Annotated in this window: 59 protein-coding genes and 1 rRNA gene (1 of these 60 running past the window's edge); 34 read left to right on the plus strand and 26 right to left on the minus strand. The window is 50.2% G+C overall.

Translation table 11 applies throughout. From position 1 onward, the window contains the following. Window positions 1–1,325 precede the first annotated feature (1,325 nt). From acs to tmk, 3 genes are all read left to right on the plus strand, one after another. Window positions 1,326–3,275, plus strand: a complete 1,950-nt coding sequence (gene acs / locus F4X55_01420; protein MYC39669.1) for an acetate--CoA ligase — start codon at window positions 1,326–1,328, stop codon at window positions 3,273–3,275. A gap of 145 nt (window positions 3,276–3,420) precedes the next feature. Continuing rightward, window positions 3,421–4,176, plus strand: a complete 756-nt coding sequence (locus tag F4X55_01425; GenBank protein ID MYC39670.1) for an rRNA pseudouridine synthase — start codon at window positions 3,421–3,423, stop codon at window positions 4,174–4,176. Beyond that, window positions 4,173–4,799 (plus strand): dTMP kinase, encoded by a 627-nt coding sequence (gene tmk, locus F4X55_01430; GenBank protein MYC39671.1) that lies wholly within the window; start codon window positions 4,173–4,175, stop codon window positions 4,797–4,799. Before F4X55_01425 ends, tmk begins: the two co-directional genes overlap by 4 nt. Here the strand turns inward: tmk and F4X55_01435 are convergent. Together F4X55_01435 and F4X55_01440 are read right to left on the minus strand one after the other, a co-directional pair. After that, entirely contained in the window at window positions 4,790–5,275 is a 486-nt protein-coding gene (locus tag F4X55_01435) for a hypothetical protein (GenBank protein MYC39672.1), read from the minus strand. The genes tmk and F4X55_01435 overlap by 10 nt on opposite strands. Before the next feature lie 28 nt (window positions 5,276–5,303). Further along, window positions 5,304–5,579 (minus strand): hypothetical protein, encoded by a 276-nt coding sequence (locus F4X55_01440; GenBank protein MYC39673.1) that lies wholly within the window; start codon window positions 5,577–5,579, stop codon window positions 5,304–5,306. Between the two features lie 183 nt (window positions 5,580–5,762). Here F4X55_01440 and F4X55_01445 point away from each other — a divergent pair, with 183 nt between their 5' ends. From F4X55_01445 to F4X55_01470, 6 genes are all read left to right on the plus strand, one after another. Continuing rightward, window positions 5,763–6,605 (plus strand): sulfurtransferase, encoded by an 843-nt coding sequence (locus F4X55_01445; protein ID MYC39674.1) that lies wholly within the window; start codon window positions 5,763–5,765, stop codon window positions 6,603–6,605. Window positions 6,606–6,683: 78 nt separating this feature from the next. Continuing rightward, window positions 6,684–7,109: a SufE family protein gene (locus tag F4X55_01450; GenBank protein ID MYC39675.1), complete on the plus strand. Its 426-nt coding sequence runs from the start codon at window positions 6,684–6,686 to the stop codon at window positions 7,107–7,109. Continuing rightward, window positions 7,106–7,495: an iron-sulfur cluster assembly scaffold protein gene (locus F4X55_01455; GenBank protein ID MYC39676.1), complete on the plus strand. Its 390-nt coding sequence runs from the start codon at window positions 7,106–7,108 to the stop codon at window positions 7,493–7,495. The genes F4X55_01450 and F4X55_01455 overlap by 4 nt, the downstream gene beginning before the upstream one ends. 52 nt (window positions 7,496–7,547) lie before the next feature. Then, window positions 7,548–8,882 carry a hypothetical protein gene (locus tag F4X55_01460; protein MYC39677.1) on the plus strand — a complete coding sequence of 445 codons (1,335 nt, stop codon included), beginning with the start codon at window positions 7,548–7,550 and terminating at the stop codon, window positions 8,880–8,882. 55 nt (window positions 8,883–8,937) lie between these two features. Continuing rightward, a complete protein-coding gene (locus F4X55_01465) occupies window positions 8,938–10,212 on the plus strand; it encodes an NAD(P)/FAD-dependent oxidoreductase (GenBank protein MYC39678.1) in 1,275 nt (424 codons plus the stop codon). Beyond that, the gene (locus F4X55_01470) at window positions 10,212–11,606 is read left to right on the plus strand and encodes a 4Fe-4S binding protein (GenBank protein ID MYC39679.1); all 1,395 of its coding nucleotides are present in this window, start codon (window positions 10,212–10,214) and stop codon (window positions 11,604–11,606) included. Before F4X55_01465 ends, F4X55_01470 begins: the two co-directional genes overlap by 1 nt. Window positions 11,607–11,626: 20 nt before the next feature. Here F4X55_01470 and F4X55_01475 read toward each other — a convergent pair whose 3' ends face one another. From F4X55_01475 to F4X55_01495, 5 genes are all read right to left on the minus strand, one after another. Next, window positions 11,627–12,082: a hypothetical protein gene (locus F4X55_01475; protein ID MYC39680.1), complete on the minus strand. Its 456-nt coding sequence runs from the start codon at window positions 12,080–12,082 to the stop codon at window positions 11,627–11,629. Between the two features lie 88 nt (window positions 12,083–12,170). Then, window positions 12,171–13,727 (minus strand): ribonuclease Y, encoded by a 1,557-nt coding sequence (gene rny / locus F4X55_01480; GenBank protein MYC39681.1) that lies wholly within the window; start codon window positions 13,725–13,727, stop codon window positions 12,171–12,173. A gap of 1 nt (window position 13,728) precedes the next feature. Next, the gene (locus F4X55_01485) at window positions 13,729–14,538 is read right to left on the minus strand and encodes a 5-formyltetrahydrofolate cyclo-ligase (protein MYC39682.1); all 810 of its coding nucleotides are present in this window, start codon (window positions 14,536–14,538) and stop codon (window positions 13,729–13,731) included. Further along, complete coding sequence (locus F4X55_01490) at window positions 14,366–14,719, minus strand: cell division protein ZapA (GenBank protein ID MYC39683.1); 354 nt, start codon at window positions 14,717–14,719, stop codon at window positions 14,366–14,368. The genes F4X55_01485 and F4X55_01490 overlap by 173 nt, the downstream gene beginning before the upstream one ends. After that, complete coding sequence (locus F4X55_01495) at window positions 14,716–14,925, minus strand: hypothetical protein (protein MYC39684.1); 210 nt, start codon at window positions 14,923–14,925, stop codon at window positions 14,716–14,718. The genes F4X55_01490 and F4X55_01495 overlap by 4 nt, the downstream gene beginning before the upstream one ends. 153 nt (window positions 14,926–15,078) lie before the next feature. Between F4X55_01495 and prfA the strand changes: the two genes are divergently transcribed. From prfA to F4X55_01525, 6 genes are all read left to right on the plus strand, one after another. Continuing rightward, window positions 15,079–16,137, plus strand: a complete 1,059-nt coding sequence (prfA, locus tag F4X55_01500; GenBank protein MYC39685.1) for a peptide chain release factor 1 — start codon at window positions 15,079–15,081, stop codon at window positions 16,135–16,137. Window positions 16,138–16,188: 51 nt separating this feature from the next. Further along, window positions 16,189–16,992, plus strand: a complete 804-nt coding sequence (locus F4X55_01505) for a hypothetical protein (GenBank protein MYC39686.1) — start codon at window positions 16,189–16,191, stop codon at window positions 16,990–16,992. A gap of 103 nt (window positions 16,993–17,095) precedes the next feature. Next, window positions 17,096–17,299, plus strand: a complete 204-nt coding sequence (locus F4X55_01510; protein MYC39687.1) for a dodecin domain-containing protein — start codon at window positions 17,096–17,098, stop codon at window positions 17,297–17,299. A gap of 42 nt (window positions 17,300–17,341) precedes the next feature. Next, window positions 17,342–18,208 carry a diaminopimelate epimerase gene (locus F4X55_01515; protein MYC39688.1) on the plus strand — a complete coding sequence of 289 codons (867 nt, stop codon included), beginning with the start codon at window positions 17,342–17,344 and terminating at the stop codon, window positions 18,206–18,208. A 29-nt stretch (window positions 18,209–18,237) separates the two neighbouring features. After that, window positions 18,238–19,494, plus strand: a complete 1,257-nt coding sequence (locus F4X55_01520) for an amidohydrolase family protein (GenBank protein ID MYC39689.1) — start codon at window positions 18,238–18,240, stop codon at window positions 19,492–19,494. 17 nt (window positions 19,495–19,511) lie between these two features. Next, window positions 19,512–20,588 carry a hypothetical protein gene (locus tag F4X55_01525; protein ID MYC39690.1) on the plus strand — a complete coding sequence of 359 codons (1,077 nt, stop codon included), beginning with the start codon at window positions 19,512–19,514 and terminating at the stop codon, window positions 20,586–20,588. 28 nt (window positions 20,589–20,616) lie between these two features. On the opposite strand, the gene F4X55_01530 is transcribed toward F4X55_01525, so the two are convergent. The 6 genes from F4X55_01530 to hisA form a co-directional block, all read right to left on the minus strand. After that, a complete protein-coding gene (locus tag F4X55_01530) occupies window positions 20,617–21,879 on the minus strand; it encodes an ABC transporter substrate-binding protein (GenBank protein MYC39691.1) in 1,263 nt (420 codons plus the stop codon). A gap of 160 nt (window positions 21,880–22,039) precedes the next feature. After that, entirely contained in the window at window positions 22,040–22,873 is an 834-nt protein-coding gene (locus F4X55_01535; GenBank protein ID MYC39692.1) for an ABC transporter substrate-binding protein, read from the minus strand. Continuing rightward, window positions 22,855–23,706: a menaquinone biosynthesis protein gene (locus F4X55_01540; GenBank protein MYC39693.1), complete on the minus strand. Its 852-nt coding sequence runs from the start codon at window positions 23,704–23,706 to the stop codon at window positions 22,855–22,857. The genes F4X55_01535 and F4X55_01540 overlap by 19 nt, the downstream gene beginning before the upstream one ends. Window positions 23,707–23,728: 22 nt before the next feature. After that, a complete protein-coding gene (locus F4X55_01545) occupies window positions 23,729–24,799 on the minus strand; it encodes a deoxyguanosinetriphosphate triphosphohydrolase (GenBank protein MYC39694.1) in 1,071 nt (356 codons plus the stop codon). A gap of 18 nt (window positions 24,800–24,817) precedes the next feature. After that, on the minus strand, window positions 24,818–25,579 hold the full coding sequence (gene hisF / locus F4X55_01550) for an imidazole glycerol phosphate synthase subunit HisF (protein ID MYC39695.1): 762 nt from the start codon (window positions 25,577–25,579) through the stop codon (window positions 24,818–24,820). A gap of 1 nt (window position 25,580) precedes the next feature. After that, window positions 25,581–26,303 carry a 1-(5-phosphoribosyl)-5-[(5-phosphoribosylamino)methylideneamino]imidazole-4-carboxamide isomerase gene (gene hisA, locus F4X55_01555; protein MYC39696.1) on the minus strand — a complete coding sequence of 241 codons (723 nt, stop codon included), beginning with the start codon at window positions 26,301–26,303 and terminating at the stop codon, window positions 25,581–25,583. A gap of 608 nt (window positions 26,304–26,911) precedes the next feature. Here hisA and F4X55_01560 point away from each other — a divergent pair. From F4X55_01560 to mce, 4 genes are all read left to right on the plus strand, one after another. After that, window positions 26,912–28,390: a hypothetical protein gene (locus F4X55_01560; GenBank protein MYC39697.1), complete on the plus strand. Its 1,479-nt coding sequence runs from the start codon at window positions 26,912–26,914 to the stop codon at window positions 28,388–28,390. Window positions 28,391–28,457: 67 nt separating this feature from the next. Next, window positions 28,458–28,871, plus strand: coding sequence for an EVE domain-containing protein (locus F4X55_01565; GenBank protein ID MYC39698.1), 414 nt, complete (start codon window positions 28,458–28,460; stop codon window positions 28,869–28,871). Window positions 28,872–29,014: 143 nt separating this feature from the next. Then, on the plus strand, window positions 29,015–30,508 hold the full coding sequence (locus F4X55_01570) for an Rne/Rng family ribonuclease (GenBank protein ID MYC39699.1): 1,494 nt from the start codon (window positions 29,015–29,017) through the stop codon (window positions 30,506–30,508). Between the two features lie 18 nt (window positions 30,509–30,526). After that, window positions 30,527–30,949 (plus strand): methylmalonyl-CoA epimerase, encoded by a 423-nt coding sequence (gene mce, locus F4X55_01575; protein ID MYC39700.1) that lies wholly within the window; start codon window positions 30,527–30,529, stop codon window positions 30,947–30,949. A gap of 15 nt (window positions 30,950–30,964) precedes the next feature. Here the strand turns inward: mce and tatA are convergent, their stop codons facing one another. Continuing rightward, on the minus strand, window positions 30,965–31,144 hold the full coding sequence (gene tatA, locus F4X55_01580) for a twin-arginine translocase TatA/TatE family subunit (protein MYC39701.1): 180 nt from the start codon (window positions 31,142–31,144) through the stop codon (window positions 30,965–30,967). 148 nt (window positions 31,145–31,292) lie between these two features. On the opposite strand from tatA, the gene F4X55_01585 reads away from it, so the two are divergent. From F4X55_01585 to F4X55_01600, 4 genes are read left to right on the plus strand one after another with little or no spacing between them, the layout of a single operon-like run. Continuing rightward, window positions 31,293–31,520, plus strand: a complete 228-nt coding sequence (locus F4X55_01585; protein MYC39702.1) for an ATP-binding protein — start codon at window positions 31,293–31,295, stop codon at window positions 31,518–31,520. Then, window positions 31,511–32,506 (plus strand): NAD-dependent epimerase/dehydratase family protein, encoded by a 996-nt coding sequence (locus F4X55_01590; GenBank protein ID MYC39703.1) that lies wholly within the window; start codon window positions 31,511–31,513, stop codon window positions 32,504–32,506. The genes F4X55_01585 and F4X55_01590 overlap by 10 nt, the downstream gene beginning before the upstream one ends. A 1-nt stretch (window position 32,507) precedes the next feature. Further along, complete coding sequence (locus F4X55_01595) at window positions 32,508–33,269, plus strand: DUF1295 domain-containing protein (GenBank protein ID MYC39704.1); 762 nt, start codon at window positions 32,508–32,510, stop codon at window positions 33,267–33,269. Window positions 33,270–33,300: 31 nt separating this feature from the next. Further along, entirely contained in the window at window positions 33,301–34,395 is a 1,095-nt protein-coding gene (locus F4X55_01600; protein MYC39705.1) for an NAD-dependent epimerase/dehydratase family protein, read from the plus strand. Between the two features lie 158 nt (window positions 34,396–34,553). Here the strand turns inward: F4X55_01600 and F4X55_01605 are convergent, their stop codons facing one another. The 4 genes from F4X55_01605 to F4X55_01620 form a co-directional block, all read right to left on the minus strand. Then, window positions 34,554–36,644 (minus strand): glycine--tRNA ligase subunit beta, encoded by a 2,091-nt coding sequence (locus tag F4X55_01605; protein ID MYC39706.1) that lies wholly within the window; start codon window positions 36,642–36,644, stop codon window positions 34,554–34,556. Next, window positions 36,629–37,516 (minus strand): glycine--tRNA ligase subunit alpha, encoded by an 888-nt coding sequence (gene glyQ, locus F4X55_01610; protein ID MYC39707.1) that lies wholly within the window; start codon window positions 37,514–37,516, stop codon window positions 36,629–36,631. Before glyQ ends, F4X55_01605 begins: the two co-directional genes overlap by 16 nt. Before the next feature lie 42 nt (window positions 37,517–37,558). Next, window positions 37,559–38,878, minus strand: a complete 1,320-nt coding sequence (locus tag F4X55_01615; GenBank protein ID MYC39708.1) for a methylenetetrahydrofolate--tRNA-(uracil(54)-C(5))-methyltransferase (FADH(2)-oxidizing) TrmFO — start codon at window positions 38,876–38,878, stop codon at window positions 37,559–37,561. Window positions 38,879–39,088: 210 nt separating this feature from the next. Then, a complete protein-coding gene (locus F4X55_01620) occupies window positions 39,089–39,973 on the minus strand; it encodes a hypothetical protein (GenBank protein ID MYC39709.1) in 885 nt (294 codons plus the stop codon). A 115-nt stretch (window positions 39,974–40,088) separates the two neighbouring features. Between F4X55_01620 and F4X55_01625 the strand changes: the two genes are divergently transcribed. The 3 genes from F4X55_01625 to purE are packed head-to-tail and all read left to right on the plus strand — an operon-like array spanning window position 40,089 to window position 42,452. Then, a complete protein-coding gene (locus F4X55_01625) occupies window positions 40,089–40,748 on the plus strand; it encodes an HAD family hydrolase (protein ID MYC39710.1) in 660 nt (219 codons plus the stop codon). A 19-nt stretch (window positions 40,749–40,767) separates the two neighbouring features. After that, window positions 40,768–41,913 (plus strand): 5-(carboxyamino)imidazole ribonucleotide synthase, encoded by a 1,146-nt coding sequence (locus F4X55_01630; protein ID MYC39711.1) that lies wholly within the window; start codon window positions 40,768–40,770, stop codon window positions 41,911–41,913. Then, window positions 41,910–42,452: a 5-(carboxyamino)imidazole ribonucleotide mutase gene (gene purE, locus F4X55_01635; protein MYC39712.1), complete on the plus strand. Its 543-nt coding sequence runs from the start codon at window positions 41,910–41,912 to the stop codon at window positions 42,450–42,452. Before F4X55_01630 ends, purE begins: the two co-directional genes overlap by 4 nt. A gap of 76 nt (window positions 42,453–42,528) precedes the next feature. Here the strand turns inward: purE and F4X55_01640 are convergent, their stop codons facing one another. The 6 genes from F4X55_01640 to F4X55_01665 all read right to left on the minus strand — a co-directional run bounded on the left by F4X55_01640 (window position 42,529) and on the right by F4X55_01665 (window position 47,416). Beyond that, window positions 42,529–43,074, minus strand: a complete 546-nt coding sequence (locus F4X55_01640; GenBank protein ID MYC39713.1) for a hypothetical protein — start codon at window positions 43,072–43,074, stop codon at window positions 42,529–42,531. Between the two features lie 144 nt (window positions 43,075–43,218). Beyond that, entirely contained in the window at window positions 43,219–43,647 is a 429-nt protein-coding gene (locus tag F4X55_01645; protein ID MYC39714.1) for a nuclear transport factor 2 family protein, read from the minus strand. Between the two features lie 21 nt (window positions 43,648–43,668). Next, window positions 43,669–45,255 (minus strand): RIP metalloprotease RseP, encoded by a 1,587-nt coding sequence (rseP, locus tag F4X55_01650; GenBank protein ID MYC39715.1) that lies wholly within the window; start codon window positions 45,253–45,255, stop codon window positions 43,669–43,671. 2 nt (window positions 45,256–45,257) lie between these two features. Continuing rightward, window positions 45,258–46,415, minus strand: coding sequence for a 1-deoxy-D-xylulose-5-phosphate reductoisomerase (locus tag F4X55_01655; GenBank protein ID MYC39716.1), 1,158 nt, complete (start codon window positions 46,413–46,415; stop codon window positions 45,258–45,260). A 1-nt stretch (window position 46,416) separates the two neighbouring features. Further along, window positions 46,417–47,157, minus strand: coding sequence for a di-trans,poly-cis-decaprenylcistransferase (gene uppS, locus F4X55_01660; protein MYC39717.1), 741 nt, complete (start codon window positions 47,155–47,157; stop codon window positions 46,417–46,419). Between the two features lie 40 nt (window positions 47,158–47,197). After that, window positions 47,198–47,416 carry a hypothetical protein gene (locus F4X55_01665; GenBank protein ID MYC39718.1) on the minus strand — a complete coding sequence of 73 codons (219 nt, stop codon included), beginning with the start codon at window positions 47,414–47,416 and terminating at the stop codon, window positions 47,198–47,200. A 126-nt stretch (window positions 47,417–47,542) separates the two neighbouring features. Between F4X55_01665 and F4X55_01670 the strand changes: the two genes are divergently transcribed. From F4X55_01670 to F4X55_01705, 8 genes are all read left to right on the plus strand, one after another. Beyond that, window positions 47,543–48,685, plus strand: a complete 1,143-nt coding sequence (locus F4X55_01670) for a S41 family peptidase (protein MYC39719.1) — start codon at window positions 47,543–47,545, stop codon at window positions 48,683–48,685. A gap of 13 nt (window positions 48,686–48,698) precedes the next feature. Beyond that, window positions 48,699–49,589, plus strand: coding sequence for a divergent polysaccharide deacetylase family protein (locus tag F4X55_01675; GenBank protein ID MYC39720.1), 891 nt, complete (start codon window positions 48,699–48,701; stop codon window positions 49,587–49,589). 35 nt (window positions 49,590–49,624) lie between these two features. Continuing rightward, on the plus strand, window positions 49,625–49,813 hold the full coding sequence (locus F4X55_01680) for a hypothetical protein (GenBank protein MYC39721.1): 189 nt from the start codon (window positions 49,625–49,627) through the stop codon (window positions 49,811–49,813). A 90-nt stretch (window positions 49,814–49,903) separates the two neighbouring features. Then, window positions 49,904–50,092 (plus strand): 30S ribosomal protein S21, encoded by a 189-nt coding sequence (locus tag F4X55_01685; protein MYC39722.1) that lies wholly within the window; start codon window positions 49,904–49,906, stop codon window positions 50,090–50,092. A gap of 66 nt (window positions 50,093–50,158) precedes the next feature. Beyond that, window positions 50,159–51,952, plus strand: coding sequence for a DNA primase (locus tag F4X55_01690; protein MYC39723.1), 1,794 nt, complete (start codon window positions 50,159–50,161; stop codon window positions 51,950–51,952). Further along, entirely contained in the window at window positions 51,949–53,442 is a 1,494-nt protein-coding gene (locus F4X55_01695) for a sigma-70 family RNA polymerase sigma factor (protein MYC39724.1), read from the plus strand. Before F4X55_01690 ends, F4X55_01695 begins: the two co-directional genes overlap by 4 nt. A gap of 45 nt (window positions 53,443–53,487) precedes the next feature. Further along, window positions 53,488–53,603: ribosomal RNA gene (gene rrf / locus F4X55_01700) — 5S ribosomal RNA — on the plus strand. 38 nt (window positions 53,604–53,641) lie between these two features. Then, window positions 53,642–54,244 carry a phosphoribosylglycinamide formyltransferase gene (locus F4X55_01705; GenBank protein MYC39725.1) on the plus strand — a complete coding sequence of 201 codons (603 nt, stop codon included), beginning with the start codon at window positions 53,642–53,644 and terminating at the stop codon, window positions 54,242–54,244. Between the two features lie 11 nt (window positions 54,245–54,255). Here F4X55_01705 and aroF read toward each other — a convergent pair whose 3' ends face one another. Next, window positions 54,256–55,275, minus strand: a complete 1,020-nt coding sequence (gene aroF / locus F4X55_01710) for a 3-deoxy-7-phosphoheptulonate synthase (GenBank protein MYC39726.1) — start codon at window positions 55,273–55,275, stop codon at window positions 54,256–54,258. Between the two features lie 104 nt (window positions 55,276–55,379). Further along, a protein-coding gene (gene trmB, locus F4X55_01715) for a tRNA (guanosine(46)-N7)-methyltransferase TrmB (protein ID MYC39727.1) crosses the window boundary here: on the minus strand, window positions 55,380–55,907 show its 3' portion. The gene runs 81 nt beyond the window's last position; only the last 528 of its 609 coding nucleotides appear in the window; its start codon lies beyond the right edge, outside the window; it ends in the stop codon at window positions 55,380–55,382.

Genomic DNA, 55,907 nt, shown 5'->3' on the forward strand with positions numbered 1-55,907 from the left:
CTCCTCCTCCCCCCCCGCCCCCTCCGCCTCCGCCGGAAGAAGAGGTCTGCGTCGTTTCCGAGGTGACCGATGATAGGAGTCTCGGTAGATTCGTAGAGTGCGCGGCGGAGAGAATAGAGGGCTCCGGCACCTTTGAGGAGACCTTAAGCATCCTTGAAGAGTTCCGAGACAACGAGGGAGACTGGAATGACGGTTCCACGTATCTTGTTCTTCTCACCAAAAGAGGCGGGGTGTACTTTCACACCACTAAAAGGGAAGTGGAAGACCGGGACTGGTCCGGGGTTGTTTTCTGTGAAGGAAGAGTATCAGTGCTTGATACACAAGAAGGGTGCTTCATTGAGTACAATGGCGAGAGAAGCGGCTATGCGCATCCGTTTTCCGCTTCCTCTGTTCCCCTTGCGCACGGCGCTGAGGAATTTGTCCTGCTGGGTGGTTTTGATGAAACTCCCGCAGGGGAACCTTTCACGACGGGGCGGATTGCCAGACCGTCAACGGAAGCCGGGGATGTAGATACCGACGAAGAACTGAGGGAATTCGTTGGGGAGGGGGGAAGAGCTCTCATGGTAGCCATTATGGATCCTAGGATTGACCCCGCGCAGTTGCGAGGGGTTCTTCGGCGCGAGGGGCCGTGGAAAGAAGGAGACGTCCATATTTACATTATGGATGAGAGTGGAAGAGTGATATTCGACGGGGCTGACAGGAACAGGGAGCAGAGTCGGACGGATGAACCCGGAAAGCTATACGTCATAGACCGTATAGCGAATGCGGGTCAGGAGGCCGTCGGACATGTGGTGGGCGATTTCTGGATTTACGCCGTAAGGGTAGAGTCTCCTATGGATGAGGAGGGGAATAGCCACGTATACGTCGTGGGTTCCGGGTACCAAGTGGAGGAGCCGCCGGATGTGGAAGAGCCACAGAGCATGAGTGACGGCGGCGGTGGAGGCTGTGCCGTAGGAGGCAGCGGAAGCGACAGTGCGTTTGGCCTGTTCTTGGTGGTGTTGGCGTTGTTTTTTGCGGTCTCGTTTAAAAGACGTTCAGCGCAAGACAAGATGCATTGAGATGAGAGGACCCGTGCCCCAAATCGACCCTACCCCTAATTTGCTTTCCTTTCACGTTGTCCAAGGTACTGTTCTGGATTGCTGAAATCGAATAAGTAATCTGATTTATGTGGTGAATATTCGCCGCATAATGTATAATTACGCCTAAAAATCAGCGTCATGCGGATCTGTTTTCAGAGCTTCCCATGGGTTTCGCATCCGGCGGGGAGGGGGGCTTAAAAACTCCAAAAGATTCGTCAAGCAAGTTTTTAAGAAACCAGGAAAACCATGTCAAAACCCAAAGTTTTTCCACCCTCAGAATCTGTTACTGAAAGAGCCTTGGTCAACAGGGATGAATATAACTGGATGTATCGTCAGTCGGTTAGGGACCCGGAGAGGTTCTGGGAAGCCCACGGCAAGCGGATTGACTGGATCAGGCCCTATACGAAGGTAAAAGACGTAGACTACGGCCCGGGGGAAGTGTCGATCAGGTGGTTTTACGACGGAACCCTTAACGTGTCGGCGAACTGCGTTGACCGCCACGCGGAGAGAACCCCTGACAAAATCGCAATCATATGGGAAGGGGATGATCCCGCTGAAGACAAAAAGTTCACCTACAGGGAATTAAAAAGCGAAGTCTGCCGCATGGCGAACGTTCTTAAGTCTCTCGGTGTCCGCAAGGGCGACAGGGTGACCATATACATGCCGATGATACCCGAGGTTGCCTTCGCCATGCTTGCCTGCGTGCGTATCGGCGCCATTCATTCGGTCGTGTTCGGAGGCTTTTCACCGCACGCGCTTGCGGGGAGGATTTCCGATTGTTCTTCGGAGGTGGTCATTACTGCGGACGAGGGACTTCGCGGCGCTCGCAAGGTGCCCCTTAAGCTAAACACGGACAAGGCGCTAGAGGAAGAAGGCGTAGATGCAATTGTGAAAAAGGTTCTTGTAGTGCGCCGCACGGGAGCTGACATTCCATGGGACGGGGGCCGCGACGTCTGGTATCACGAGGCCTCCGCGGAAGTTTCCGATGACTGCGTGGTTGAGGAGATGGGGGCTGAGGATCCGCTTTTCATTCTCTACACTTCGGGTTCAACCGGAAAGCCCAAGGGGGTCTTGCACACAACCGGCGGCTATCTTGTCTACGCTTCAATGACTCACCAGTACGTGTTTGATTATCATGACGGAGAGGTCTACTGGTGCACGGCCGATGTCGGCTGGGTCACGGGACACAGCTATATCGTCTACGGACCGCTTGCAAACGGTGCCACCACGGTCATGTTCGAAGGAGTGCCGGGTTACCCGGACATCTCGCGCTTCTGGAGAGTCTGCGACAAGCATAACGTCAGTATTTTCTACACTGCTCCCACGGCTATCCGAGCGCTCATGCGCGAGGGCGACGGGCCGGTTAAGGAGACCTCGCGTGCCTCGCTTCGCATTCTCGGAACCGTTGGGGAACCGATCAATCCTGAGGCCTGGATGTGGTACTACGAAGTCGTCGGCGAGGGGCGCTGTCCGATAGTGGATACCTGGTGGCAGACTGAGACCGGGGGTGTCTTGATAACGCCGCTTCCCGGTGTGACAGATCTCAAGCCGGGTTCGGCCACGCTGCCGTTTTTCGGGGTTTCCCCGGAACTGGTTTCGGACGATGGCGAGATTTTAGAAGGCGCGGCGGAGGGAAATCTTTGCATAGCCGATTCATGGCCCGGGCAGATGCGCACGGTATACGGAGATCACGATCGCTTCGTCGAAACCTATTTCGTTGCCTATCCGGGCAAGTATTTTACCGGTGATGGCTGTCGTCGCGATGAAGACGGGTATCACTGGATTACGGGACGCGTCGATGACGTTATAAACGTATCGGGTCACCGTATGGGCACGGCCGAAGTGGAAAGTGCTTTGGTATCGCACGGGAGCGTCGCCGAGGCAGCAGTGGTGGGTTATCCTCACGAGATCAAGGGTCAGGGTATCTACGCCTATATCACCCTGAACTCCGATTCTGAGCCCTCAGAAGAACTTCGCGGCGAACTGGTTAAGTGGGTAAGAAAGGAAATAGGACCGATCGCCTCTCCCGATCTTATACAGTGGGCCCCCGGTCTTCCGAAAACCCGATCGGGCAAGATCATGCGCCGGATCCTGCGTCGCATCGCCGCAAACGAATACTCTGACCTCGGCGATACTTCAACGCTTGCCGACCCGTCGGTGGTTGATGACCTGATTGACAACCGAATGAACCGCTGAATCTTGTCAATTGCCCGATCTTCTGGTTTTAAGACTCGTAAGTGAGCGGAAGGTAACGAAAACTTTACAAATCCGGAGTTGCGTTCCATGATTGTAAACGGATATGGCAGGGCGAACGGTTGAAAACGAAATCTCGACATTTCATATGAGGCTTAACAAGTTTCTTTCCGAGTGCGGAATAACATCAAGAAGAAAAGCGGATAACCTTATAAAGGCGGGACGGATAACCGTAAACGGAGAGGTCGTTCGTGCTCTCGGTTCCGTGGTGGACGAGACTGCCGACACGGTGGCGCTTGACGGAAAACCCGTGCGCAAGGAGAGGAAAAGATACGTAATGCTTAACAAGCCCCCTTTTTACCTTACCTCCCTTAAGTCAATGGAAGACGGAAAGAAGACGATAACGTCCTTTCTGGGAGGCATAGAGCAGAGGGTATATCCCGTCGGCCGGCTTGACTACGACTCCGAGGGACTTCTGATTCTCACAAATGACGGGGAGCTTGCCAACAGGATACATCACCCCAGGTACAAGGTGGTAAAAACCTATCTGGCCGAGGTTTCGGGAGAGATGCTGGATGACCTTGAAGCGGTGCTCGGGGAAGGGGTGGAGATCGAAGAACGCTTTACGAAGCCGGATTCAGTGAGCGTTCTTCAAGTGTCCGCAGGGCGCGCGCGGGCAAGCATTTCCTTTCACGAGGGGAGAAAGCATCTGGTGAAAAAGTACTTCGAGGCCTTCGGACTTCGGGTTACGAGACTTAAGAGGATTTCGTGCGGCAACGTGCGTCTCGGCGAGCTTGGGAAGGGGAAGTGGCGCGATCTTAACCCTGGAGAATTGAGAAGCCTCCAGAAGATAACGGGACTTTTGCCGCGCAGTGAAAGGAAAACAGCGGGAGGGGCCGCATGAGCAGATTTATCACATTTGAGGGGATAGACGGAAGCGGCAAGTCAACCCAGGCTAAGCTCCTTGCTGATTACCTCTCTGGCAAGGGAGAGGAGGTGTTTTTCACCAAAGAACCGGGCGAGGGGAAGCTCGGCCAAGCGATCAGAAACGAGATTCTCGACCGAAGGGACATCGATATTGAGCCCTACGCCGAGCTTTGTCTCTTCTGCGCGGACAGGGCCCAGCACGTAAGGGAGCTTATAGTGCCGAAGCTCAAAGACGGCTGCACGGTCATCTGCGACCGCTACTACGATTCGACACTGGCCTATCAAGGCTTTGGAAGAGGGCTTGATCCCCACTTGGTTTCCCTCATGGCCATGGCCTCGAGCTTGGGGGTTGAACCCGATATTACGTTTTTTCTCTCGATACCGGTTGAGCAGGCGCTTTTAAGGCTCAAAGACCGCGAAAAAGAGAGAAACAAGATGGACGAGGAACCGCTTGAGTTCCACAGCCGGGTGGACAGGGGCTACAGAGTACTGATTGAAAAAAGCATCCCAAGAATCAAGGTAATAGAAGCTTCCGGTTCTCCAGAGGAGACTCACATGAAGATAAGGGCTTTTTTAAGTGAATCCGCTGCTCAGACGTAATTTTTTGTGCTCTCGACAAGCTGCTCCACTCTCGGATACATATAGATATGCAGGACGGTTCCTATCACGGAGAAAGGAATCGCATCCATGGGATTTTTGCTTAAAAACGAGAGCACAAATCCAAGCAGCACCACACTTTCGTTTATTCCCCAGGGAACCACATGCGGGAGCAGAAGACGGTTAGAAAGCTCCTCAAGCCTTTTCTCCTGTTCCTGGCCCTCTGTGGCGAGAAATTTCTTTCTAAGCGATTTGTCCGATAGGGAAAATCTGTATATGAGGAGGGAAACTATCCCGAGGGCCGCTCCTCCCAAAAGAAAGGCGTTTTTCACGTTTTCCCTGACACCCGGTGCCTCAGGCGAGCTGAAAAGGAAAACCACCGCTGTATAGGCGAACATGGCGAGCAGCAGGGCGAACCAGACTATTTTCAGGGCGCTTTGGTTCTTTGCGACGGATGGGGTGCGATTTTTCCTGTCCATGTCTCTGGATGGGAGCGGAACTGTGTGCTCAGGACGTGATCTTGGCGAAAATCACACTCAGGATTACAAGCGCGACCAGAATTCCCATCATGTAAAAAGGCACGCTTGGGTTATATCCCTTCTCTATGTTGGGAACCCTCTTCTGGGACCAGATTATGGGAGCCGCTTGGTTTTCATCTGCGGTTTCAACACTCTCGCTGGCTCCATCCGCGGCTTCGGCGCTTCCATCCGGTGCTTCTGTTTCCTGTGCAGGTGCTTCCTGCTCCGCCGTTTCTTCTGTTTTTTGCTCTTCTGGTTCTGACATTTTGGGGCTTCCTGGAACTGCGCGTACGGAGAAATTATCACGCAACCCGCCCCGAAAATCAAGTGTTCTGCCGGGTTGCGATGTTCCTTGGGAGCTTTCTTGAAAACCCGTTCCTGTGCATTTATAGTTATCTAGATATTACAAAAGGTTGCGGAAAAGAGCGGCCGAACGGAGGTTTTAAAGATGGCGGATTACGCAAACCCCGATGTTCTCGTGAGCACGGACTGGGTAGAGGAGCATATTGACGACCCCGATATCGTTATAGTGGAATCGGATGAGGACATACTGCTTTACGAAATAGGACACATAAGGAATTCGGTGAAATTCGACTGGCAGACCGAGCTTCAGGATCAGCTTATAAGGGACTACGTGAGCAGGGAGAATTTCGAGGCACTGCTTTCCGAAAAAGGCATTTCCAATGATCACGCGGTGGTTTTCTACGGTGACAGGAGTAACTGGTGGGCGTGTTACGCTTTCTGGACTTTTAAGGTTTTAGGGCACGAAAAATGTTTGATAATGGACGGCGGCAGGCAGAAATGGGTTGATGAGGGAAGAGATCTGGTAAAAGAAGTTCCCGAGAGAGCGAAAACAGATTACAAAGTGTCGGCAGTCGATGAGTCAATAAGGGCTTTTCGCGATGATGTACTGGAGCACATGGGCTCCGACAAGCCGCTAGTTGACGTCCGTTCCCCCAAAGAGTATTCGGGAGAACTTCTTCACATGGAAGCCTATCCCCAGGAAGGGGCGCTTCGCGGGGGACATATTCCGGGCGCGGTGAACGTTCCTTGGGCCACAGCCGCGAACGAGGACGGAACTTTCCGCTCGGCCGATGAGCTTGTCGAGATATACGAAAAAGGGCAGGGCCTCAGCAAGGACCAGGATGTGATTGCCTACTGCAGGATAGGGGAGCGTTCTTCTCACACTTGGTTTGTCCTCACTTATCTTCTCGGATTCGAAAACGTTAAGAATTACGACGGCTCGTGGACCGAGTGGGGAAACCTTGTAAGGGCTCCTATAGAGAGATAAGGGGAGAAGGATTTTTTGAGGGAGTAAAAGGGATGTGGTCTTACGGGTCCGCATCCTTTTTTTTGAAGTCGCGGGAAAATGGCCAGCGTAGAAGAGATAATCAGGGAATTTCAAGGGGCGGACCGTCAGGAAATGATAGAGCTCCTGATAGATTATTCGGAAGACCTTCCTGAGATTCCAAGGAGATTCGCCGAACGCGTGGACAGAGACCTTCATCAGGTACACGAATGCGAAACCCCGGTTTTTATCTGGGTTGAGATGGAAGATGGCAAGGTGAATATATTTGCTGACGTCCCGGAGCCGTTTCCAACCGTGAGGGGGCTTGTATCGATTCTTGTAAGCGCTTTTGACGGACTCAGCCCGGAGGAGATCGAATCCGCGCCGGTGGACTTCATTTCCCAACTCGGAATAGCCCAGAAGCTCGGGATAAGAAGAGTCAGAGGCCTTAGCGCGGTTTACGCGAGGATAAAAAGCGAGGTAAGACGGCACGGAACGGTCACATGATTGAAGAAGACAGAATGAAGATGATCATGGATCATTATGAAAATCCGAGGAATTTCGGCCCGCTTGAGCACCCGACGGTGACGCTTAAGGGCGGCAATCCCAATTGCGGCGACAATATAAATATCTATATACGCACAGACGGCGGAAGCGTGATAGAGGATATAAGTTTTGACGGGGAAGGCTGTACGATAAGTCAGGCGGCGGCGTCTCTTCTCACGGAATTTGTAAAGGGAAAAACAGTCGGACAGGTAGGAGAACTTGATTCCGATTACCTCAGGGAACTTCTCGGCAAGGATATCATGGTGACCCGCCCCAAATGCAGTCGCCTTGCCCTTGAAACCCTTAAATCCTGGGTCAGGGATTTTGAGAGGGGAAAAACCGCCTGATTTTTGGTATACTTCACTTTATTACTCAATCAGATCCAAGGAGATTCAAACGATGAAAAACGGCAAACTCGACAAAACTATTCTGAGCGAGAGAATCGAGCAAGCGCTTAAGTACCCGCTTTTCGATTCCATATTCAACAGGCGCTCAAGGAGGTTCGGTCTCGGAATGGAGCTTAAGGACAGCACCCTTGAGTTCAAGTCAAATTACGACCCCGTACCTCTTAGCGAGATCGAAGAAGCACTTCTGGTGTGGGCCGGAACGGGGCTCACCGGGCTCTGTCTCGCCGACCTGCCGCCCGAGAACGGAATAGACCTTCTCTGCCAGTGGACGGGAAGAACCTGGCCTTCTGCGTGCAACAACCACGGAACGGAACTTTTTTTCACAAACGACGAAGGTCTCTATCACGTGGACGTGAAGAACATGCTTCCAAAGGAGCATGAGCTTGACCTGTTTTTCCAGATGTCCAGGGAGGAGAAAACCGCGAGGATTCTTGAGCTTTACAGGGAAAGTCTTAACAAGCTTGAAGACGGAAGGGCCGACATGCCCGACAAGATGCCGGGGCTCTTTGAGTTTAACCAGTGGAATGCCAACAAGCCTGGCTCCTCGCTTTTTGTTCCCGTAACGGACGTGACCGAGGAGTACCTGAATCTTCTTACCCTTTACTGCGCTCACAGCTACGGATTCACGATTATCGACGATCTTACCGGAAAACCCGCGGGTGTTGAGAAGTGGGTGAAAAAAGGCAGGCTCAAGGGTGAAATCAAGCTCTCCCTGTTTGATCTTGAGGTAAGAATTCTTACGGGGCTTAACGTGGAGCAGGCGTTTATTACGCAGAACATGGCCCTCGCCCTCCAGCCTCTGGGACTTGCGGGATGGGCGTTTACGGGCTTTATACCGAGGTTTGCGATGGGAGCCGCTCCGAACCTTTTCAGGGGACTTGGATTCCGGTTCATCCAGCCGAAAAAGGGCACGATCGATCCCCCTACCACAGTTCCCGTAGGAAAGGACGGGGTTTTTGAAGCCTACTGTCCGCCTTACTATGAGAACATGGACGATGCAATCGATCACTTCCTGGCCCACAAGTGGAAAGCCTGGGAATCAGACAAGCCTTTTCCTTACACCGAACCCGACCGGCATCTTATGAAGGCCCCGAGACCAACGGAGACCACCATGCAGATCGTAAGGGATGTAGCGAACTACATTTACGACACTTACGGCAGATTTCCCGCGTTTGTGGATCCCATGTACATGAGGCTTGTTTTCCAGGCAATGCACATAGACCTGGATTTCTATGACCAGTACTACCCGAAGGGTTCTTACTCGGACAGGCATCTGCAGGCCTTTCTTGAGAACCACCCGGACCAGAGAGAGCGATTCGAAAAGTAGTATCTGCTGTATGCGGGGAGCTTGACTCGGTTTGCTGTAAGGAAGGAAACCAGCCATGCGCGTAGCTATTATAGGAAATGGGGTGACCGGGGTTGCAGCCGCCTTGAGTATACGCAGGCACCAGCCCGACTGGGAAATCGTAATGATTTCGGGGGAATCTTCATTTCACTACTCCCGCCCGGCGCTCATGTACATATTCATGGGCCACATGAGCTACAAGGATACCAAGCCCTACGAGGACAGTTTCTGGCAAAAAAACCGCATTGATCTGCTACGGGGCTGGGTTACTGAGATTGATACCGCCGGGAAAAAACTGATCATGCACGAAAAAGATCCCGTTTCGTTCGATAAGCTGCTTATCGCCACTGGGTCCAAGTCAAACAAATTCGGGTGGCCCGGTCAGGATCTCGGTGGTGTCCAGGGTTTATACAGCCTGATAGATCTAAGGCTTCTTTACGAGAACGTGAAGGGTGCCCGAAGCGCCGTCATAGTCGGGGGAGGGCTGATCGGAATCGAACTTGCGGAGATGCTCCACTCGCGCAATATTCACGTCACCTTTCTGGTAAGAGAGGAGTCCTACTGGACAAACGTCCTTCCGATTGAGGAATCGCGGATGATAAACCGTGTGATCACCGAACAGGGAATAGACCTCAGACTCACCACTGAGCTCAAGGAGATAGTCGGGAACGATTCGGGAAGAGTGCGGGGAGTTATAACCAACAAAGAGGAATTCATAGAAGCTCAGATAGTCGGACTCACCGCGGGGGTGAGTCCCAACATCGCCCTTGCCAAGACAAGCGGCATAAAGACAGGAAGGGGGATTCTGGTCGACTGGAGTTTCAGAACCGATATCCCGGACGTGTTCGCTGCCGGGGACTGTGCCGAGATAATTACCGAAGGAGAGGGAAGGAACCTTATTCAGCAGGTCTGGTACACGGGCAAGAGCCAGGGAAAGGTGGCCGGAGAAGTCATGGCCGGCCAGCAGAGCGTGTATGACCCTGGGATATGGTATAACTCGGCCAAGTTCTTCGATCTTGAGTACCAGACTTACGGTATGGTGAAAAACGTTCCCGTTGAAGAGGAAAGCAATTTTTACTGGGAGCATCCCGATCACAGCCGTTCGATAAGAATAGTTACGAGAGACGGCGCTGTCTGCGGCATAAACGTCATGGGCCTTCGCTACAGCCACAGGGTTTGTGAGAGTTGGGTAGCGGAGGGAAGGTCCCTTGACTACGTGCTCGATCATCTCGGGGATGCCAATTTCGACCCCGAGTTCTACGAAAAGTGCGAGGCGGAAATAATAAGGGAAATAAGGAAGCAGGCCGCCTGATGGAACAGCATACGATAAGCTACGATTTTGACGAGGAAACTCTGGGTTTTGAGGAACCGGAGAAGGCTCCGGCCAAGCCGCTTGGAACCGGAGAAAAGCTTTCTCTCGCTGTCCTAGGATTCGGAATACTGATGTTTGCGCTTCAGGCCATGGGCATGCCTCCGGGCGGCACCTGGGCCGGATTTCTTCTGGTACTTCTTCCCGTCTTCTTCGGTACGGCGTTCTACTTCTACCTTGATTTCAAGGACACAGTTCCGGGTATCAAGCACGACAACATCTACTTCAGGGGACTGACCAACAAGGGGGTTCTCGGCTGGCTTGTCGGAATTGTGTTCACCGGTTTCTACATAGCTCTTTACTGGTTTCCCGAATATTTGGCGGGAGGAATAAAGATCGTAAACCCGCTCTCGGTTGCCCTCTCCGGTTCTCCGGCTAACAACTGGTTTTTCTACGGTTTTCTCTACACCCTAGCCGTCTTTGTTTTCGGAGTGAGAATGTTCATGAAATACAGGAATAACCGCTACCAGAAGATAAGAACGGCCTCGGTTATGTTCTTCCAGCTTGGGTTCGCTTTTCTTATTCCCAACATACTTATGCTGTTTAACCAGCCCGAGTTCTACCTTAGCTACTTCTGGCCGCTTAAACCCGAATACCTGTTCCCGGGCACTTTAAGCTATTTTGTGAATCATCCCGGGGGACTTGGAATGTTCCTTATTTTCTGGGGAGCCGTAATGACCTTCATTGCCACTCCGCTTCTTACCTACTATTTCGGCAAGAGGTGGTACTGTTCCTGGGTGTGCGGATGCGGGGGGCTTGCGGAAACCATGGGGGATCCGTTTAGACAGCTTTCTGACAAATCGAAGAAGGCGTGGCGAATAGAGCGCTGGCTCGTTCATTCCGTACTGGTGTTCATCGTCGTTACTACGGTTCTTCTCTGGGTTAACTCCGCAACCTCGGGAGCGGTGTTCGGAGAAGCGTCGATGTCCCTTAAGAAGTGGTACGGGTTCTACATCGGTGCTATTTTCTCTGGGGTTATAGGCGTGGGTTTCTACCCCATAATGGGAAGCAGGGTGTGGTGCCGGTTCGGTTGTCCCATGGCGGCCGTTCTCGGGATTTTCCAGAGGTATCTGTCTAGGTTCAGGATTACCACAAACGGTGACCAGTGCATGTCATGCGGGAACTGCTCCACTTACTGCGAGATGGGAATAGACGTCAGGGCTTACGCCCAGAAGGGCGAAAACATAGTGAGAGCGTCATGTGTTGGATGCGGGGTATGCTCGGCTGTGTGTCCCAGAGGAGTGCTCAAGCTTGAGGATGGGGGAACTTTCAAGGACAGGTTCTCAGGAGCGGACAGGCCACTTGGGGCGCTTATCGATTCCCTGAAACATGTCTAGTTTTGGCGCCACCGTGACTCTCAGATGTTGAGGAACTCAACGGATTCCAGGCTTTCTTTTTTTCCGCGGTCAACCCTTTCGACTATGTTGCCGCTTTCTATATCGAAGATGAAACAGGATATTCCGGAAAGTATCTCCATGTTAAACTCCATGAAATTGTTTACGTATATTTTGGAGTCTTCGATGATTTCCTTGAGATCGGCTTTTTCCGGTTTTCTTACTAAAATGAAATATGCGCACAGAAAGTCGGGAAGATCGGCATTGTGCGCGAACACCGATTTTGAATCGTATTTCAGGATTACGTTATTGTTGAAATAGCGCTGGTATCCCGCAATGAGCGGCTGGTTCAGATGAGACAGGGCGTAAACGATCGCGCAGGCGATTCTGCTCTGGTTCTCAATCATGAAATCAAGCGCTTCCTTGTTGAACCGCTCGAGTGTTTTTTCCGGTTTTTCCTTGTCTCGTGGTTCTCGCATTTCTTCCTCCTTCAGCAGTTCTCCCTTTCCGGTCTGTTTTTAAGTGCCGGTGTAATATACCACAAAGATCCCACGTTTGGCGTGTTTTCTATGAAGCGTATGCGGTAGCCCTGCTTTCCCTTATGACCATGATTTTTATCTGTCCCGGATAAACAACCTCATTTTCTATTTTCTTGGCTATTTCATGCGAGAGAATCGCTCCTTCCTCATCGCTTACCTGATCGCTTTCCACTATCACCCTTACCTCTCTTCCCGCTTGGATCGCATAGCACCTCTCAACGCCTGGGAAGGAACTCGCGACGCCTTCTATGCTCTCGATTCTTTTCACGTAGTTCTCATACGTTTCCCTCCTAGCGCCGGGACGTGCGGCGGAAATAGCGTCCGCTGCCTGAACCAAAAGCGGGAGAACTCCCTGAGGCTGTGGATCATGTGTTTTTTCAAGCGCGTCTATGATCTCCGGGGGCTCGCCGTATTTCTTGACGATATTCGTCCCTATGTCCACGTGAGAGCCTTCAATCTCATGATCAACCGCTTTTCCTATGTCGTGGAGAAGGCCGGCTCTTTTAGCGAGCTTTTCGCTGTAGCCGATTTCGGAGGCGAGCATTCCGCAGATAAACCCTACTTCAATCGAGTGATTGAGTATGTTCTGCGAGTAGCTTGTTCTGTATTTAAGCATCCCGAGCTTGCTTATCAGTTCCGGATGCATGCCGCTTATGCCGAGATCGAAAAGCGCTTTTTCCCCTTCTTTCTGTATCTCCTTTTCTATTTCCTTTTCAACCTCGCTTACCACTTCTTCGATTCTCGCCGGATGTATCCTTCCGTCCGCTATCAGCCGCTCAAGGGAAATTTTCGCCACTTCCCGCCTTATGGGGTTAAAGCACGAGATCACGACTGTCTCTGGCGTATCATCAATAATGATGTCCACTCCTGTGCGAAGCTCTATGGAGCGGATGTTCCGTCCTTCGCGCCCGATGATTCTTCCCTTTACATCGTCGCTTGGAAGATTCACTACCGACACTGTTTTCTCGCTCGTGTATCTGCCGGAATACCTCTGAATGGCAAGAGATATTATATCCTTCGCCTTCTGCTCAGCGGTTGAGTTGCAGTCTTCTTCTATCTGCTTGAGTTTTTTAGCCGCCTCATGTCTTGCCTCATCCTCTACCAGACTTACGAGTTCGGCTTTTGCCGCTTCGCGGGTCAGGCCTGATATTTCCTCTATCTTGCCCTTTATCTCTTCGATGTTCTCATCAAGGATCCTTTGCTTTTCTTCGGCGGCGAGGTTTTTGCTCTCGAACTCCGCCTGCATTTTTTCAAGTTCCGATTGTTTTCTATCAATCTCCTCGTATTTTTTGTTAAGATCCTCTTCCCTTGCTTTTAGTTTTTTTTCAGTGGAGGAAAATTCCTTGCGTTTCTCACTCGACATTCTCTGCATCTGGGAATTTTTGTCCTTAACGAGTTTCTTCGCCCTGTTTTCCGCCCTGTTTCTTATCTCTTCTGCTCTTTTCTCGGCTCCTTCAATTATGATCTGGGCCTGATCACGGCTTTTGCGGACCCTGTTTTTCTCCATGATCATCCTGTAGATGAAATGGGCTGCGAATCCGAGTCCGAAGAGCAGTAGAAGCAGTAGTATTGATTGTGCTTGCATTTCAGTCTCCTTTTTCTCCCAGACAGTTAATGGCTTCGTCCTCCGTGATTATGCGGCCCGCCTTCGCATCGGTTTCGTGCGAAGGAACGCTTTTTAGCACCTGGAACCGGTAAGCCAGCCCAAAGCGGGCCCGCCTGGGGATATCTTTTAAAAACCTGTCGTAAAAACCTTTTCCGTACCCGATTCTGTTTCCGGAAAGATCAAATACCACTCCAGGCACCAGCACGAGGTCAAGTTCGTTGCTGCGTGCGGGCTCGGCATCCTCCGGGGGCTCGGGAATTGCGAAAGCCCCGGGAGTAAGTTCCTTGACATTTTTCGTTCTGAGAAAAACGAGATCGGAACCTCGGGTCTTCGGAAAAAAAACCTTTTTTTCAAGATCTATGCATTTTTTGAATATCTCAAGGGTGTCTACTTCGCCGTTTACGGGGAAATAAAGAGCTACGCTCGACGCGTCAATGAAAGCTTTTTCGGAAAGAAGAACCTTGAGAATCAGGCTTGATTTTTCTTGGGAAACAGATGGGGAGAGATCTCTTCTTTTCTTAAGAAGATCTCTTCTCAGCTTGTTCTTTTCCTCAAGGATTGGGTTTCCCGGGCTGGTTTGCCGGGAACCGTTTGCGGATGTGGAGCCGGAGTCGGTCTCAGAAGTTGCTTCCTCTTGATCTGAAAGGGTCTTCGGAACTTTCTTCAACAAGGAGGGGTTCTTCGCTTTCGCTGTTTCCGGGTGATTCGAGCAGTCCGACGAGTTCTTCTGTTTTTCTTTCCGCGGTTCTCTTGAATTCATCAAATTCCCTCTGTAATGCGAAGAAATCATCGACGATCTCGAGAGAAGCCAGAAAAACGGGAGGAGAGACGGTTACTGTTGGGCCGCCTTCAGCCGCTTGGGTAATTTTTTGTTCAAGATAATTCACAATTTCCATAACGTAATCTTTTTCGGCATCCGTAACAACGGAGTATTCCTTACCAAAGAAAACTACTTTTATCCTGTCTTTCATACCGACTCTTCGCCAAGATGCTGCTCGATTATCCGTATCATGTTGTCAACGCGTGTTCCAAGGCGCTCCTTTTCGGCTTCAAGCGAAGCGACATTTTCTCTTAGCACCTTAATTTCTTCAAGCAATCTGTTGTGTTCTTCAGCCGTCTTGGCGTTTTTGTCTACGTACTCTCTGATTTTTCTCTCAAGAATCTCCAATGATTCCATATTGAATATGAATTGTATCTCCGTGGTGGGATTATTGCAAGAATTATCCAGAAAACGCATTTACACGGGCCCCCGGAGAGGATTTTTTTACGTTTTAAACACTTTTTGTCTATAATTTCTGCCATGCAGATAAATCCTGTTGAAGACGAGAGGCTGTTTGAAAAACTAGAGGAGCTTGAGCGCAAGTTCGTTGAACTTGAGAGGGCGCTCGGCGACCCTGACATCTCCGCCCAGCAGAGAATCAAGTGCTCGAAAGAGCGTGCGGAGCTTGAGGATGTGGTTTCCGTTTACGGGCGACTTAAGGAAGTTGCCGAGGCGATAGAGGAAAACCGCAAGCTGCTTGATGACAGTGAGCTTGCGTCTCTTGCCCGCGAGGAGGTCGATGAGCTTTCGGAGGAGAAAAACGAGCTTGAGCAGAGACTCAGAAAGCTTCTTCTGCCCAAGGACCCCAATCTTGGGAAAAATGTTTTTCTCGAGATTAGGGCCGGGGCCGGGGGGGAAGAGGCGGCGCTTTTCGCGGCCGACCTTCTCAGGATGTACTCAAGGTACTGTGAGAACCACCGCTGGAAGGTCGAGACCATAACCTTGAACGAGACCGGGATCGGGGGAATAAAGGAACTTGTGGTGAAGATCGAAGGTCGGGAGGTTTACGCCAAGCTCAGATATGAAAGCGGGGTCCACAGGGTTCAGCGGATACCCTCGACCGAGGCTGGAGGGAGAATACATACCTCAACGGCGACCGTTGCCGTGCTGCCGGAGGCCGACGAGGTTGACGTGGAAGTGGACGAGAGGGAGCTCAAAGTAGATACCTTCAGGTCTTCCGGTCCGGGGGGTCAGCACGTCAACAAAACGGATTCCGCGATAAGGATAACCCACATTCCCACGGGAATCGTTGTTCAGTGCCAGGATGACCGCTCGCAGCAGAAAAACAGAGTTCATGCCATGAGCATGCTCCGTGCGAAACTTTACGAAATAGAGGAGCGCAAGCGCGCAAGTGAAATTTCGCAGACCAGGAAAACCCAGGTCGGAAGCGGCGACAGAAGCGAGAAGATAAGGACCTACAACTTTCCTCAGGGAAGGATAACCGACCACAGAATAGGTCTCACTCTCCATAAGATCGAGGGGGTGCTGGGAGGGGAACTGGATCCTCTGCTCGAACCGCTCGCGGCGCATTTTCAGGCAGAAAGTCTGAAAAATCTCTCGGATGGCTGAAGGCTTTTCCTGGCTTGTATTTGCCGGCTTGGGCAATACAATATACCTTCAATGAATCTCATATATCTGATTTCAGCCCTTTACCTGCTTTCTTCCCTTATCTACGGAACGTATCTCTGGTCGCAGAAAAGAAAAATCTCTCGGGCGGGGGTTTATTTCGCCGTTGCGGGAGTACTTGTTCACACCACACTGCTGGTTGTCTTCCTGATGCGCGGAGATATACTGGCCGGAAGCACTTCAAGGCCCCTCTTTATCTTTTCGTGGTTAATAACACTTGTCTTTTTAGTCTCACAGTTAAGATTCAAGACTCCAGTGCTCGGCGCGTTCGTGCTCCCGGTAGCTTTTCTCGGGACCTTGCCCTACGTGATTATTCCCGATGGGATGATTACCCAGGATCCGACGCTTGCCAATCCCTGGATACTGGCGCACATACTGTCCATTTTCCTCGGGGAGGCGTTTTTCGCGATATCGTTTCTAGCGGGTGCGATCTACATATTTCAGGAAAACCAACTCAAGTCGAAAAGAATCGGAACCCACCTGAAAAAACTTCCTTCCCTGATAACCCTTGACAGGATAAATCACCTGAGTCTCCTTCTTGGGTTTCCCCTTCTGACCGTGAGTCTAGTAATCGGTTTCATACTGGCAAGGGAGATATGGAGCGAGGGATGGACATGGGGTGCGAAGGAGACTTGGTCTACGGTTACGTGGCTTCTTTACGCTTTCTTGATAAACGGACGTCTTTCCCTTGGATGGAGAGGCAGGAGGGCGGCGCTTGGGGCGGTGGTCGGATTCTGCATCGTGGTGGCGACGTTCGTGGTGGGATATATCTTCCCCGGACAGCACAGATTCGATTGAAGCCGCTTGAAATTCCCCGCAGCACTGGTTTACAAAAATTCGGAAATAGCGTTATAATATATGCCCCGAATTACGGCAAAAAACTGTTTTAAGGAGGATTACTATGGCTGTAGCTAGAGTAACGGAAGTTATAGGATCATCCGAGAAGTCATGGGATGACGCTGTGCAGGAGGCTCTTGACAGAGCCAACAAGACGATAAGGGGTCTTACCGGAATCGAGGTAACAAAGATGAACGCCCGTATAGAGGACGGGCAGATTACCGAGTACCGCTCCCACGTCAGAATCACCTTTATTCTGGAGGATTAGTATCTTCTTCCGGAGTGTTTTCCCAAAACTGAAGACAACGTGATGAATTGTTTTGTAAAATCACATGGGTTGGGAAATGATTATATTGTCTTAGACAGCGCCGAAATAGATTTTGACCTCGGCAAAGCCGCAATAGAACTCATATGCCACAGAAACTACGGCATAGGTTCAGACGGCATACTGCTTCTGGTCCCCCCTACTAGGGGGGACTTCGGGCTAAGGATCCTGAACCCTGACGGAAGCGAGGCGGAAAAAAGCGGAAACGGGCTTAGAATTTTCGCCAAGTATCTCTACGAGAAAAAACACGCTTCGAGTAAAACTTTTTCCATAGATACACCCGGAGGCCTTGTTACGGCCGAAGTCGAGGAAGAAGATGGAAAAGTACACCACGTCACGGTAGAAATGGGCGGGGCGACTTTCAGGGCAGATGAGATACCGGTGGATATCGAAAAAGAGGAAGTGGTAGCGGAGCGTCTTGTGCTTGAGGAGGGGGAATTTGATTTTACGGCCGTTTCGGTGGGCAATCCCCACTGCGTTATTTTCTTTGACGAACTTAAGGAAGATCTCATAAGGGAACTCGGACCGGAGATAGAAAATCACCCTGTTTTCCCGAACAGAACAAACGTCCAGTTCGCTCAAGTGATCTCATCTGACAGCGTTCGTATTCTGATCTGGGAGAGAGGGGCCGGTTACACTCTTGCCTCCGGAAGCAGCTCGTGCGCGGTTGCCGCCGCATGTGTGAAATCGGGTCTTACGAACCGGAAGCTCAGAGTCTTGATGCCTGGAGGGCATCTTGACATAAATGTCGGGGAGGATTGGTCGATCACGATGCGCGGTGAAGTGGAAGAGGTTTTTTCAGGAATACTAAGCGACGATCTGCTTCACAGACTGAAAAATCCCTCGCCATAGACTTCTAGAGCAACCGATTCGTTTTTTTGATGGAAAAACTGCTTTTAACTGCTGACGTTGTAGTTCCGGTAAGTTCAGAACCGATTCGCAACGGGGCAGTCGTTGTGGACCAGGGACGTATAGTTGACGTCGGGACGTCGGGGGAAATGGAAACCGCCCATCCCGGCTTGCGGAAAATAAGGAAGCCGAATTCCATTATACTCCCCGGGTTCATAAACGCCCACACCCATCTTGAACTCAGTTGGACTAGGGGAAAGATCCGGGGTTTTGAAGATTTTACCGGATGGCTTGAGCGGTTAATAACTCTTAAGTCCGGCGGGATTGACGAGAGCCTAGTGGAAGATTCGATGAGGATGGGGGTTCGCGAGGTCATCGGGAGTGGAGTCACAACCGTCGGGGAAATATCCTCTTTGGATTTTGACGGGAGGCATATGCTTCAAAACTCGGGAATGAGAATCATCGCGTTTCTCGAGCTTTTTGACCGGGTTTCAAAGAGGCTTTCCTCGCTTGAATTTCGAAGCGAAGGTCTTTACGAGGAAAGACCTTTCCCTCATGCTCCCTATTCCTGCGGCCCGGAATTTCTCGATGCGGTTTTTGCTTGCGCCCGCGAAAACGCAGTTGCAGTAGGAATTCACCTGGGCGAGAGTCCCGATGAAGTCAGTTTTCTAAAGAACCTGCCCAACGAATTTGAGCGCAAGATCTTTCCGCTTATAAAAAAGAAAACCTTTAAAAGGCCCGGGGCCGAAACCCCGACGCGCTACATAGACGGATTCCTGCGTGGAGAAGACGTAAGACTCTCCGCCGTTCACATGGTCCAGGTAGCGGCCGAGGACATGGAAATAGTCCAAAGGGCCGATATAGGTGTGATTCTCTGTCCCAGAAGCAATGTTTTTCTTAACGTGGGAAAACCGAACCTGCGGCAGATGTGTGGTTATGAAAGAGTAGGGCTTGGGACTGACGGACTCTCGAGCAACTCGGATCTTGATTTCTTTAAGGAGATAAGGTTCCTGCATGACATTATGGTTGAGCAAGGAATACCGCAAAGTGCCCGCCAGGCGGTCTATTTCGCAACTCTCGGCGGAGCGAAGGCCCTTTTTATCGAAGAGAAGACGGGAAGTCTTGAGGTTGGAAAGAGTGCCGACATCATATGCGTTGACCATCAGGGAGAGACCCCTTCTCACCCGTATTCCTGCATAGTGTCTTCAAAACCGGAGAATCTTCAGTTCTCAATGGTGGGGGGAAATTTCATCTACCGCAAAGACTCCCGTGTTTGTCGAGAGCATTAGTTTTCCTGGTATCCCCGATGACCGAGTCAAAGCCCGAAAAACTTTTCGTCTATGGAACCTTGAGAAAGGGTGGGGCTAGGAGCGGTCACCTTGAGCGATGCAGGCTGCTTAAGATGATGAAAGTTCCAGGAACTCTCTACAGTACACCTTTTGGTTATCCGGCGGCCATGTTTGATGAGACATCCCCGCTTGCGGTTCATGGGGAGCTTTACGAGCTTCCGCCGGATTCCGAAGTCTTTATCAGGAGCGTGGATAGTCTTGAAGGTGTGGATGAAAAGCTGTTTTCAAGATCGGTCATCCGCTGCGGAGAAGAGTTTTTTTACGCCTATGAACCCGCTGTGGAACTCAGAAGGCAGATTAGGGATGCGGACATAATAAAAAGCGGCAACTGGTTTTTCTCTCCAGATTTCCGCGAAGCAGACCCTTTTTCTTTTGCCGTTAGTTTTGAGAACATACAGAAGCGGTATTACAGGATGAAGCCCGACGGCCGCGGCGAAGAGAATATTTTTCTTGAGGGTACAGTCCCCGTTTTGGTGACCTGTCCGCACTCAACCGCTCACACGAGGATGGGGAAACTAAAACGCCATGAATTCTACACCGCCGCTCTCGGGGCCGTGATGCATCTGGTTCTCGGTTGCCATTTTCTTTACGCGAACAGGGAACAGGAAACAGACCCGAATTACTACGACGACTGCGATTTTAAGACTACGCTTGGAAAAATCCTCTCCGAAACAGAAATAAATCTTGTCGTGGACATACACGGTACCGGAAACGAGAGGCCCGAGGACCTGTTTCCGGGCGTGGGGGCGGAGGGGGAGTTCCTTCTTTCGGCTCCCAATGTTCTTGATATGTTTTATCTGGCTGCCGAGGAATATGGAATCGCGGCCGGGGGAGTGGATATATTCCCCGCGGCAAGACAAATGACTGTGGCCAAGTTCGTTGCGAACCGGTTTTCGGTTCCTGCGATCCAGATCGAAATAAGCGACAGGCTAAGGATGCCGTGGCGGAGGGAAAAAGAGTTTCGCCACCTGATCGGATTTCTTCTGGGGTTTGTCGAAGGGGCGATCTTGAAGAAGACAGACCAAGGTGGATAGGGCGTGGTTTTCTGCAATCCGAAAAAAATCAGTTGTCCGCCTTGCACTCGCCTGCGGGATTTCCTTCCAAGTCAACGAGAGCAGGGTCAGGCCTTCCGCCCATGTCATCATAAGTGTGTACGTAGTAAAAACCCTTTGTTACGTCGCCGTTAGCGTCAAAATCAAGCTCGCCTGAAAAACCGTGATAATCAATATCATCGTTGTTACTGTCGCCGTCGGTGAGAAATCCGGCACATTCTGCATAAGTTCTGCATTTGGTCCCACCCCTGCTTACCCCTATGATTTCCCTGACATACACAGCAGGATCCGAAGATGCGCTTTTAATGGATGCAAGCTTCATCAGCGCAACAGCATCGTATATCTGCCTTGCATATCTCCCCGCTTCATCAAAAATTTCCTTCCTGTCTTCCAGTCTGCAGGGATCTGGACCCGCGATGGTGGTCACAAAACCTTCCATGTCCTCAAGCGAAAGTGCTTCGGGATCAAGGGCGACAACTATTTCGGCAAAACTCTCAATTGACAGTGAATCCGCCCCGTAGTATTTCACCTTTCCTTTCAGTTCCTTCCTCTTCAGCATACTGGCCATAAGGTTCGCTCCCCCTTCACGGAACAGCGCGAGAACCACGGAGTCCACAGGATTAACCTCGGCATTTACCGCACTGACCACGGCATTCACTGCCGCCTCGGGACCTTCCCCGTACTCAATCGGCTCAAGTGAGCTTACTCCCGCTTGTTTAAGGGATTCGACAAGACCGTCTTTAAGGTTTCTTCCGTAACTGTCGTCACGAAACAGTATGGCCGCGCGTTTTCCCCCGGCCTGCTTTATCAGTTTCGCAAGTATGGGTGCCTGGAATGCGTCCGATGGAATAGCTCTGAAGAAGTAACCGTCATCAGCGAAAGTGCTTATTTCAACCGAACTGGCCGAGGGTGATATCGCGACCATCTTCGCTCTGGCAAAATCATCCACAAGATTCACGGAATCGGCAGAAGTAGTCGGACCTATTATTCCGTCGACCCCGCTGTTTAGAACATCCCTCAGAGCATCAGAATCAAAAGAACGGTCAGTGTCGCGGCCAAAAACAAGTTCTATATCACCGCCCGCGGCATTGATATCTTCTACAGCCGAAACTACCGCCTGTCGTCTGCTGTCATAGCTGCCGTCAAAAATCCTCTCGGGGATAAGCACCCCTATGCAGAAAGAAGCGTCGGCACAGTCATTGCCTTGACAGCCTGAAAAAGCGAGAATGCAGACCAAGAGCAAAGCATACAGAACTGAACAGGGGTTTTTCATTTCAGTGTTCTAAAGAAACTTTCTCACTATTATGGTCCGCAAGAACGGATAGTTCAAGAGACGGGAAGAACACTTAGGAAGTGAATTAGATATTATTTTGGGGAACCAGAAGACTAAAAGAGGATTTTCGCCAGACCCTAGGTAACTTGGTGTAGTAAGATCAGTCGCGGAGGATATCAAGCCTTGGCTTTTCTGCTATGATTCCCTTCCTGTGGGCTTTTTTGAAAAGATACTCAAGGGCCCCGGTTCCGCTTTCCCCCAGATTTCTGGTCCATTCGTTTACGTACATTAGAACGAACTTTTCTCCCGTGTCCTCGCTCATTCCCCTCCCAAAGCGCATTGCGTAATCAAGAGCCTCTTTTTTGTTCGAAAGAGCATATTCTATGCTTTCTTTGTGTACCCGGAGGACTTCTGTGTCAAGTCCGCGGGGTATGTCCCTTCGAAGGACGTTTAGTCCAAGAGGCATCGGAAGATCGGTTTCCTCGGCCCACATCACTCCAAGATCGAGCAGGAGCTCAAAACCCATATCTTCGTAGGTAAGCTGCCCTTCATGTATCAGGAGACCTGCATCTACTTCTCCCTCAAGCACCTTCTCCATGATCTCATCAAAAGGCACTTCCACGGGGATGAAATCATCTGCGTAGAGACTCAAAAGAAGGTAAGCGGTCGTGAGTTTTCCAGGTACCGCGATAGTTTTTCCACTGAGGTCGGAAATCTTTTCTCTGGCTACTACTATGGGGCCGTAGCCTTTCCCCATGCTGGCTCCGCAGGAGAGGATACGGTAACGGTTCTGCACGCTCAGATATCCGTGGGCGGAGATTGCCGTGACTTCAAGTTGCGCTTCCGTGGCTCTTTTGTTAAGGGACTGTATGTCTTCAATTACATGTTCAAAGTCGATTTCTTCGGAAGTTACCTTTCCGCTTGCTATGGCGTAGAACATGAACGCGTCGTCCGCATCAGGACTGTGACCCAGTTTCATGATCCGTTTTTCCATTCTCGTCTCCTCGTGGGTTTCGTCTCTGAGGGGTCTGCGTAGAAGTCGATTTCGTTTTTCTTCTCTATTTCGCCAAGCTCAAAAAGAAGGTCTCTGTATTTGATGAGTCCGTCAATCTTGGAGTCATCAAGGTCGTATTTGATTCTTTCCTCAAGGTAAATCAGGCACTGCTCCCTGCTGAGCCCCAGTTTTCGAGATTCTATATCCACTATTTCCGAAATGAGTTTTTCTCCTTCTTCCCTGACCGAGAGAAGGCATCTGCAACCTTCACCGGTAGTATCGTCTCCCTTCTTGATCGCCATTACCGCGTATACGAAGGGAAGGGCTGTCTCCTTTGTCCAAATCTCTCCCAAATCGTACGCGAAAGCAGATTTGTCGGTGCAGAGATAACGTGCCTGGAGGCCCGCGTTGCCGATAAGCATCCCGGCGTCAACTCCCTTGAGGAAACCATTTCCGGGCTCTCTTTTTACGTACTCGGGTTTTAGACCGAAAAAAAGCTCAAGAACGATTCTCAGCAGGGCCGTTGAGCTTCTTGACCTGTTGTCGACCGATACGCTTTGTATTTCCGTTATCTTCTTGCGCGCCTTGAGTATGACGCTGTCAATTTTCCCGAAAGAAGATATTGAGAGGCCTGGGAGAATGGAGTAGTCGTCTGTTCTTAAAAATTCAACCGAAGGAATGGGCGCGACATCCACCACTCCTTCCGACAGGTTCCCGGAAAGAAGGAAAGGGTCAAAGTACATTATGTTGAAGTTGTGCTCCAAAACCCCTTTTTCCAAGGGATAAATGAGAGGCCTCATGTTAAGAAAAGGCGCTGCTCCGAGATTTATCAAAGGACGGTCCCCCTTTTTCTGTTCATAGGTAAGCGTCCCATATTTCCTGGCTTTTTGTCCACCTGCTCGGAAGAAATATCTTCTGGTAAATCGAGAGCGCGTAAAGATCGGACATTCCCGCTATGAAGTCGCATACGGCTCTCTCCAGAGTCTCACCCTCCCGTGCGGGCATCTTGCAGAAGTTCTCGCGGAAGATTTTCTCGTTCTGACAGAAATACAAGTAGAGTTCCTTTACGACTTTTTTGGATTTGTTATGAAGCGAGAGCAGTCGCTCGCTAACGTAGACGTTCTCGTAGAGATATTTTCTAAGCCCCAAAAGCGCTTCAAACACTTCCTCGCTCATCAGAATTCTCATCTCGTCCCTTGCGATGGTCTGCTCCACGATGTCGACTACCATCGTGTTTATTCTCTGCGAGGCCGTTTCTCCGAGGACCGAGATGTACTCTGCGGGAATGTCGCCGGGGGATATGATACCCGAGCGGATTGCATCATCAAGATCGTGATTCGCGTAGGCGACAAGGTCGGAGATCTTGGTTACCTGCCCCTCGAGGGTGATTGGTCTGTTCTCCTCGGTTTCTATTCCTTCTTTGCCCCACCCCTTGGAATGCTTGGCTATTCCCTCCCTGACTTCGTGCGTTAGATTAAGCCCCGCTCCGTCGCGCTCAAGCACGTCCACAACTCTTACGCTCTGGAGAACATGCTTGAATCCGCCGGGAAACACCTCGTCGAGTCCTTCTTCGCCCGAGTGACCGAAAGGGGTATGACCCAGATCGTGGCCGAGCGCTATGGCTTCGGTCAGGTCTTCGTTTAGCATGAGGGCCTTGGATATGGTTCTGGCTATCTGGGAGACCTCTATTACGTGAGTGAGCCTTGTGCGGTAGTGATCGTTGGTGGGGGAAATAAATACCTGGGTTTTATGCTTCAGTCTCCTGAAGGCCTTGGAATGAATTATCCTGTCCCGGTCCCTCTGAAAGCATGTCCTTATGTCGCATTCGCGCTCCGGCTCCGTCCTTCCTTTGGATTCGCAGCTCAGAGTCGCTATGGGACTGAGCAGTTTTTTTTCGTTTTCCTCGGTCTGGTTTCGTATAAGCAAAATGTCTTGAACCTCTTTTTACGGCAGTCTTACAAGCACTCCCTTTTCCGAGAGGAACTCCTTGGCCTCGTTTATCGAGTACTTGCCGTAATGAAAAATCGAGGCGCACAGGACGGCGTCCGCGCGTCCCTCTTCCACGGCTTCAAGCAGATGTTCAAGTTGCCCTGCGCCTCCCGAAGCTATAACCGGGATGCCGACGGTTTCCGAGATTGTTCTTGTGAGTACAAGGTCGTACCCGTCCTCCGTACCGTCCCTGTCCATGCTGGTAAGAAGTATCTCCCCCGCTCCAAAATCCTCCATCATCGCGGCCCAGCTGACGGCGTCTATTCCCGTCGGATTACGGCCGCCGTGGGTGAAAACCTCCCACCCCCCGCTGTTTCTTCTCCTTGCGTCTATGGCAACCACTATGCACTGGCTCCCGAACCTGTCAGAAGCCCGTCTTACAAACTCGGGATCCGTTATGGCCGCCGTGTTGATCGTAACTTTATCCGCTCCGGCCAGCAGAAGTTTCCTTACGTCATCCACGGTTCTAAGCCCCCCTCCGACGGTGAGGGGAACGAAAACTTCACTCGCGGTCCGCTCGACCACGTCTATCATCGTTTTTCTTTTTTCATGGGAGGCCGTGATATCGAGAAACGTTATCTCGTCTGCACCCTCGTCGCTGTATTTTTTCGCTACTTCGACAGGATCTCCGGCGTCCCTTAGGTTAACGAATTGGATCCCCTTAACCACCCTTCCGTCCTTTACGTCAAGGCACGGGATTATTCTCTTGGAAACCATCTTATTGGAACCTTCTTATGCTGTTTTCAAGATCTATGGAACCTGAGTAAAGCGATTTTCCCAGTATCGCCCCCAGCAGGTTGTCATCCCCGATGGACTCTATTTCGCTTAGGTCGGAGGGCGACGCGATGCCTCCTGAGACGATTACCGGAAGGGGGCACATGGAAAGAAAGCCTTTTACTGAAGCCGTATCTATTCCCTCCATGGTTCCGTCCCTGTCGACGTTTGTGTGAATCACAAGCGACACACCGATATCGCGGAATTCAAGCATAGTCTGGGCAATGCTAGTGTCTATGGTTTCTTTCCATCCGCGAAGGGCTATCTTTCCTCCCTTCGTATCCACTCCTACTGCTATTTTTCCGGGAAATCTCCCGCAGATATCCTCGAGAAAAGCCCTGTCTGTAAAGGCCGAAGTGCCTATTATCACTCTCTCGATACCGACTTCAAGATACTTCTCGACGGTGGCGATGTTTCTTATTCCTCCTCCGACCTGAACGTTTGAGGAGACGGAGCGAACTATTGCTTCTACCGCTTCGAAATTTCTGGGATTTCCCCTGAAAGCCCCGTCAAGATCCACGACGTGAATCCATTCAGCCCCACACTGCTCCCACTTTTTTGCCGTATCGGAAGGGCTGGTTGAAAATACGGTTTCTGTGCCTTCTTCTCCCTTCAGAAGTCGCACGCAATTTCCGTTTTTTAAATCTATTGCGGGGATTATGAACAATTCAGAACCTCATCGAACTTAAAACCACGGGAAATAATACACAAGCGGAAGAATTATTATAAGGATGTTTCGAAAAAACACCGAATCGGTTGTTCTTCGAGACCGATCCACCTCTAGTGTTTGGTACTTAGAATTACTTCTGGCTCCAGAGCTTTTTTATGAAGAAGAGGGATACTTTTATTAGAACTGACTGTTGCGTATTGCCCTAAAATCATTTCATAATTTCTTGACAGTCGTGTGATTCTTCGTATAACCTAGAAGCCGAAATTGACGTTGTTGGAAAAAATGAAGAGGGAAATGCGTAAGTCCTTCCTTCAGAAATTCACTTCTGTGTACGACCTTATATCCGACTTAGGATGATCACGAAAGTGCAGAGATCTAAAATCAGGAGGCTAAGAATTTTTATGAAAGACAATCCATCTTACGCTGTGAATCCGTACCGTGTTTTTATAGTATTTATTTCCTTTATTTTTTTAGCGTGTTTAATGACCGGCTGTGGAGGTGGTTCGTCAGATGGAAGTTCTCCGCCGGCTGTGAGGGATCTGAATTTCACAACTGCCAATAAGAGTATCCTAGAAGGACATGAAGCAGGAGACTATTATGGGGATGTGTATTCCGGAACTTACGAAGCGCCTGACGGCGTATCTATAGATGTGTGGGTCTCCATTCGCAATACGGATGCTCGAACCGGCGTCGGCACGGTTAACCGTATGGGTGTCGTTATCCAGGGTGGAACGGGCATTGAAGTTGTGCATCTGCTCGGTGGCGACAGAGGGTTGCATACTTTGTGGGTTGCGATAAATTACCGCGGGTCAAGCCTTACCAACATCACCCCTCAATGGGAGTGCGCGCCGGGTCCGGAATTTATTTCCTGCCTTAAAGAACACGATACTTTCAGTAAGATCAACCCCAAGCTTAACGCGCAAGATGCAAACTCCGTAATAAGCTTACTCGCGGACGATAACGCAGAAATTACGGTTGATGGGGCCGTGATGAAGGTATCGGAGTTTGTGCCTTCCGGAGCTATCCGCTCACCTGTGAATCTTATTACCGATTCATTCGGGGGCGTCGTTGTGAGCTATATGCTCGCCGAAGAAAACAGACCTGAGCTGCACAATGTCTTTTTTGAACAGGTTACGTCTCCAGGTGAACGTCCCATATCGGATGGTCTTAGCAACGCGGCGCGCATGATGAATGTTCTTTTCAGCGCCTGTGAAAGCGATACTTCCTGCAGTGCCGACTATCCGGACATACGTACGAATTTCCGTGATTTTATGGACACATATCATTCCAATGCGATTGAAGTTGACGGTAAGGAAATCTATGCGGGAGGGGCTTTCGACAGGATCGTGGCTAATATAGAAAATGACGAGGTAGGCAGGGCGATAAGATATGTCGGCGAAATCGCGAACGCGCATAAAGACAGCAGCACTACAATAACCACGGGATATGGACCGCGGGACTATACCAGTCCGCTGGGCGAACAGTCCCGGGAGGAATATGGTTTCCCTCAGTTAGACAGCGGCGATTGGACTGCTCTTCTTAGAGGCTTTCCAGGCGGGTTTTTCCCCGGAATAACTAACCGGACCGGCATGATCTGCTCTTTCGGCATAAACCGGGCTGCCGATCCGGACAGTATCTCCCGTTATGATGTGGTGAAGACAGAAGAACTGCCCGGAGACAGCGGCGGAACGAAAGAGACGTTCGGCTATGGTTTTCTGGTCGGTTACAAGACTTTTCTGAGCGTGTGTCCGCAGTTAATCGAGCAAACCGGCAGACTCGAGTTGCCGGAGGTCTCCGGTATAGACGCGAAAAACGTAATTGTCTTTCGCGGGGAACTGGATATAAAGCACTACTTTAGCCAGAATCCGAATCAGGATCAAATCATGGCTTATTTCACGAATTCGTCGAACCATCGTCGGGTTATCACGCAGAAGTTTCTCGCTCAGAACTCGGGACAGGACAGTAAATGCCTGTTGACTATCCGTCAGAATTTCTGGAATGCAGACGACACCACTAATCAGAGTCTTGGGGATAATTGCGAGGAAAGCAACAGTTTATCTGCCAGCGGGCTTGCAGGATGGTAACCTGATTCTAGATATGCGGTTAAACAGCAGTTAAGTTCATATTCCAGACTTTCTGGATAATTGAACTATGAACTACTGGCTTGTTAAATCCGAACCGTTTAAATACTCATGGGAGGAATTTCTCCAAGACGGTTGGACCTACTGGGACGGGGTTAGAAACTACCAGGCGAGAAACAACCTCAAGGGTATGAAAAAGGGCGATCTCGCCCTTTTCTATCACAGCAACAAGGGGCTTGAAGTAGTAGGCATATCCGAGGTTATAAAGGAATACTACCAGGATCCTACTACTGAGGACGAGAGATGGGTCGTAGTGGACCTGAAGCCCGTGGAAACGCTAAAGACCCCCGTATCTCTTAAGCAGATAAAAAGCGACGAAAGACTCAAGGATATCTCTCTTGTAAGGCAGAGCAGGCTTTCAGTCATGGGGATTGAGAAGAAGCATTTCGACACGATAGTCGAGCTTGGAAGAAAAAGCGCATGACTCCCGCGATAATTCGTAAAAACCCCTTGCTCTCGGTGAGACGCTGAACACAAGTTTAATTGCCTTACAACCGGCTTAATTCTTCCATATTAGGTACTTACGGTTATGCTTACCTAGATAACTGGTTTATATTTTAACGTTCCATGCATACCCAACTCATCATCAACTCGCTTTTTAACGAGACGAGAATAGCGGTTTTGGAGAAAAGCAGGCTGAGCGAGCTTTTCATCGAAAGGAAGTCCAATTCCCCAATGGTGGGGAACATCTACAAGGGGAAAGTTGAAAAGATAGTCCCCGGAGTGCAGGCGGCGTTTGTAGGCATGGGGAATGGCAGGTCTGGGTTTCTCTCCGCCGAGGATGTGTATGAGGAATCGCTGAGCGAGCTTTTTCTTGAAGAGGAAGAGACCGCAAAGTCTTCAAGAAAAAACCACCAGCCAATACAGGACGTGCTGCGACAGGGTCAGGAAGTGATGGTTCAGGTCACAAAGGAACCCACCAGGAACAAGGGTCCCAAGCTTACCTCTCACGTCGGGATACCGGGCAAGTACCTTGTTCTGCTTCCCGGGTCGGATTCGATTAACGTATCCCGCAAAATAACGGACAGAAAAAGCAGGAAGAGATTTTCCGAGATAATGCGGAATAAGCCCGAGGACGTGGGCTTTATAGTTAGAACGGCGTGCATGGGTGCGGACGAGAAGGATATCAGGACCGAGATGAGGGCGCTTGTGAGAAAGTGGAGAAGGATAAGGAAAAAATATGAAGACTCGAAAGTCCCGGGCGTGATATACGAAGAAGCCGACAGTTACATCAGGGTTGTGAGGGACTTGATGGGGAACGGTCTTAAAAAAGTTGTCGTTGACTCCCGTAAAGCCCATGGTCAGATCACCAAGTATTTTTCCGACAAGATTAAGAAGGATGACTTCAAAGTCGATATGTACGATAAAAAAGAGCCCATATTCGACAGGTACGGAATTGAGAGCCAGATAGAAAAAATGTACAGAAAAAAGGTCTGGATGAAGTCCGGCGGGTACCTGATCATAGACGAGGCCGAGGGGCTTACAGTGATAGACGTTAACTCGGGGAAGCTTGTCGGAGAGGAATTTCAGAAAAAAACGATAATGAAGACAAACGAAGAAGCGGCAGTCGAATCTGCAAGGCAGATAAGGCTTCGCAATCTGGTTGGAATCATAGTTATCGATTTCATAGACATGCAGACCGCCAGATCCAGAAAGAAAATAGAGTCGCTTTTCGCCGCCGAGATGAAAAAGGACAAGGCGAGAAGCACGATTCAGGAAATATCATCTTTCGGCGTAATCCAGCTTACCAGACGCAGGGTTAGGGAAAGCGTGCTTTCCGACCTGACCGAACCCTGCGATATCTGCGAGGGAAGCGGAAGGATAAAATCGATATACACCACCTGTTATGAAATACTGAGGGATATTGATCAATGGACAAAGGAAAGCGCTGAAGGACCGCTTGTCGTGCACGCCAACAAAAAAGTTATATCTACGCTCAGAGGAATAGAGGGAAGGTCTATAAGAAAAATCCAGCGGGAGAGAGGAATCAAGATAAAGTTCAAATCAGACAACGAGCTTCTCGAGAAGTTCACCATTTCCAGAGAGAGGAGTTCGGGTTAGCCTAGGGGGGCGTTTCAATTGAGTAAAGACGGATCTCTTTATCACGTGGCGATCGCCGTAAAGGATATCGAAAAGGCCGAGGATATTTACTCGAAATTGCTCGGTCTTCAGGTAGTCCACAGAGAGGATGTGGTCAACTATGGGGTTAAAACGTCAATGCTTTGCTCCGAGTCTGGAGGTGGTACTGCGATAGAGCTTATCGAACCTTTAGATGAGAATTCCCCGATTTCGGAATTCCTGAAAAAAAGAGGGGAGGGAGTTCATCACATCTGTTTTCTTGTGGACGATGTAGAGTCTTCTCTCCGGGCCCTAGAAAAAGAAGGAGTCAGGCTTATTGATGAACATCCGAGGCCGGGGTCTTACAACTGTAAAGTCGCCTTCATACATCCCAAGTCAATGAACGGAGTGCTGGTTGAACTTGCGGAGAAGATAAAGGGCTGAGGAGAAGGTCTTTGATCAGGTGTCGCTTTGTTTCTCTTCTTTATTGTCCGAGTCGTCGTCTTTTAGAGATTTTCTGAACCCGCTTATTCCCTTGCCGAGAGAAGACCCCAGATCTCCAAGCCTGCTCGGACCGAAGATTATGAGCAGGATTGCCAGTATCAGGATTAATTCCCATATGCCGAATTGCCCGAACATAGCAAGGGAATGATACACGAATACTGACGCTTCTCAAGTATTTTCAGGATGATACTCTGAATTTACGGATATTAAGTCTGTGTGGATGGATGAATTGAGATTGACATTCTATGTTTTGAATGCATGATCTCCACTGGAAAAGCACGCAATGAACCTTCTGTATATGGAAAGAGCGCTTGAAACCATGCTCATAAAAGCAGTTTCGCGGTTTTCGTCTGTGCTTGTGAGCGGACCGCGTCAGTACGGCAAAACGACCCCGTTGCAGCAGTTGTTCGAAAGTAGCTGTCTTTATGTCTTCTTTGAGTTGCCTGACATCCGCGGCGGAGAGCTTCACCACGTACAGATGGGCCGGCCTGTAGTAACGCCATGCGGGTGATCACGGGAGCGAGCGGCCATATCGGTGGCGTGCTTGCGCGGGCCCTGGTCGGACGGCGCGACACCTGCCCGGTCCGCGCGATATTCCGCAGGGGGCAGGGCACCGCCGCGGATCTTGACGTCGAGTGGGTCAACGGTGACATTCTGGACAAGGAATCGCTGGTTACTGCCTTCACGGGTGCGGAAGTCGTCTTCCATCTGGCTGCGATGGTCTCGCTCGACCCCGGCAGGGCGAAAGAAGTCCATACCACGAATGTTTCAGGCACGCGTAACGTTGTCGAGGCCGCCCTTGAATGTGGCGTGAGGCGGCTCGTTCACTTTTCCTCGATTCAGGCCTACAACCAATACCCACTTGACGAAGTTCTCGATGAGAGCCGCGGTTCCGCCGATGGCTCGCGGCACGATGCCTATGACCGGTCGAAAGCCGCTGGCGAGGTGGAAATTCGCCGCGGCATCGATCGCGGTCTGGATGCCGTAATCCTTAATCCGACCGGAGTGATCGGCCCTTTCGACGGCGGGCCTTCCCATATGGGACAGTTTTTCCTCGACCTGCACCGGAGGAAAATTCCCGCGCAGGTCGCGGGCGGCTTTGATGTGGTCGATGTGCGCGATGTCGTTGATACTGCGGTAGCCGCCGAGACGCAAGCGAAGTGTGGCGAGAACTACCTCCTGTCAGGCGGTTGGCATTCCATGCGCAATCTGGCGCTGATGTCTCAGCAAGTGACCGGGGTGAAAGTGCCCCGTCTCGTGTTACCCATGTTCGTGGCTCGATTCTGGGCGCCTTTCCAGGTCATTTTGGACCGTAGTCGCGGGCGTCGGCTCCTGTATACGCCGGCTGCGCTACGCGCCATGAGTGGCAGCAACCGTCGGATATCCAGTGCCAAGGCGCAGGCGGAACTCGGGTTCAGGTCGCGTCCCTTGGCGGATTCGGTGAGGGACACTTATCGATGGTTTGACGAGCGGGGCATGCTCGGCGAGAATGGGTAAGATGGCCGAGGAACAACTTCACAGCGTGGTGGTATGGGCGGTCATTGCCGCAGCCGTCCTGACGTTTCCGTATCTGCTCCGTAAAACCGCGCCCTATGGCCGTCATTACGCAGGTGCAGGCTGGGGGCCGCACATTTCCAGCAGGCTTGGCTGGATTATAATGGAACTGCCGGCAGTTGTCGTCTTCCTCGCCGTCTACTTCAACGGGAAGGCCGCATACCAAATCGTGCCGCTGCTCTTTCTAGTCATGTGGCAGAGCCACTATCTGAACCGGACGTTCATTTACCCGTTTCGGATCCGGCAGAGGGGGCGGAAGACGCCGTTGCTGGTGGTCGGGTCAGGTTTTTTCTTCAATGTGATTAACGCCTACGTCAATGCCCGATTCATTTCGGAATTCGGCGAGTACGCCATTGAATGGCTTGTTGACCCTCGTTTCCTGATCGGCGTCGGGATTTTTCTAGGCGGGATTGCTCTCAACCTCCACGCCGATAATATCCTCATTCGTCTACGCAGACCGGGTGAGACCGGTTACGTAGTTCCGGAGGGTGGAGGGTTTCGCCTTGTCTCGTGTCCGAATTATCTAGGCGAAATCCTCGAGTGGGCCGGCTGGGCACTCGCGACGTGGTCGTTGAGCGGCCTTGCCTTCTTGCTGTTCACCTCTGCCAATCTCGTTCCCAGAGCACGCAGCAACCATCGATGGTATGTAAAAACTTTCAGGGGTTATCCGCCGCGCCGCAAGGCTCTGATACCGGGCATTTATTGATTGACAGGCGTAAGGAGTACCAATGATTGAAATGACCGATCGAGCCTTTGGGCCGCATGGCCCCGTCCTTGTCACCGGGGGGAATGGATACATTGGGTCATGGCTGGTCAAGAGACTCCTCGAACTTGGTCACGACGTACACGCGACGGTCCGTGATCTGACTGATCCGAAGGAGACCTCGCATCTCGAGGCTATTGCCACGGATTTGCCTGGCTCCTTATCGCTCTATGGGGCCGAGTTGTTGGACCCGGCGGGATTCGACTGCGCGATGGTTGGATGCGAGGTGGTTTTCCACACTGCGTCCCCGACCATTGGCCGGGGAGTCAGGGATCCCATGCGTGTTCTCATCGAGCCTGCAACCTGCGGGACTCGGAATGTCCTCGAAGCGGTTAACCGATGCCTGTCGGTACGCCGGGTGGTCTTGACCTCCAGCGTCTCCGCTATCTACGGAGACGCCATTGAGATGGCCGAAACGGAGGAGAGATGTTTCAACGAGAACCACTGGAACGAGACCAGCACCGAAAGCCACCAGCCGTATTCATACTCGAAGGTGCTCGCCGAACGGCTGGCGTGGGAGATCGCAGGGTCACAGGATCGCTGGGACTTGGTCGTTGTCAACCCGGGTCTTGTCCTCGGGCCTGCGCTAAGTCCCCACGCGACTTCCGAAAGTGTACGAATCATCCGCGACTTCGGCACTGGCTTCTACCGGCTAGGCGTGCCGAAGGGGGAGTTGGGGATCGTCGACGTGCGGGATGTGGCGGACGCGCATATACAGGCGGCCATGAAGGCAGAGTCCACCGGGCGGTACATCCTCGTCGCTGAGACACTGAGCTTGCAGGAAATCGCCGCGATTCTCCGCGGCCATTTCGGTGGCGGCTTTCCGTTCCCGCGTCGCGTGTTGCCGAACTTTGTCGCGGTGTTGCTCGCTCCGCTGGCGGGACTCAAGCGTGCCGAGGTCCGGCGAAACGTCGGCTACCCGCTCAGATTCGACAATCGGCGTGCGACGACTCATTTGGGAATGAAATTCCGACCCGCTTCAGTGGCAATAGTGGATCACTTCCAACAGCTTATCGACGATGATCTGGTGGGGTCACGGCGAAAGTCCCAAGCGAAGAGAAAAGCATGACGGCTTGCCCGGATCTCCCTGGGTGTCGGGGTATGTATTGCACGCTGTTGACACGTGACTTCCTCTTGGCCGCGGTGCGGTGGCTCTGCCCTTCGCGCAACTTTGACCACTTAGTTCTGCCTAGGGCTGTCTGCCCACGCATGGCAGTTGCTTTCGGGTCAGATTTTCGAGAAATCGGCTATCATGAAGAACAGATCTTTTATTTCGTTGAGCAAAGCGAGGCGGTTGTCTCTAATTTTCTGGTTTTTGTCCATTACCATCACGGCGTCAAAAAAACGGTCTATGGGGCCCGCAAGTGTTTTTATGGACTCAAGGGAACTCAGGTAATCGCCTTGCCCGGCGGCTTTTCTGGGGTCAGCCAGTTTTCTTAAGACCGCGGTCTGTGTTTTTGTAAAGGCTTTATGAAGATCCTTTTCCTCCTTCTGCTTGAACAGTTTTTTGTTAAGCGGTGAAGAAGGCTTGGTTTTCGCTATGTTGAAAACTCTCTTAAAGCCCGTCGCAAGTGCCTCGAAATCTTTGCGTTTCGCAAATTTCCCAAGCGCGTTTATTCTGTGGTAGGCGTCAAGGGGGTTGTCAAAACCAGCCGAGATAACAGATTCAACGACGTTTCTCTCGTAGCCCGACTCCGTCATAAGGTTTCGGAACCTCTCGGAGAAAAATGCGAGAATATATTCTCTGAGCTTTTCCTCGGATAGTTTGCCACCGCGAGCTTTCTGTGCGTCCATGGAATCGAATACGAGATTGATATTGCGTTCCAAGATCGCTGAGAGAGAGATGCCAAACTTTTTATCTATGGCGATTCTTATTATTCCAAGGGTCTGTCTTCTCAGCGCGTAGGGATCGGAAGACCCGGTAGGCGCAAGATCCGCGATAAAGCACGAGCAGATATTATCCATTTTGTCCACGATGCTTAGAAGCGCTCCGGTTTTCGTTTGAGGAAGTTCACCGGTTCTTGTAAGCGGCAAGTATTGCTCCTCGATTGCGTTTGCTACGGCTTTTTTCTCCTTGGAGGTAAGCGAGTAGTACTTGCCCATGACACCCTGAAGTTCAGCGAATTCAAAGACCATCTGGGTCGCGAGGTCCGACTTTGAGAGTTCGGCGGCCCTCTCAAGGTCCGGGTTGCTGAAGATGTCGGCGGCAAGCGTCCTCATCCGCTCGACTTTTTCCCTGTAGTTTCCTATATCCGACAGGAACACCATGCTCTCAAGATCTTCTGTGTAGTCGCTTAGGTTTTTTTTCGTATCTTCGGAGAAAAAGAATTCGGCGTCGTTAAGTCTTGCCCTTATTACCCGCTCGTTCCCGCGTATAATCACCTTTTTGTTTCTGACAGGGGTTCCGCAGGCAAAGATGAAACAGGGAAGCAGCTTCCCGGTCTTTTTCGAGTAGACGGGGAAATATTTCTGGTGGTTTTTCATCACGCTTATGAGTACTTCCTCGGGCAAACGCAGGTATTTCTTCTCAAACTCTCCCACAAGAACCGTAGGATGTTCCACCAGATTCACCACGGTCTCAAGCAGTTCAGGATCCTCCTTTACGGTCCCGCCTATCTTTTTCGCCGCCGCATCTGTGTCCCTTTTTATGATTTCCTTTCTTCTCTCGGGGTCAGCTACTACGTTATTTTTCTCGAGGGCTTTTAGGTAATTTCCCCAGGAGGTCACTAGAAACGGCTTCGGGGAAGTGAACCTGTGACCGAAGCTTTGGTCCGAACTTCTGATGTTTTCAACGCTGAATCTTATGGGCTTATTGTCGTAGATTGCCGCTATCCATCTTATGGGTCTTGCGAAGGTCAGTTTTCCGCTGCCCCATCTCATTGATTTGCGGAAGGGAATCGATGAGATCACTTCAGGAAGAATCTCTTTTAGGACGGATGAAGTTTTTCTCCCTTTTACCGTTCTTCTTACGCAGAGAAATTCCCCGTTATCCCTTTTCGCGATAACGAGTTTCTCGACACCGACTTTCTGAGATCTCGCAAAACCCACCGCGGCCTTGGTGGGCTTTCCGTTTTCGTCAAACGCTATGCGTTTGGGAGGTCCGAAGTTCTCAGTCGTGCGGTCTTTCTGTTTTCTTTCAAGTCCGCTTACCCTTGCCGAAAGTCTTCTCGGGGTGTAAAGGATTTCCATTTCCTCGAACTCAACACCCTTGTCGCGAAGTTCTCCGCTTAGGATGTTGCCCAGATCCTCCCGGGCTTTTTCAAGGAAAAGAGCAGGTATTTCTTCCGTTCCGATTTCCAGTATTAGTTCTTTTTCCATGGGTTGTTTTTCAGAAGAGGAAATCCTAGGTTTTCTCTGGTCTGCAGATACGAGGTTGCGCACAGGTTCGCAAGCGCTCTTACCCTTGCTATGTATGATGCCCGCTCCGCTACCCCTATTGCCCCTCTTGCGTCAAGAAGGTTGAAGGTGTGCGAACTTTTAAGACAGTATTCATAAGCGGGAAGAGGAAGCTGTTTTTCGATAAGAGACTTGCATTCCTGCTCATACATGTTGAACAGGTCACTTAGCATCGCGGGGTCGGATTCCTCGAAGTTGTATTTTGAGAACTGGACTTCGCTTTGGTGGTGAATCTCTCCGTACGTTATTCCCTTCGTCCATTCAAGATCGTAAACGCTTTCCACTTCCTGCAGATACATAGCTATTCTTTCGGTTCCGTAGGTGATTTCTGCGGATATCGGGTCAAGGTCTATACCGCCTGCCTGCTGAAAATAGGTGAACTGCGTTATTTCCATGCCGTCAAGCCACACCTCCCATCCCAGTCCCCACGCTCCGAGCGTCGGGGATTCCCAGTCGTCCTCAACGAACCTTATGTCGTGCTCAAGCGGATTTATTCCGAATGACTTTAGACTGTCTAGGAAAAGTTCCTGAATATCGTCGGGAGAAGGCTTTATTATCACCTGGAACTGATAGTAGTGCTGAAGCCTGTTGGGATTATCTCCGTATCTTCCGTCGGTCGGTCTCCTTGAAGGTTCGACATATGCTACATGCCAGGGCTCGGGGCCGAGGCACCGCAGGAAAGTGGCCGGATGAAAAGTTCCGGCGCCTTTTTCTATGTCGTAGGGCTGGACCACCAGGCATCCCTTGGATGACCAGTAATCCTGAAGAGCCAGAATAAGTTCCTGATATGTCATGACCGGCAAAATACTACCATTAAAATATGAGAATCAAACATTCTAGCGCCTCATCTGTTCGTAAGGACTGTACGTGCCGATGCTCTCGAGGGCCTTTTGTGCTATAAGTTTGCGTTTTTTCTCCTTTCCCATTCTCCCTTCCACCTTAGGGAAAAGCCCAAAGTTTATATTCATCGGCTGAAACCCGGTTTTTCTAGGGGTTGAGATGTACTCAAGCAGGGAACCTATGGATGTTTTCCTTGGGACGTGGGCAGGTGCGAGTCCGAGCGCTTTTCTCGAGGCGTTTATTCCGCAGACGATTCCGGTTGCTGCGGACTCGACGTATCCTTCAACTCCCGTGATCTGTCCGGCGAAAAAGACGCTCGGACGGGAACTCAGGGAAAGGTCTTTCTCAAGGAGTCTCGGGGAATCTATGTACGTGTTTCTGTGCACGCTTCCGTATCTTAGAAACTCCGCTTTCTCAAGCCCCGGGATCTTTCTGAAAACGGTTCTTTGCTGAGGGTATCTTAGCTTTGTCTGAAAGCCCACCATGTTGTACATTGTTTCCTCGCTGTTCTCTGTTCTTAGCTGCAGGACGGCAAAGGGGGGTTTGCCGGTACTCGGGTCAATTAGGCCGACGGGTTTCAGAGGGCCAAACCGAAGAGTATCTCTTCCTCTCTCGCACATGACCTCAACCGGCATGCAGCTTTGGAAATAAAGTGCTTTCTCAAACTCTCTGGTTTCCACTTTTTCTCCGCGAATCAGGTCGTCCACAAGCTCGTAGTACTGATCCTCAGAGAGCGGACAGTTTAGATAATCTCCCTCTTCTGAGTCTCCGTGGTCATATCTTGATCCCCTGAAGATTTTCGAACGGTCGATTGTATCTGCGTCGATTATCGGCGAGATAGCGTCGTAGAAGTAAAGGTATTCCGATTCCGTAAGCGAGGAAATCTCCGCGCAAAGCGCATCCGAAGTGAGTGGACCGGTGGCCACGATCACGATTCCCTCTTCGGGTATTTTCGTTACTTCCTCCCTCTTTAAGTCTATAAGTTTGTTATCCTGGATTTTTTGCGTTATGTAATCCGAGAATATTTCCCTGTCGACCGCAAGAGCTTTCCCGGCAGGAACCCTGGCCGCCTCGGCCGCCTCGATCACAAGTGAACCGAGAAGCCTCATTTCCTCTTTAAGTATTCCGGAGGCGTTCTCCATAGATGCAGATTTCAGGGAGTTGCTGCACACAAGCTCAGCGAGACCCGGGGTTCTGTGCGCGGCAGTTTTCCTGCGAGGTCTCATTTCATAGAGAGTAGCCCTTATTCCGAACTTTGTTATCTGGTTTGCGGCTTCGACTCCGGCGAGTCCTGCGCCGATTATGGTTATTGACAACTGTTTATACCACGATCCTTAAGCTTGAGTAGTTCCTTCGGTTTCCCTCGGTCGAATTTGGTTTTAGAGTGCCAAGAGTTTCTTCCGTTAGAAAGGCTCGGGCAAGTTTGATTATTCAAGAGCGGTGCTCAAAAACTGAATGTAGAGTTTTTTTCACGATATTTTTGTCATGTCCCAAGCCTCGATTGTTTCCGAATGCCGGTCGTGACCTCAGTCAATATCGCTTCGTCCCGCGACGCGGCACTCCGTTCCCGTGTCCCTGAGTTCGGATTTCCACAACTGAGGGTTCGTCCAGCATCCCCCGAACTCCGAATTCCTTTGACAATTTCTAAACTCTTCAGTCTGCTCGTGCGCCCGCCGCTGTTCTTCCCGCTCCTGCCTTATTTCCTCGCTGTCCAGTTCAGAAGGTTCCAGATCCTCTTGGTAATTAATTGCCGACCCGTCGGAATATATCTCCACCATGTCGTCAAGCGTTAATGCCGGTTCTTGCCCGTTAAAAGAGAAAGCGTACGACTTGAGTCTGCCGGGAAGACCCTCTTCCTTCAAGTAAAGACGCCCGCCGTAGATCCTCCATTCCCCGCTCCATTGCCCCCTTCTGTCAAAAGCAAACCCGAATTCTTCCGTTTCCCAAGTGGAATTGTAGGGCATCCCCCTTCTGTGGCATCCCTGCTCTGGAGGGGTGAAAACCGCCGCGTCCGCGAGGGAAATTTCCCACCTAGTGAGCCTGTTGCGGTACGTTCCGTCACCCTGAAAGAGGATTTCCGTTTCGATCCGGAATGATTCCGTGCGTCTTATGCAACTCCAGGCGGAATTTCCCTCAAGAAGAAAATTCGTATTGAGATTTCCGCCAGGAAGTGGGAGATCTTCATTTTCATATACAGAACAGGTTGCTTCGACCCAATCCTCTTCCGTCTCGAAATCTCTTAGGTGTAGCCTATGGGCTGTGGAACCTTCCGGATTCACTGTTTCAATTATCCCGTCCCCCCTTTTTTCTGATTCAAAAACAAATCCGTTCTCACCTCCTCCGCAGGCCGTTAACAGAACCAGGAAAAAATACAAAACAATATAACGTTCGGTAATAATATTTTGTTCCATGTTAGCCTCTTTTTGTGAATTCAACCAGTTCAATTTTAACAGACTGCGGAAGTTTCGCATCTACCGCGGTCCTTTTTGAAGCAAGTACATACATAAGATATAATTTCCCAAGATTATGAGCTACGGAGCAGTTGTATTTGACCTTGACGGAACCCTGATTGACTCTCTTGAGGATCTTGCTGATGCCGTGAATCAGGCGCTCGGAATAAACGGATTTCCGCCGCGCGCGACCGGGTGCTACAAGTACTTTATAGGAAAAGGTCCAAAGGTTATGGTGTCCAGGGCCCTCCCCGAAGACAAAAGAGACGATGATGCTGTTGTTGAAAAATGTCTTGCCGATTTCAACAGCATCTACAGCCGTGCCTTTAACGTAAAAACCACTCTTTATGACGGCATACCGGATCTTCTGAACGAGCTTTCTGAAAGAGGTCTGAAAAAGGCGATTCTTACCAACAAGCCGCATGTGTTTACCGAAAAATATGTGGAAGACCTGCTTGCGGACTGGAATTTCGAGGTAGTAATAGGTCAGAGAGATGAAATTCCGAGAAAACCCGACCCCTCGGGAGCGCTGCGGATATCAAGGGAACTTGGAATTGATTCGTCACAGATGGTTTACCTTGGAGACTCGGGAGTGGACATGCTTACCGCCGTCGGGGCGGGTATGCTTCCAGTGGGAGTTCTCTGGGGTTTTCGAACAGGAGATGAGCTTCGTGAAAATGGAGCCGAACATCTTATAGAAACTCCGATGGAACTGCTCTCAATTATTGACTTGTAGCTCCCGGCGTATAATGGCCATGGATTTTGAACATGTAAGACTAGGAATTCTCGGAGGCGGTCAGCTCGGGAAAATGCTCTGTCTGGTTGCGAGCAACTGGAACCTCCGCACCTATGTGCTTGATCCTTCCGCCGATTGTCCGGCGGCTTCCGTATGCACCGGGTTTACCCATGGAGATTTCAGAAATTACGAAGATGTCTACGCTTTTGGCAGAAATGTCGACATCCTGACAATAGAGATTGAGCACGTGAACCTGAAGGCGCTTTTCCGGCTGCGGGAAGAAGGAGTCGCCATAAGGCCCGAACCCCACGCACTTGAACTTATACAGGACAAAGCGAAGCAGAAGGAGTTCTACGTCTCAAAGGGGCTTCCCACTGCGGACTTTTCGGTCTTTCCGGGGAAAGAGGCTATAGTTTCGGCCGTCGAGTCCGGAGAAATAGAAGTTCCTTTCGTCCAGAAACTCTCAAGGACGGGTTATGACGGAAGAGGGGTTTATGTCGTTAGAAAAAAGGAACAGCTTGACGATCTTTTAGAAGGAGAATCCGTCATTGAAGACCTCGTCGATGTGGAAAAGGAGATTTCCGTTATAGTCTCGCGTAATTCCACCGGAGAAACGAAATGTTTTCCTCCGGTAGAAATGCTGTTTAACAGCAATGCAAACATAGTTGAATTCCTGATAAGTCCCTGCGAGCTTGATGACGCAATGTCCGCTCAGGCATGTGAACTTGCCGAGCGCACGATAAGATCTTTTGACATGTGCGGGATACTTGCGGTTGAGATGTTTGTTTCCAAAAAAGGCGACATTCTCATAAACGAATCCGCTCCGAGACCACATAACAGCGGGCATCACACAATTGACGCGGCTCGCACCTCGCAGTATGAGCAGTGTCTGAGATCAATTCTTGATCTTCCCCCAGGCGATACTGAAATAAAAACTCCTTCTGTTATGATTAACATTCTAGGGCAACCGGGTTTCGAGGGCGAGGTAAGGTACGAGGGACTTCGTGGGTGCATGGGCGTTGAAGGAGCCAAGTTCCACATATACGGCAAAACCCTTACCAAGCCTTACAGAAAGATGGGGCATGTCACCGTACTTGATGACGATATTTCCGGCGCGCTTGAGAAGGCGAGATTCATAATGAACAATCTGAGGGCGATAGCATGAAACCTGTTTTGGTAAGCGTTATCATGGGCTCTGACTCGGACCTTCCGGTCATGGGGGGAGCGATGGAGGTTCTGGAACAATTTGGCATAGGACATGAAGTTACCATAGTCTCGGCGCACAGGACTCCGGAGCGCCTTGTGGATTTTTCAAAAAAAGCTCATAAAAGAGGGATTAAAGTCATAATAGCCGGGGCGGGGGGTGCAGCGCATCTTCCGGGAATGGTGGCCTCCGTTTCTCCCCTTCCGGTCATAGGGGTTCCGATAAAATCCTCAAATTCGATTGACGGGTGGGATTCCGTGCTTTCCATACTTCAGATGCCCTCGGGAGTTCCGGTTGCCACGGTTGCTCTCGGCGGGGCGAAAAACGCCGGGATTCTTGCCGTCGAGATTCTTTCGGTTGTCGACCCCGAGCTTTCAAATGCGGTGGCGGAATACAAGAAGAAGCTCTCTTCTGAGGTAAAGAAAAAGGCCTCGCGACTTGAGAAACTGGGCGCCTCGGTCTATCTTGAGCGAATGAGCGAGAAGAAGGAGACTTCCTAAAACTCGTATTGACCTGTTGCTACTCAAGGTGGTTTAATAAGCTTCCCATAATTATTGCATGAAGCGTGCACGCCTCTCACTCGAACGTGTAAGTGATAACAGGAACATCCTCGGGAACATCCTGACCCTGAAGATGTAGATGGATGGTGCCCGCATCTCTCCCGTAAGTTTCTTGGTACAGCGTCTTGATGGGCGTGAGGTCAAATTCGTACTCTGCGGTTAGATATGCCTCGCACCTGTCGTCGTTGGCATCGTGAGCCAAGAAAGTATCGAGCCGTACGGAATCGGACATTGGTAGGAATTCATCGTCCGCAACGATGGTGAAATAGTGGCGCTTGCAGCCGCCACTATATGACACCGTGAGGGTCAGCGTGTCGTCTTCGATGACAGGCGCGCCGTCGCCGTCCGTCTTGAGTTCGTACGCGTCGTCCCCCCAGTGGTCAATTGCAGTGTCCATGTCGTTAATGACGACTTTTCCCACAAGCGGCTGCGGGTCAAGCGTGTCGTCTGGGGTTGCGTCGACGGGCTCCTTTTCATCCCCGCCGTCCGGTCCCTGACCGCATGCTGCCGCAAACAGAACCATGAGGCACACTACGAATCCGATTGTTCTTTGCAAGGACATATGCTGATTTTTCCTTGTGACTTAACGATCTTCGGGACACCTCTAACAATACTGATATGTTTTGACCCGTAAACTTTGCTCAGTGTCCGCCGCTTCTGAAGTCTTCGGGACTTTAGGCCCCAAGGAAGGTTTCCTGAACTTCTCTTACTGTATGGTTTTTTTGTCCGGTTCGTAACCGCGCACGGGAATCGGCGAGGCATGGTGAAAGATCATAAGCCACTTGCCGTCCTGCTTTTCGAATATGTTGGTTGACTGCGAGAGGTTGAACATGACCGGATCTCTTTTTATGTATACCATTTCCTGCAGGCAGGTCACCCAGGCGATGTTCTCGCTTATATCCACGGTCACGTTTGAAATGCTGATGTCAACCTGGTCCTGAGGGTCAAAAACGCTTTCCCAACTCTGCCTGATGGCTTCCCAGTTACGAAGAGCTGTCCATCCCGGATGGACGCAGCCGGACCTTGAGTCCTTTATCCAGACCTCTCCCATAAGCTCGAGATTCCTGGTTCCCAAGGCTTCGTAAAAGAGGCTGTTCATCCTGAGTATTTCTTCGTTGTCCTTTTTCGTAGTCAAAGGTCTCTCCCATGGTTAATTTTACCGGAAAAGATCAAGAATTTTGCCAAACTGCGAGAATATGTCTCCGCGCATCCTGAGAATGTCGTTATACAAGGCTGCGGCCATGATGAAAATAAGGAAGGAAAACCCTATTCTCTGGGTTATCTCAAGGGTTTTCACGCTAAGAGGCTTTCTCTTTATCTTCTCAATGCCCAGATAAAGCAGGTGTCCTCCGTCAAGCATTGGTATGGGGAGGAGGTTTATTAACGCAAGATTTATGCTTATAAGAGAGGTGAACTGAAGGAGATTCGATATACCGCTTTGGGCTACGTCTCCTGATACCTTTGCTATGAGAAGGGGCCCTGCGACCGTTTTACCTGCAGTGGCAAGCGCTATTTTCCCGGTTACGAGCTTGAACAGAAATCCGAAGAAAAGAATGGTAATCTCAACCGTCATGCGAGCCGCTTCGGCTATCCCCTTGCGAAGCGATTCGAAAAAACCGTATTTCTTGAGCACGCTGTCCGTACTGGGAGTAATGCCGACTATGTAGCGCCCGACGCCTTTTTCCATTTCCGCCGCCAGACGAAAATTTATTTTCTCTCCTCCACGCTCGACCGTAAAATCAAGTTCCTTGCCCCCGCTCTCAGCTATTATGTCCGACATATGGTTCCAGTCCGTAACTTCTACGCCGTCTATCGCCTTTATCTTGTCTCCCGGGCGTATTCCCGCTCTCCAGGCGGGACGTCCCTCTGATACCTGCTCTATGTTCGCGGCTATGGGTCTTGCAAATCCGGTCTCTACCCTGCCGTCGGAGCCGGCTTCCGCGAAGAGCGTGAGAGTTCTGGTTTCGCTTCCGGTTCTCACCCTGAATTCAAGCAACGAATCGGGGTTTGAGTGGACGGCAATGTTTACGTCTTTCCAGTTTTTCACCTCTTTTCCGTTTATGCTCAGTATCCTGTCGCCCGCGGCAAATCCTGAGAGATGGGCTGGGGAATCTTTCTTCACGTAGGTTATGTCCGGAGGGTCCTCCAGATAACCGGAGACGCTTATTCCGAACATGAACACAAGAGGCATGAAGAAAAAGGGAATTATGAAATTCATGGCAGGCCCTGCTATGACCACCAAGAACCTGTCGGTAAGAGACTTGCCGGAAAATCCCCTTTGGTAGTCCTTCTCGTAATAGGCTTCTATTTCATAAAGGGCCGAGCGGTTGACCGGTAAAGTGTAGATTTTTCCGTCTCTTTCAACTTCAAGTTCTTTTTCTTGGTTCGGGTCTGATTTCAGGGCGTAGAGAAGTTTTTCCCAGCTTGCGTATTCCTCAAGTCTGAATCCCTTTATTCCCGTGATTCTGTCCCCTGAGGCAAGTGGCGATTCCGTGTCCGAGACTCTCTCGACAATTATGTTGTTCTCCTTGCCCTCGCCGTACATCTTGACGTACCCGCCGAGGGGGAGGGCCGAGACTAGATATTCCGTTTCACCTCTTACGAAAGAAACGAGTTTGGGGCCGAAGCCCAGAGAGAACTTCTCAACCCTGATATTGCTCCTTTTCGCGAGCAGAAAATGTCCCAACTCGTGAAAGAAGACGAGAATTCCTATTACGAAGATAAAAGCAAGGATTGTGACCATAGCTAAGAAAGAAGGCTCTCCATTACCGAACCGGCAGCACTTCTAGACCACCTGTCCGCCTCTAATATATTGTCAAGACACCCCGAGTCAAGTTTGTCGTGACGCTCAAGAGTTTCCCTTACGATCGGGATTATGTCGGTGAATTTTATTCTTTCGCCAAGAAACGCGTTTACGGCAACTTCGTTTGCCGCGTTTAGCACGGTGGGGTAGGTGCCTCCCATCCTGAGACATTCAACCGCTATCGCAGGAGCCTCGAATTTATCGGTATCAAGTCTCTCAAACGTAATGTCCGAGAGGTCGTCCGGCGAGACAGCGGAGTGGCCAAGATCAAGCCTCTGGGGGTAGGAAAGCGCGCAGGCTATCGGTATTTTCATGTCCGAAGCGGAAAGATGGGTTATAAACGAGCCGTCAACATACTCAAGGATTGAATGCACTATACTCTGGGGATGTACCCAGATCGATATTTTCTCGGGGGGCATGTCAAAAAACCACCTAGCCTCTATAATCTCAAATCCTTTATTCATCAGCGTTGCCGAATCTATGGTTATTTTATCTCCCATTTTCCACGTGGGATGGCAAAGCGCGTCGGCAACCGTGACTTTTTCCAGATCTTCCCTCGGAGTTTTGCGAAATGGTCCGCCCGATGCTGTTATAATGATCCGCTTGAGAAATTCGCGGTCTCTCTCCAGAAGAGTCTGGAAAATGGCGCTGTGTTCGCTGTCCACGGGAAGTAGGGTGACGTCTTGGTTTCTTGCCTCGGAAATGAGAAGACCTCCGGCGACCACTAGGGATTCCTTGTTCGCTATTGCCACATCTCTTCCGGCCCGTATTGCGGAGAGGGTAGGCAGAAGACCTGGGAAACCGACCATGGAGGATATTACCAGATCGCAATCCCCTTCCGTCGCAACCGCTATGTTTCCTTCGTTTCCGTAATGTATCTGTGTTTTCGGACTGGCGATTTCCCTGAGTCGCTCCGAGTCTTCCTTTCGTGCGACAGATACTATCTTAGGAGCAAACTCCGCTACTTGTTCCGCCAGAAGATCAATGTTTTTTCCCGCGCAAATGCCCGTGACCTCGAACCTCTCCGGGAATCTTCGTACTATCTCGAGTGTCTGAGATCCGATCGAACCGGTTGATCCGAGTATGGAGATTTTCTTCAATCTAGCGCCCTTTCTCCCGTATCTGCTCTCCCGTCAGGCCGAATCTTCTTTCCCTGTTACGGTAATTGGCGATGGCCTTTAGCAGGTGCCTTCTTCTGAAATTCGGCCAGAGCGTCTTAGTGACGTATATTTCGGCATAGGCAAGCTGCCAGAGAAGAAAGTTGGAAAGTCTCATCTCTCCCCCGGTTCTTATGAGCAGGTCCGGTTCCGGCAGACGGGAAGTATAGAGATATTCCTGGAAATCCTCCTCGGTCACCGTTTTTTTCTTCCCCTCCGCGATTATGCTGTTCACGGCGTTAATTATTTCCTCTCTGCCCCCGTAGCTGAGCGCCAGTGTTATGGTCAGGGAGTCGCATTTCTCCGTCATTTTCATCACGCGCCCGAGGAGCTTGCGTATGTCCGGCGGGAGGTTCGAGAGGTTGCCGATTGCGTTCAGTCTCGTGTTCTGCGCAAGCAGCTTTTCGCCTTCGCTTGAGAGGTAATTCCTTAAGAGATCCATCAGTGCGAGAACCTCTTTTCCCGGTCTTTTCCAGTTCTGGGCAGAAAACGCATAAAGGGTTACGTACTCTATTCCGATTTCACGCGCGGCCCGGACCACGGATCTTGCCGATTTTATTCCTTCCCTGTGACCGATCAGCCTGTCAAGATTCTTACGCCGCGCCCATCTTCCGTTGCCGTCCATTATTATGACAACGTGCCGGGGAATAGGACCCGGTATGGGGGTATCATGGTTTTTCTGCATTGCAAGACACTGTCCGCGAGCTTTGCCAACGACCGTCGTTCTAATTCGCTGCCCCGTAGAGATAAGAAACGGGATATGCGATCAGAACGACCGTAAAGAATACCACCATGGCCACGATCAGGGCGACCGGGTATACAAAAAGAACCCCTAGGTAAAAAAGGGCCTTTTTCAGCGGAATCCATTCCCGGGATACTTCGGGAAGGTCGGAAACACAGCTTTTGACAAATCTTGATATTATTCCAGTAAAAAGTGTGGACATATGAGTGAACCGATCTGCCGTAAACCTATCTTATTTCCCCTTTTTCATCAAGGGCAAAATCTCTGCTTTATTCGCTTTATCCAAAAAAATTCCCTTTCAGGTAAACTACCGAAAACGTAGGTCGTAATGAGAAAATTCCGCTTTTTTTTCATAGTATGCGCATTAGTTCCGGCTTTTCTTCTTTCAACTCCACTTCTCGCAAAAGAAGACACGTACAGGGGTCTCTCGGACTTTGCAAAAGCACTTAATCTCATAGAAAAAAACTATGTGGAAGAGGTCTCCTCTGAGCAGCTGGCCCGAAGCGCTATAAAGGGCATGTTTGATTCTCTTGATCCCTATTCGGTTTATCTCTCATCTGAGGGGCTGAGGAATCTTGAGATAGGCACGATGGGGGAATTTGAAGGTATAGGAGTTGAGATTACCGTGCGCGACGGGTTTCTGACTGTTATATCTCCGATTGAGGGGGGTCCGGCGCAGGAAGCCGGCGTGAAATCGGGAGACGTAATCGTCTCGATAGACGGAGAGAGCACCGAGAAAACCAACATAGTTGACGCCTTGGAGCGCATAAGGGGTAGAGAGGGAACTAAAGTTAACATCGTCGTGAGAAGGGAAGGAACCAAGGAGGAAGACCATGAATTCACCATTACAAGACGCATGGTGAAGCTCAGAAGCGTTGAATCCAGGCTGGTTGAAAAAGACATAGGATATATAAAGCTCTCGCAGTTCCACAGGGACTCCGCAGATGAGTTCCTCAGCTCCTACAGGGGGCTTGAAGAGGAAAACGGCGCGAAGCTCGGAGGACTTGTCCTTGACCTGAGAAACAACCCTGGAGGGCTGCTTGAGCAGGCGCTCGCGCTTTGTGACATGTTCATCGACAAAGGACTTATCCTCAACGTGAAGGGAAGGTCTGAGCGGACTTCAAAGGAATATTTTGCCAGAGAGGGGATGGAGATACCGACCGATCACGTTGCCGTGATCGTGAACCAGGGAAGTGCTAGCGCTTCTGAGGTTCTGGCCGGAGCTCTTAAAGACAGCGGCAGGGCAAAGATAGTCGGTACAAGAACATTCGGAAAGGGATCGGTCCAGTCCGTAATAGAACTCTCCGGGGAAACGGGAGTGAAGATAACCACGGCGAGACTTCTCACTCCGAGTGGGATTCTGATAGATGACAAGGGAATAGAACCTGATATCTTTGTTGAAGGTGGCGAGAAGGATCCTTCCTCCGACCCGCAACTTGCAAGAGCGCTCGAAACCATAAAACGCATGTGAGGAACCAGAAGCCTTGAGTCAGAAGAGACGAACGAAGAAAAAACCGTCTGCCGGAAGAAGCGGCGCTAAAAAGAACACTGCAAGGCTTTCCCACGCAGTTTTGGTTCTGCTTTTCTTCTTCGCTTTTTCGATTTTCGGCCTCCGGTATGTCGGGAAGTTTATTGACGAATGGTCCCCCCGTGAAGTTGCGCCAACGGTGTCGGATAAGACCGCGGAGAAAGAGCCCAGGCGTCCCGGAGTCATTCTCATAATAGATGACTTAGGAGGTGACAAAGAAGCGATTGACAGGCTCCTCAGGATCAAGCAGCCGCTTAACTTGGCTGTGCTTCCCCATCTTTCCCATTCCCGCTACGCTGCGCGTGCCGCTTATCGCGGAGGAAAGGACGTGATTCTCCACCTTCCCATGGAACCCAAGTATTCTTCAGGCTACACGGCCGATGACGCGGGAGAGGGAGTTTTGCTTCTCGGCTTCTCCATAGACCAGATAAGGGAGGAGCTTAGAAGAAACATCATGGCCGTCCCCAATGTTGCCGGGGTCAACAACCATATGGGTTCCAAATTCATGGAAAATGAAGAGCCTGTGAGAACAGTTATGAAGGAGTTAAAAGCCAGGGATCTTTATTTCGTTGACAGCCTTACGACCTCGAACTCCCGTGGATACAGCGTAGCGAAGCAGCTTGGAGTAAAGACTCTTAAAAGGGATGTATTTATTGACCAAAGTGGGAGGGGCAGGGAATACACCATAGAGCAGCTTGACCGGCTGGTAAGGATAGCCGAGAAAAACGGTATGGCCGTGGGCATAGGCCATCCTTATCCGGAGACGATAGACGTCCTTGCTGAGTACATGCCCAAAGTTGAGGGAAAAGTGGAATTCATGAAGATATCGACAACCGCTTTGAACTGAACGGTTGCGGAGGAGAAACCTGAAAGAGGATTGTCATGGGACTTGTGGATGAGATCAGAAACAGGCGGGACTCGTGGAGTCGCAGACTTGAGGAGCAGAGAGTTTCCCAAGAACCGTACGACCATGAATTTGAGAAGAGAAACGCTCGAAAAATCGAGGAAGAAATAAAAAAGAACCGGGAGATGGTCGGAAAGTTCCCGCCCGTGGAAAAGCCATCGAAATGATCAGTGTGGGGAAGCCAGCGAGGGTAATTTGACAACGCTTTTTGTATCCTTTAAGCTCTTCTCTCCCCTGAGGATGGAGGTTTTAGTTTTTTGCCAGGAATAACAGTAGGTAGCAGCGAAAGTATTGATAGTGCCCTAAAAAGGTTTAAGAAACAGGTTGAGAAGGGTGGGGTTCTTTCTGAAGTAAGGAAGAGAGAATACTACGAAAAACCGAGCGAAAAGAAAAAAAAGAAGCTGTTTGCCGCCAAAAAGCGCAGTTCAAGCAGAAAAAGAAGATAATTTTCCTAGTTTGCGCGGTTTTCACCAGAAGTTATTTCCGAAGCCCCCCCGATCAAGTCGCTTTGAATGAAGAGTTCTTCTTCCACATCAGCGATAGCGGACATAAAGGCAAGGCTCAGTATAGTGGACATTATACAGGGCTTTGTTTCCCTTAAAAAATCTGGGAAAAATTATATCGGGCTTTGCCCGTTCCACGACGACAATAATCCTTCCATGCACGTAAATGATGAGAAGGGCTTTTTCCACTGCTTCAGCTGCGGAGCCGGAGGGGATGTGTTCGGCTTCCTGATGAGGTACAGCAATATAGGCTTCCGCGAAGCCTTGAAGGAACTTGCGGCAAAAGCCGGAGTCAGGCTTCCGGCCCCGCGCCCGCGCACTAAAAGCGCGAGAAAAAAAGAGGCTGCCGCGGGGAGATTCTTTGAGATAAATTCCCTTGTCTCTTCGTTTTACAGCCAAAATCTTCTGGCCTCAAGGAAAAACTCCGCTCAAGCCAGAGAGTACCTTGAATCAAGGGGAGTCACTTCGAAAGTAATAAAGGAATTCAAACTTGGCTTCGTCCCCGACAGCTGGGATGCCCTAATGAAATTTGCTTCCAGAAACAGTATTGGTATCGGGGAGCTTGAGGAACTTGGTCTTGTTGTTGCGAGGGAGAGCGGAAGCGGGCACTACGACCGGTTTAGAAACAGGATTATTTTTCCAATAAACGAGATAACGGGACGAATTTGCGGTTTTGGCGGCAGAATTCTGGGCGAAGACGGGCCGGGACAGCCGAAATACATGAATTCTCCCGAATCCCCGGTTTTTGATAAAAAGAATGTCCTGTACGGACTTTACCACTCGAAAAATGAGATCGGAAGAAAGCGGAAAGCCGTTTTGGTTGAGGGCTACATGGATTTCATTAAGCTCTACGCAAACGGAATACGCAACGTAGTTGCCACCTTGGGAACGGCCTTTACGAATGAACACGCCAGACTTCTGCGGCGTTTCTGCCAAGAGGTAGTGATTGTTTACGACGGTGATGCTGCGGGGATACGTTCTGCTGTCCGGGCCGGCGAAATTCTTCTGGAACAGGGAATTTCTTCGAGCATCTGCAGGATTCCCGACGGCCTTGATCCAGATGATTACCTGGGACTGCACGGTCCGGAAAGTCTCGGTGAACTGATTGAGGACGCCGTCGATGTCTCTGATTTCATTATTGACGATACTTTCACAAGATACAGGGAAAAGAAAATTTCTTCCGGAGAGTCGATCAGGTTTCTCGCGGATATGGTCTCAAAAATAAAAGACCCGGTCCGAAGGGCCGAGGCAGTCTCCAGGGCGACCGGTGTTTTCGGGATAAGGGAGTCTGAGTTCCTTTCTCTGGTAAAAAGCCCGGACCCAGGGAAAAACCGTGGGTCGCTTGCGCCTGTAGCTCTGGTTCCGGAGAAGAGCATTCACGAGAGAGAAATTGTGAGAATACTGCTTAAATTTCCTGGACTGCTCAGCGCCGAAAAAATAGAAAATATCGAAAAGCATTTTGAAAATGGTGATTTAAAGGTTATTCTCAAACGTGTGGGTGAAGGGGAGTTTACCGAAATCTCCTCCCTGATGAGTTCTTTTGAAGAAATCGAAATGCAGCAGTTGCTGAGTGAGTTGATTTTTTCTTCGGATGATTTGATAGACGAGACGACTTCGGAGAAAATATTAAACGACTGTGTGAGGGAGCTTGAACTGAGAGATATAGCTTTTAAGCGCAACGAAGTAATAGATAGAATCCGCAAGCAGCGCGACTCCTCGGACAAAAGTCTCGAAAGAGAACTTGTTGAGAAATACAGGGATCTGGTGAGCATGGAAAAAGCCATAAGAGGAACTGTCAGTTGAACCCAAACGACCAAGCTAACGGGTTAGGGGATGAAGTTGACACTCAGGACGAGAGTGAATTTTCTGAATCCGCACAGGGTTTTCAGAACGTCCCCGCTGATTCTCAAACGGAAGACAAGCTCAAAAACACAAAGAGTCAGGACTCCGAACAGGATCCTATAAGATCATACATTCTCGCTATTGCACAGCATTCCCTCCTTTCGAAGGAGGAAGAAGTTGAGATAGCAAGACAGATTGAGAAAGGCAAAAAAATAATCGCGAGAATGATAATAGAGAACCCTTTCATGATGAAAAAGGTTCTCAAACTCGAAGAAGAGATCAAAGAGGGAACGCTCGGAGCAGGCGACGTCTCCTACCAAGGCGAGGATGTGGAATCCTCAGTTAACGGCGAAGCATATAGCAATTCTGTAAAAAACTTCCTTCCGATCAGAGAGCTATTTGCCGAGACCGAGGAACTGAGAAATAAGCTCGGCAATCCGAAGCTTTCAGATAACGACAAGGCTAAGATCTCAAGGAAAATCAGAAAAAATAACGAGCGGACTGTAGAGCTACTTGACGAAATCGATTTTTCCTCGGCACAGGCAAGCAGGATATACAGTCTGGCCGTTGAGTATGTGAACAGAGTCGAAAGCGGAGAATGTGATTGCGTGATGAATGGTTCGGGCGATGCGATTGGCAACGGCTCGAAATCTGAATATTCCGAAGAGGAAATTGCTTCGCTTAAAAAGGTGCTTGGAAGGTTCGAGAAGGCAAAGAAAGCTACCAAAAAAGCCAGAAAAAAACTTATAGAGTGCAATCTTAGGCTCGTAGTCAGCATTGCGAGAAAATACGTTAACAGGGGGCTGCCGTTTCTTGATCTGGTTCAGGAAGGCAATATGGGGTTGATGAAAGCGGTTGAAAAATTCGAACATGGAATGGGATACAAGTTCTCAACCTGCGCGACATGGTGGATAAAGCAGGCCATTACGCGCGCGATAGCTGATCAGGGAAGTCTCATAAGAATTCCGGTTCACATGACCGAAAACATAAACAGGCTCAACAAGGTTTCAAGATCCCTAATGCAGAAATTGGGGAGGGAGCCCAGACCCGAAGAGATAGCCGAAGCAATGGATATGTCTCTTGATAAGGTCATGAAAATCATGAAGGTCTCGCGCGACCCGATCTCTCTCGAATCCCCGATTGGCGAGGATGACTGCAGGCTTATGGATATTATCTCGGATCCGGCCTCCACTTCTCCGCTTGACATGCTCGAAACTAAGGAACTAAACCGGATTATGCGCAATGCGCTCTGTACCAACCTCAGTAACGGGGAGGAAGGAGTCGTCAAAATGCGTTTCGGTATAGATGAAGACAAGGAATACACACTTGAAGAAATAGGAAAAAAACTAAATGTTACACGCGAGAGAATAAGGCAGATTGAGGTGAAGGCCATTAAGAAGCTCAAAAGATTTGGAAGAGCTCTTCCCATAAGGGGTTTTAACAACGACTGATATTCCAGCTTGACATTATTTTTTCCGATGGTAATTTTCCAAGTCTAGGGTGGCTATGCTGAAGGGGAAGCACCCGGTCCCATCCCGAACCCGGAAGTTAAGTCCTTATAGGCCGATGATACTGCTCCTTTCAGGAGTGGGAAAGTAGGTAGCTGCCCTTTTTTTCTTTCCTTGTTTTCTCAAGTTTCCAGAGTCTGCAATGTCAAAGATAAATGTTGCCGTGTTTGTTTCCGGAAGCGGAACAAATCTTCAGGCGGTAATAGATTCCGGTATTGAATCCGCAAACATAGCCGTGGTTGTCTGCGATACTCCGGGAGTCATGGCAATTGAGAGGGCCAGGAAACACGGTATTCCCTTAGAACTGGTAAACAGCAGAGATTTTGAGTCAAGGGAAGAGTTTGAAAGACAGATAGTTACGAGAATCGACAGGTACGACATAGGACTTGTCGTGCTTGCCGGATTCATGAGGATATTCACACCTTATTTCATAGACCGCTTCAAAGACCGTATCATCAATATTCATCCTTCCTTACTCCCTTCTTTTCCAGGAACAAACTCGGTAAAACAGGCGCTCGACTACGGCGTGAAGCAGACCGGCTGCACAGTCCATTTCGTGGGAGAAGAGGTTGACGCGGGTCCGATTATTCTTCAGGCGGCTGTCCCGATTACGGAGGAAGATACGGAGGAGACTCTGCTTGAGAAAGTCCACGCCCAAGAATACAGGATATTACCCGAAGCCATAAGGCTTTTCTGCGAGGGGAAACTGACTCTCAGCGGAAGAAGAGTGCTGATTTCATCCTGAACCAAGAATTCCTAGATGGTTCTTCCGATGGCTTCGGCAACGGGAGCAGCTTTTTCCATCAGGTTTTTAAATGTTTTTGGTTTAAGCGACTGAGCTCCGTCACTGACGGCGACCTCCGGGTTGTTGTGAACCTCGACTATTACTCCGTCCGCTCCGGCGGCTATTGAAGCTAAAGTTACCGGGATTACGTACTGCCAGTAGCCGGTTCCATGGCTGGGGTCGGCGAAAACAGGCAGATGGGTCTTTTCCTTGAGTACCGGGATTGCATTCAGGTCGAAGGTGTTTCTGGTCGCAGTCTCAAAAGTTCTTATCCCCCGTTCGCAGAGCATTACATTGCTGTTGCCCTCCGACAGTATATATTCTGCGCACATGAGAAACTCGTTTATAGTTGTTGACATCCCCCGTTTTAACAAGACGGCCTTTTTTGACTTGCCGACATGTCTTAAAAGCGAGTAGTTCTGGGAATTTCTCGCTCCGATCTGAAGCACATCCGCGTATTCCTCGACCAGTTCAAGATCGTCCGGGCTCATTATTTCGGTCACTATGGGCAGTCCCGTCATTTCTTTTGCCTTGACGAGGAGTTCCAGTCCCTCTTTTCCAAGACCCTGGAAAGAATAGGGGGAAGTTCTGGGCTTAAACGCCCCGCCTCTTAGCATTGACGCCCCCGAATCTTTTATGGAAGCCGCGATTGTCATTATCTGTTCTTCGCTTTCAACCGAGCACGGTCCTGCGATTATGGGGATTCTTTTGTCTCCTACTGCAATGTCTTTCACATTGAAAACGGAGGTTTCATCGTTTACTTCCCTGCTTGTAAGCTTGTAGGGCTGAAGCACAGGAACGACCTTTTCGACTCCTTGGAGCTGCTTGAGAACGTCGAGATCATGTGGCTTTCCTCTCTCATCTCCAACCACTCCGATGACAGTCCTGAGAATTCCTTCGATCGGATGCGGCGAATAGCCAAGTTCCTTTATAATGGATTTGACCTTGTCTATCTCTTCCTTGGTCGCCTTTTGCTTCATTACTACTATCATTTAAAAAACCTCCATGTTTTGTGCGGAACGGGGAAACTTAATACATAGAACATTCTTAATGTCAATTACGATGTCTTTATATATTGACGTATTGAGCTTGTTTTCTAGGGAAGGTTTAGAAAAATGGCACTGAATATCTTTTGCGAGGCTTCCCTGAAATGCTTTTCAAACTTCGTTTCGGTTTCTCCTGTTCTAGCCTCGATAAAGCCGGGTGAAGGGTAAGCCGGACGAAATAGGCCGCTTCTTTCGAACTCAGATACTATCTGCTTGATGTAACTGAGCTGATCGGTCTTTATTACCGCTCTTCCGCTTCCCATAAGTACTTTTGCTAGGCAGCCTATGAATTCCCGGTTAAACATTCTGTGTTTTGAGTGTTTTTTCTTCGGCCAGGGGTCGGGGAAGTTTACCAAGACAAGATCGAACATTTTTTCTCTGAAAACCTGTCTGAGTGCGATTTCAGCTTCGACATGGACGAATCTTAAGTTTTCGAGAGAGAGTTTTTCCGCCGCCCGCACCGCTTTGCGGAACCTTCCCCCCTTGATTTCAAGACCTAGGTAGTTTCTGCTTCTGTCGCACTGCGCCGCGTCTATGAGAAATTCCCCTTCTCCAAAGCCGATTTCAAGCACTAGGGG

It is taken from the genome of Candidatus Dadabacteria bacterium (assembly GCA_009840385.1).
GTDB classification, from domain to species: domain Bacteria; phylum Desulfobacterota_D; class UBA1144; order Nemesobacterales; family Nemesobacteraceae; genus Nemesobacter; species Nemesobacter australis.

What these genes read in the sequence shown, in the direction of transcription:
- F4X55_01490 (MYC39683.1), bottom strand. Translation starts at nt 14,719, where the DNA reads ATGAAAGACAGGATAAAAGTAGTTTTCTTTGGTAAGGAATACTCCGTT.
- F4X55_01475 (MYC39680.1), bottom strand. Translation starts at nt 12,082, where the DNA reads ATGCGAGAACCACGAGACAAGGAAAAACCGGAAAAAACACTCGAGCGG.
- rseP (MYC39715.1), bottom strand. Translation starts at nt 45,255, where the DNA reads ATGGTCACAATCCTTGCTTTTATCTTCGTAATAGGAATTCTCGTCTTC.
- F4X55_01460 (MYC39677.1), top strand. Translation starts at nt 7,548, where the DNA reads ATGAAAAACGGCAAACTCGACAAAACTATTCTGAGCGAGAGAATCGAG.
- aroF (MYC39726.1), bottom strand. Translation starts at nt 55,275, where the DNA reads ATGATAGTAGTAATGAAGCAAAAGGCGACCAAGGAAGAGATAGACAAG.
- F4X55_01525 (MYC39690.1), top strand. Translation starts at nt 19,512, where the DNA reads ATGACCGAGTCAAAGCCCGAAAAACTTTTCGTCTATGGAACCTTGAGA.
- F4X55_01670 (MYC39719.1), top strand. Translation starts at nt 47,543, where the DNA reads ATGAGAAAATTCCGCTTTTTTTTCATAGTATGCGCATTAGTTCCGGCT.
- F4X55_01485 (MYC39682.1), bottom strand. Translation starts at nt 14,538, where the DNA reads ATGATTTCTTCGCATTACAGAGGGAATTTGATGAATTCAAGAGAACCG.
- F4X55_01620 (MYC39709.1), bottom strand. Translation starts at nt 39,973, where the DNA reads ATGGAACAAAATATTATTACCGAACGTTATATTGTTTTGTATTTTTTC.
- F4X55_01440 (MYC39673.1), bottom strand. Translation starts at nt 5,579, where the DNA reads ATGTCAGAACCAGAAGAGCAAAAAACAGAAGAAACGGCGGAGCAGGAA.
- F4X55_01505 (MYC39686.1), top strand. Translation starts at nt 16,189, where the DNA reads ATGAATCTCATATATCTGATTTCAGCCCTTTACCTGCTTTCTTCCCTT.
- acs (MYC39669.1), top strand. Translation starts at nt 1,326, where the DNA reads ATGTCAAAACCCAAAGTTTTTCCACCCTCAGAATCTGTTACTGAAAGA.
- F4X55_01535 (MYC39692.1), bottom strand. Translation starts at nt 22,873, where the DNA reads ATGGAAAAACGGATCATGAAACTGGGTCACAGTCCTGATGCGGACGAC.
- F4X55_01665 (MYC39718.1), bottom strand. Translation starts at nt 47,416, where the DNA reads ATGTCCACACTTTTTACTGGAATAATATCAAGATTTGTCAAAAGCTGT.
- rny (MYC39681.1), bottom strand. Translation starts at nt 13,727, where the DNA reads ATGCAAGCACAATCAATACTACTGCTTCTACTGCTCTTCGGACTCGGA.
- F4X55_01435 (MYC39672.1), bottom strand. Translation starts at nt 5,275, where the DNA reads ATGGACAGGAAAAATCGCACCCCATCCGTCGCAAAGAACCAAAGCGCC.
- F4X55_01590 (MYC39703.1), top strand. Translation starts at nt 31,511, where the DNA reads ATGCGGGTGATCACGGGAGCGAGCGGCCATATCGGTGGCGTGCTTGCG.
- uppS (MYC39717.1), bottom strand. Translation starts at nt 47,157, where the DNA reads ATGCAGAAAAACCATGATACCCCCATACCGGGTCCTATTCCCCGGCAC.
- hisF (MYC39695.1), bottom strand. Translation starts at nt 25,579, where the DNA reads ATGGTTTCCAAGAGAATAATCCCGTGCCTTGACGTAAAGGACGGAAGG.
- F4X55_01600 (MYC39705.1), top strand. Translation starts at nt 33,301, where the DNA reads ATGACCGATCGAGCCTTTGGGCCGCATGGCCCCGTCCTTGTCACCGGG.
- F4X55_01450 (MYC39675.1), top strand. Translation starts at nt 6,684, where the DNA reads ATGGCCAGCGTAGAAGAGATAATCAGGGAATTTCAAGGGGCGGACCGT.
- F4X55_01425 (MYC39670.1), top strand. Translation starts at nt 3,421, where the DNA reads ATGAGGCTTAACAAGTTTCTTTCCGAGTGCGGAATAACATCAAGAAGA.
- F4X55_01495 (MYC39684.1), bottom strand. Translation starts at nt 14,925, where the DNA reads ATGGAATCATTGGAGATTCTTGAGAGAAAAATCAGAGAGTACGTAGAC.
- F4X55_01465 (MYC39678.1), top strand. Translation starts at nt 8,938, where the DNA reads ATGCGCGTAGCTATTATAGGAAATGGGGTGACCGGGGTTGCAGCCGCC.
- F4X55_01445 (MYC39674.1), top strand. Translation starts at nt 5,763, where the DNA reads ATGGCGGATTACGCAAACCCCGATGTTCTCGTGAGCACGGACTGGGTA.
- F4X55_01455 (MYC39676.1), top strand. Translation starts at nt 7,106, where the DNA reads ATGATTGAAGAAGACAGAATGAAGATGATCATGGATCATTATGAAAAT.
- F4X55_01520 (MYC39689.1), top strand. Translation starts at nt 18,238, where the DNA reads ATGGAAAAACTGCTTTTAACTGCTGACGTTGTAGTTCCGGTAAGTTCA.
- F4X55_01585 (MYC39702.1), top strand. Translation starts at nt 31,293, where the DNA reads ATGAACCTTCTGTATATGGAAAGAGCGCTTGAAACCATGCTCATAAAA.
- F4X55_01605 (MYC39706.1), bottom strand. Translation starts at nt 36,644, where the DNA reads ATGGAAAAAGAACTAATACTGGAAATCGGAACGGAAGAAATACCTGCT.
- F4X55_01515 (MYC39688.1), top strand. Translation starts at nt 17,342, where the DNA reads ATGAATTGTTTTGTAAAATCACATGGGTTGGGAAATGATTATATTGTC.
- F4X55_01510 (MYC39687.1), top strand. Translation starts at nt 17,096, where the DNA reads ATGGCTGTAGCTAGAGTAACGGAAGTTATAGGATCATCCGAGAAGTCA.
- F4X55_01630 (MYC39711.1), top strand. Translation starts at nt 40,768, where the DNA reads ATGGATTTTGAACATGTAAGACTAGGAATTCTCGGAGGCGGTCAGCTC.
- F4X55_01530 (MYC39691.1), bottom strand. Translation starts at nt 21,879, where the DNA reads ATGAAAAACCCCTGTTCAGTTCTGTATGCTTTGCTCTTGGTCTGCATT.
- F4X55_01470 (MYC39679.1), top strand. Translation starts at nt 10,212, where the DNA reads ATGGAACAGCATACGATAAGCTACGATTTTGACGAGGAAACTCTGGGT.
- F4X55_01570 (MYC39699.1), top strand. Translation starts at nt 29,015, where the DNA reads ATGCATACCCAACTCATCATCAACTCGCTTTTTAACGAGACGAGAATA.
- F4X55_01680 (MYC39721.1), top strand. Translation starts at nt 49,625, where the DNA reads ATGGGACTTGTGGATGAGATCAGAAACAGGCGGGACTCGTGGAGTCGC.
- F4X55_01625 (MYC39710.1), top strand. Translation starts at nt 40,089, where the DNA reads ATGAGCTACGGAGCAGTTGTATTTGACCTTGACGGAACCCTGATTGAC.
- F4X55_01690 (MYC39723.1), top strand. Translation starts at nt 50,159, where the DNA reads ATGAAGAGTTCTTCTTCCACATCAGCGATAGCGGACATAAAGGCAAGG.
- tatA (MYC39701.1), bottom strand. Translation starts at nt 31,144, where the DNA reads ATGTTCGGGCAATTCGGCATATGGGAATTAATCCTGATACTGGCAATC.
- F4X55_01565 (MYC39698.1), top strand. Translation starts at nt 28,458, where the DNA reads ATGAACTACTGGCTTGTTAAATCCGAACCGTTTAAATACTCATGGGAG.
- tmk (MYC39671.1), top strand. Translation starts at nt 4,173, where the DNA reads ATGAGCAGATTTATCACATTTGAGGGGATAGACGGAAGCGGCAAGTCA.
- F4X55_01640 (MYC39713.1), bottom strand. Translation starts at nt 43,074, where the DNA reads ATGTCCTTGCAAAGAACAATCGGATTCGTAGTGTGCCTCATGGTTCTG.
- F4X55_01595 (MYC39704.1), top strand. Translation starts at nt 32,508, where the DNA reads ATGGCCGAGGAACAACTTCACAGCGTGGTGGTATGGGCGGTCATTGCC.
- glyQ (MYC39707.1), bottom strand. Translation starts at nt 37,516, where the DNA reads ATGACATATCAGGAACTTATTCTGGCTCTTCAGGATTACTGGTCATCC.
- purE (MYC39712.1), top strand. Translation starts at nt 41,910, where the DNA reads ATGAAACCTGTTTTGGTAAGCGTTATCATGGGCTCTGACTCGGACCTT.
- F4X55_01705 (MYC39725.1), top strand. Translation starts at nt 53,642, where the DNA reads ATGTCAAAGATAAATGTTGCCGTGTTTGTTTCCGGAAGCGGAACAAAT.